40 protein-coding genes (1 of these 40 running past the window's edge) are annotated in these 57,671 nt (G+C 36.1%); 13 read left to right on the top strand and 27 right to left on the bottom strand.

What is annotated here, in order from left to right; all coding sequences use genetic code 11:
* Positions 1 to 17, top strand: the end of a protein-coding gene (gene thiD / locus IIF7_RS09840; protein ID WP_084841518.1) for a bifunctional hydroxymethylpyrimidine kinase/phosphomethylpyrimidine kinase. Its footprint begins 817 nt before the window's first position; 17 of the gene's 834 nt are visible here — the last part of the coding sequence; its start codon lies off the left edge, out of view; it ends in the stop codon at positions 15 to 17.
* The gene (tenA, locus tag IIF7_RS09835; RefSeq protein WP_084841517.1) at positions 4 to 651 is read left to right on the top strand and encodes a thiaminase II; all 648 of its coding nucleotides are present in this window, start codon (positions 4 to 6) and stop codon (positions 649 to 651) included. Before thiD ends, tenA begins: the two co-directional genes overlap by 14 nt.
* Here the strand turns inward: tenA and IIF7_RS09830 are convergent, their stop codons facing one another.
* Together IIF7_RS09830 and IIF7_RS09825 are read right to left on the bottom strand one after the other, a co-directional pair.
* A complete protein-coding gene (locus tag IIF7_RS09830; protein WP_084841516.1) occupies positions 652 to 1,503 on the bottom strand; it encodes a universal stress protein in 852 nt (283 codons plus the stop codon).
* Between the two features lie 67 nt (positions 1,504 to 1,570).
* Positions 1,571 to 2,593, bottom strand: coding sequence for a helix-turn-helix domain-containing protein (locus tag IIF7_RS09825; protein WP_084841515.1), 1,023 nt, complete (start codon positions 2,591 to 2,593; stop codon positions 1,571 to 1,573).
* A gap of 424 nt (positions 2,594 to 3,017) precedes the next feature.
* On the opposite strand from IIF7_RS09825, the gene IIF7_RS09820 reads away from it, so the two are divergent.
* Both IIF7_RS09820 and IIF7_RS09815 read left to right on the top strand, forming a co-directional pair.
* Complete coding sequence (locus IIF7_RS09820; RefSeq protein WP_084841514.1) at positions 3,018 to 4,094, top strand: glycosyltransferase; 1,077 nt, start codon at positions 3,018 to 3,020, stop codon at positions 4,092 to 4,094.
* A gap of 74 nt (positions 4,095 to 4,168) precedes the next feature.
* Positions 4,169 to 5,935, top strand: a complete 1,767-nt coding sequence (locus IIF7_RS09815) for a metallophosphoesterase family protein (RefSeq protein WP_084841513.1) — start codon at positions 4,169 to 4,171, stop codon at positions 5,933 to 5,935.
* A gap of 361 nt (positions 5,936 to 6,296) precedes the next feature.
* Here the strand turns inward: IIF7_RS09815 and IIF7_RS09810 are convergent, their stop codons facing one another.
* The 9 genes from IIF7_RS09810 to IIF7_RS09765 all read right to left on the bottom strand — a co-directional run bounded on the left by IIF7_RS09810 (position 6,297) and on the right by IIF7_RS09765 (position 22,861).
* Positions 6,297 to 8,066: an alkaline phosphatase gene (locus tag IIF7_RS09810; RefSeq protein ID WP_084841512.1), complete on the bottom strand. Its 1,770-nt coding sequence runs from the start codon at positions 8,064 to 8,066 to the stop codon at positions 6,297 to 6,299.
* Complete coding sequence (locus IIF7_RS09805; RefSeq protein WP_084841511.1) at positions 8,056 to 9,171, bottom strand: alkaline phosphatase; 1,116 nt, start codon at positions 9,169 to 9,171, stop codon at positions 8,056 to 8,058. Before IIF7_RS09805 ends, IIF7_RS09810 begins: the two co-directional genes overlap by 11 nt.
* 168 nt (positions 9,172 to 9,339) lie before the next feature.
* Entirely contained in the window at positions 9,340 to 11,148 is a 1,809-nt protein-coding gene (locus IIF7_RS09800) for a RagB/SusD family nutrient uptake outer membrane protein (protein WP_084841664.1), read from the bottom strand.
* Positions 11,149 to 11,164: 16 nt separating this feature from the next.
* Entirely contained in the window at positions 11,165 to 14,191 is a 3,027-nt protein-coding gene (locus IIF7_RS09795; RefSeq protein WP_084841510.1) for a SusC/RagA family TonB-linked outer membrane protein, read from the bottom strand.
* 858 nt (positions 14,192 to 15,049) lie between these two features.
* Positions 15,050 to 16,534 carry a TolC family protein gene (locus IIF7_RS09790; RefSeq protein WP_084841509.1) on the bottom strand — a complete coding sequence of 495 codons (1,485 nt, stop codon included), beginning with the start codon at positions 16,532 to 16,534 and terminating at the stop codon, positions 15,050 to 15,052.
* Positions 16,524 to 19,688: an efflux RND transporter permease subunit gene (locus tag IIF7_RS09785; protein ID WP_084841508.1), complete on the bottom strand. Its 3,165-nt coding sequence runs from the start codon at positions 19,686 to 19,688 to the stop codon at positions 16,524 to 16,526. The genes IIF7_RS09790 and IIF7_RS09785 overlap by 11 nt, the downstream gene beginning before the upstream one ends.
* 162 nt (positions 19,689 to 19,850) lie before the next feature.
* On the bottom strand, positions 19,851 to 20,933 hold the full coding sequence (locus IIF7_RS09780; RefSeq protein ID WP_176218934.1) for an efflux RND transporter periplasmic adaptor subunit: 1,083 nt from the start codon (positions 20,931 to 20,933) through the stop codon (positions 19,851 to 19,853).
* 155 nt (positions 20,934 to 21,088) lie between these two features.
* Positions 21,089 to 21,526: a hypothetical protein gene (locus IIF7_RS09775; protein ID WP_176218931.1), complete on the bottom strand. Its 438-nt coding sequence runs from the start codon at positions 21,524 to 21,526 to the stop codon at positions 21,089 to 21,091.
* A 642-nt stretch (positions 21,527 to 22,168) separates the two neighbouring features.
* Positions 22,169 to 22,861 carry a hypothetical protein gene (locus IIF7_RS09765; RefSeq protein ID WP_084841505.1) on the bottom strand — a complete coding sequence of 231 codons (693 nt, stop codon included), beginning with the start codon at positions 22,859 to 22,861 and terminating at the stop codon, positions 22,169 to 22,171.
* Positions 22,862 to 23,212: 351 nt separating this feature from the next.
* On the opposite strand from IIF7_RS09765, the gene IIF7_RS09760 reads away from it, so the two are divergent.
* Positions 23,213 to 23,911 carry a LytR/AlgR family response regulator transcription factor gene (locus IIF7_RS09760; protein ID WP_084841504.1) on the top strand — a complete coding sequence of 233 codons (699 nt, stop codon included), beginning with the start codon at positions 23,213 to 23,215 and terminating at the stop codon, positions 23,909 to 23,911.
* Positions 23,912 to 24,034: 123 nt separating this feature from the next.
* Complete coding sequence (locus tag IIF7_RS09755; protein WP_084841503.1) at positions 24,035 to 24,316, top strand: hypothetical protein; 282 nt, start codon at positions 24,035 to 24,037, stop codon at positions 24,314 to 24,316.
* Between the two features lie 819 nt (positions 24,317 to 25,135).
* On the opposite strand, the gene IIF7_RS09750 is transcribed toward IIF7_RS09755, so the two are convergent.
* The 13 genes from IIF7_RS09750 to IIF7_RS09690 form a co-directional block, all read right to left on the bottom strand.
* The gene (locus IIF7_RS09750; protein ID WP_084841502.1) at positions 25,136 to 26,878 is read right to left on the bottom strand and encodes a hypothetical protein; all 1,743 of its coding nucleotides are present in this window, start codon (positions 26,876 to 26,878) and stop codon (positions 25,136 to 25,138) included.
* Positions 26,871 to 29,069, bottom strand: a complete 2,199-nt coding sequence (locus tag IIF7_RS09745; RefSeq protein WP_084841501.1) for a tryptophan-rich sensory protein — start codon at positions 29,067 to 29,069, stop codon at positions 26,871 to 26,873. The genes IIF7_RS09750 and IIF7_RS09745 overlap by 8 nt, the downstream gene beginning before the upstream one ends.
* Positions 29,066 to 30,340, bottom strand: coding sequence for a BatA domain-containing protein (locus IIF7_RS09740; protein ID WP_084841500.1), 1,275 nt, complete (start codon positions 30,338 to 30,340; stop codon positions 29,066 to 29,068). Before IIF7_RS09740 ends, IIF7_RS09745 begins: the two co-directional genes overlap by 4 nt.
* A complete protein-coding gene (locus tag IIF7_RS09735) occupies positions 30,341 to 31,234 on the bottom strand; it encodes a DUF58 domain-containing protein (RefSeq protein ID WP_084841499.1) in 894 nt (297 codons plus the stop codon).
* Positions 31,235 to 32,230 (bottom strand): AAA family ATPase, encoded by a 996-nt coding sequence (locus tag IIF7_RS09730; protein WP_084841498.1) that lies wholly within the window; start codon positions 32,228 to 32,230, stop codon positions 31,235 to 31,237. It abuts the gene before it with no gap.
* A 12-nt stretch (positions 32,231 to 32,242) separates the two neighbouring features.
* Entirely contained in the window at positions 32,243 to 32,863 is a 621-nt protein-coding gene (locus IIF7_RS09725) for a DUF4159 domain-containing protein (protein ID WP_084841497.1), read from the bottom strand.
* 97 nt (positions 32,864 to 32,960) lie between these two features.
* Complete coding sequence (locus IIF7_RS09720; RefSeq protein ID WP_084841496.1) at positions 32,961 to 34,277, bottom strand: TldD/PmbA family protein; 1,317 nt, start codon at positions 34,275 to 34,277, stop codon at positions 32,961 to 32,963.
* A 25-nt stretch (positions 34,278 to 34,302) separates the two neighbouring features.
* The gene (locus IIF7_RS09715; RefSeq protein ID WP_084841495.1) at positions 34,303 to 35,943 is read right to left on the bottom strand and encodes a TldD/PmbA family protein; all 1,641 of its coding nucleotides are present in this window, start codon (positions 35,941 to 35,943) and stop codon (positions 34,303 to 34,305) included.
* A gap of 364 nt (positions 35,944 to 36,307) precedes the next feature.
* On the bottom strand, positions 36,308 to 36,820 hold the full coding sequence (locus IIF7_RS09710) for a DUF4494 domain-containing protein (protein ID WP_084841494.1): 513 nt from the start codon (positions 36,818 to 36,820) through the stop codon (positions 36,308 to 36,310).
* Positions 36,821 to 36,946: 126 nt separating this feature from the next.
* A complete protein-coding gene (locus IIF7_RS09705) occupies positions 36,947 to 37,549 on the bottom strand; it encodes a YkgJ family cysteine cluster protein (RefSeq protein ID WP_084841493.1) in 603 nt (200 codons plus the stop codon).
* A 73-nt stretch (positions 37,550 to 37,622) separates the two neighbouring features.
* On the bottom strand, positions 37,623 to 38,141 hold the full coding sequence (locus tag IIF7_RS09700) for a cupin domain-containing protein (protein ID WP_084841492.1): 519 nt from the start codon (positions 38,139 to 38,141) through the stop codon (positions 37,623 to 37,625).
* Between the two features lie 72 nt (positions 38,142 to 38,213).
* On the bottom strand, positions 38,214 to 40,487 hold the full coding sequence (locus tag IIF7_RS09695; RefSeq protein ID WP_084841491.1) for a xanthine dehydrogenase family protein molybdopterin-binding subunit: 2,274 nt from the start codon (positions 40,485 to 40,487) through the stop codon (positions 38,214 to 38,216).
* A gap of 15 nt (positions 40,488 to 40,502) precedes the next feature.
* Entirely contained in the window at positions 40,503 to 40,967 is a 465-nt protein-coding gene (locus IIF7_RS09690) for a (2Fe-2S)-binding protein (protein WP_084841662.1), read from the bottom strand.
* A gap of 291 nt (positions 40,968 to 41,258) precedes the next feature.
* Between IIF7_RS09690 and IIF7_RS09685 the strand changes: the two genes are divergently transcribed.
* A complete protein-coding gene (locus IIF7_RS09685; RefSeq protein ID WP_084841490.1) occupies positions 41,259 to 42,044 on the top strand; it encodes a 3-keto-disaccharide hydrolase in 786 nt (261 codons plus the stop codon).
* Between the two features lie 437 nt (positions 42,045 to 42,481).
* Here the strand turns inward: IIF7_RS09685 and IIF7_RS09680 are convergent, their stop codons facing one another.
* The gene (locus tag IIF7_RS09680) at positions 42,482 to 43,183 is read right to left on the bottom strand and encodes an arylesterase (protein WP_084841489.1); all 702 of its coding nucleotides are present in this window, start codon (positions 43,181 to 43,183) and stop codon (positions 42,482 to 42,484) included.
* Between the two features lie 114 nt (positions 43,184 to 43,297).
* Between IIF7_RS09680 and IIF7_RS09675 the strand changes: the two genes are divergently transcribed.
* Together IIF7_RS09675 and IIF7_RS09670 are read left to right on the top strand one after the other, a co-directional pair.
* Positions 43,298 to 43,984 (top strand): ABC transporter ATP-binding protein, encoded by a 687-nt coding sequence (locus IIF7_RS09675; protein ID WP_084841488.1) that lies wholly within the window; start codon positions 43,298 to 43,300, stop codon positions 43,982 to 43,984.
* Between the two features lies 1 nt (position 43,985).
* The gene (locus tag IIF7_RS09670) at positions 43,986 to 46,532 is read left to right on the top strand and encodes an ABC transporter permease (protein ID WP_176218930.1); all 2,547 of its coding nucleotides are present in this window, start codon (positions 43,986 to 43,988) and stop codon (positions 46,530 to 46,532) included.
* Positions 46,533 to 46,591: 59 nt separating this feature from the next.
* Here the strand turns inward: IIF7_RS09670 and IIF7_RS09665 are convergent, their stop codons facing one another.
* Positions 46,592 to 47,698 (bottom strand): hypothetical protein, encoded by a 1,107-nt coding sequence (locus tag IIF7_RS09665; RefSeq protein ID WP_084841487.1) that lies wholly within the window; start codon positions 47,696 to 47,698, stop codon positions 46,592 to 46,594.
* A gap of 298 nt (positions 47,699 to 47,996) precedes the next feature.
* Between IIF7_RS09665 and IIF7_RS09660 the strand changes: the two genes are divergently transcribed.
* Positions 47,997 to 50,267 (top strand): serine hydrolase domain-containing protein, encoded by a 2,271-nt coding sequence (locus IIF7_RS09660; protein WP_084841486.1) that lies wholly within the window; start codon positions 47,997 to 47,999, stop codon positions 50,265 to 50,267.
* Between the two features lie 111 nt (positions 50,268 to 50,378).
* Entirely contained in the window at positions 50,379 to 50,534 is a 156-nt protein-coding gene (locus IIF7_RS20830; protein WP_176218929.1) for a hypothetical protein, read from the top strand.
* A gap of 178 nt (positions 50,535 to 50,712) precedes the next feature.
* Here IIF7_RS20830 and IIF7_RS09655 read toward each other — a convergent pair whose 3' ends face one another.
* Positions 50,713 to 51,861 carry an MFS transporter gene (locus IIF7_RS09655; protein WP_084841485.1) on the bottom strand — a complete coding sequence of 383 codons (1,149 nt, stop codon included), beginning with the start codon at positions 51,859 to 51,861 and terminating at the stop codon, positions 50,713 to 50,715.
* A 333-nt stretch (positions 51,862 to 52,194) separates the two neighbouring features.
* Here IIF7_RS09655 and IIF7_RS09650 point away from each other — a divergent pair, with 333 nt between their 5' ends.
* The gene (locus IIF7_RS09650; protein WP_084841484.1) at positions 52,195 to 56,550 is read left to right on the top strand and encodes a CusA/CzcA family heavy metal efflux RND transporter; all 4,356 of its coding nucleotides are present in this window, start codon (positions 52,195 to 52,197) and stop codon (positions 56,548 to 56,550) included.
* Positions 56,551 to 56,554: 4 nt separating this feature from the next.
* A partial coding sequence (locus IIF7_RS09645) for an efflux RND transporter periplasmic adaptor subunit (RefSeq protein WP_084841483.1) occupies positions 56,555 to 57,671 on the top strand: 1,117 nt, incomplete at its 3' end.

The following is a 57,671-nucleotide window of genomic DNA, read 5'->3' as shown; positions in this document are numbered from 1 at the left end:
AAAATGAGCTGGAGTAAAGAAACCTGGCAAACGATAAGCCCAATTTACGACCGAATCATAAAAATGCCTTTTATTACTGAATTGATGGATGGTAGTTTGCCTTTAGAGAAATTTCAGTTTTATATGAGTCAGGATTCGGCTTATCTTGAAAATTTTGGAAGGGCCCTTGCGTTAATCGCGGCCAGAGCTTATGATACTGAAAATACACTTGCCTTTCTTCAATTCGCAGAAAATGCAATTATAGTAGAAAATGCTTTGCATGAATCTTATTTTAAAGAATTTGGAATTTCAGAAAAACCAGTTATTCAACCGGCCTGCCATCATTATATCAATTTTCTGAAAAGCACGGCTGCTATAGAGAATCTTGAAGTGGCTATGGCTGCAGTCCTGCCGTGTTTTTGGATCTATAAAGAAGTTGGCGATTATATTTACGAGAATCAGCAATCTGGAGAAAACCCTTATCAGGCGTGGATCGATACCTATGCTGGTGAAGAATTTGGTGAAGCAGTACAAAAAGCCATTGCTATTTGTGATGATCACGCAGCCAAAACTACGCCGCAAGTCCGCACAAAAATGACTGAAGCATTTGTTAGTGCTTCACATTTAGAATATCAATTTTGGGATGCAGGGTATACCTTACGAAGCTGGTAATTAATCTAGTTCTTTTAATAATAAAACAGGGACACCTGGATCAAACTCAATATCGTCTCCTTTAGATTGTAAAAAAAGTTTAGAGAAAAATCCCTGTTTTCTTTTATACAAAGCCAGCATGGTACTTTGCCTACTTTCGATGAATAAATGAATTCCGGTAGAAGCTGTTGTTTTTGTAAGCCTGTGAAAAGTATTTTTTAATGCTGAAAAATGTTCTTCAAGGTTTTCCTTAAAACTTTGCTGCTCTTCGTTTAATCCTTTGCCATCACTATCGATATAAAGCACCCTGATTGGTGAAGCAGAATTTGAAGATAAATCTTTTAAAGGATCCAATTCTTTCTCCTGAAACGGAAATCTAAGGGTTGTGGGAAATACAATTTCATTTACCGATTGCTCTGTAAGCTCAAAATCTTCAGGAATAAAAAGCATGGCACAATTTTGTAAAGAATCGGCCAATTTAGATAATTTCGACTTATAGGAGCTGTGAATATTTACATTTGCCCCTTCAGCTCCCAAAAGGATTAAATCTATAGATCGTGTATTTACAATCTCCTGTACCACATCTTCAAGATCACCTTCTAAAGATAGGGTCTCAAATTCGTGATTTTGATTTTCTTTTCTAAAACTTAGCCCCTGCATGATTCTTTCCAAACCATCTTTAGATGTTTCTTTTGCATCAACATCTTCTTCAGTTTTAATACCTGGGATGCGATCGCTAATTCCACGACCATCGTCGTAAACATTCAGCAAAATAAAATTACATGGAATACTTTTGTAAAGTTTTAAACCAAACACTAAAGCATTCCATGCATGTTTTGAAAAATTAGTAGGTACCAAAATCTGCTTTTCCATAGATTCAGAATTTTAAGACCAATTTACAAAGAAGAAATTCAAATAAATACCAATTTTTAAGATTTAGCTATTCTGAAGCTTCGGTTAAATTTTTATTGTTTAAAACATCTTTAGGCAACACTCCATAGCGACGTTTAAAAATTTTAGAGAAGTAACTACGGCTGGATAAACCAAGTTCGTAAACTACTTCGCCTACTCCTTTTTCTCCACTTAAAAGCATATTCATCGCACGGGTTAAACGTACATCACGAATATAAGTATTCACAGTTTTCCCATAAACTTCCTGAAAACCATCCTGAAGCTTATTCACATTAATACCTCCTACTTTGGCAAGTTCCTGTACGGTTCCTGTATTCGAGATATTTTCGTTAATGTAAGTTACAGCTCTTTCTATAGCTCTTAGGTCTCGCTTTTTAAGTTTTGGCTCGTGCATTTCTGGACCTTCCCTAAACTGAAGCAACATATGTGACAATACTTCTAAAGCTTTCCCTCCCAAATAATTAATTCGGGGAAAACCTTCTACACCACAGTCTTCAATTTCCCTAATGGTATCCATAGTTCTTAGACCATAATTACCTGTTTGAAAAACTTCATTTTCAGCTTCAATATCACCAAATAACCTAAAATAATTTTCTTCGATCTCACTAAGATCAAAAGAAAGATAACTTTGAAATTTACGGCGATTAACTTCCAGATAGCAAATCTTTACCCTTTCGCCTCCATTAAACTGGAAACACTGGGTACCGTTTGCTAAAGTTGCGGCTATAAGATGTTGATGACTTCTTAGAACGCAGTCTTTTTCATCTTTAAAATATGCGTTTAGCGTCCCTTCTACGCAGTAAATAAAACGAATAGGGTTTACACTTGGATGGTAAATTCTTAGACAGGTATCTTCCTCGAATTCTAAATTAAACGTGTATAATCCAATACCATTTGGAAAGTTTATGCAGTTTACTTTACCATTTCCTTTATCTGACGGAATATTTACTGTAAACTCTCCTAAATTACTCTTAAATCCTATCCCCAACTTCTCTGCAAGCTGCGGCACGAAATCTTCGACATCATTCAACCTTAAATGATACGTATCCATTGTTATGCTTGATTTTTAGAACTTACTAAAGACATCATTTTTTTTGAAATGCTCTAAAGTTTTTCTTTTTGGACTACAAATTAATTGTTAAAATTTTATTAAAAAAATTAATAGTTACCAGTCTCTTATTAATAGAGCACATTTTCACTTTTTATTTTTTCCAACTTAGAGCAAATTGTTCCATTAAATTTAAGTAAATTATAGAAAATAATTAATTCGCTAATTTGAGATTTCCCCGTTTGCGACAAGGTCAATATTTATAAGGCTTTCCAAGCAAAATATCTCATTTAGACCAGCTCTTAAGTTAAACGTGAAGTAGCTTTTTTTAAGTCAAATCTAACCTTCATGAAGTTTAAATTAATCATTATCAACAAAATACTATGATTAAATAGTACGACCAATAACAATTAAAAACCTACCAATTATGAAAATCGCAATTATTGCCGATCATCGCCACGCCTTAAAAAAACCATACGGTGGTGGTCTTGCCATGATAACCCATAAGATCGTGCAAAAATTATCTGAAAAAGGCATTCAGGTTGATGTTTATGCAAAATCTGGGTCTGAATGTGAAAACCTACATGCCCTAGACGATCATTTTGCTGCAGGTAGCCCGTTCTCCTGTATACATTCAGAAAACTATAATCCTACAGAGATTAAAAACTCTATTATTTACGCTGAAATTTTTCAGGATTTAGAGCGCAACGAATACGATATAGTTCATAACCACTCGCTACATTATCTGCCTATTATTTTAGGAAACCGATTAAAAACGCGTTTTTTGACCACATTACACACTATGGCTTTTCCTGAAATTAAATTCGCTTTAGATTACATCAAAAAAGAATCGCATCAGGAATTTATAGTGGTAAGCGAGTCTTTACGAGATCAATATTCTAAGTTTTTAAATTTCCCGAAGGTCATTCGGAATGCTATCGATCTAAATGACTGGAAACCAAATTTCAACACCAATAACGAGTATTGCATGTGGTACGGTTCTATTTGCAAAGAAAAAGCACCACATCTTGCCATCGAAGTTGCTATTAAAGCCAATAAACCAATTATACTTGCCGGCCGTGGTAAGAATAGTGAGTATTTTGAACGTTTTGTTGCGCCATTACTAAAAAATCCTTTGGTTTCTTACGTAGGTGAGCAGGATCGTTTTCAGATAAACCGACTATTACGTAATGCTTCTGCACTATTATTTACCAGTGTGTGGGACGAACCTTCTGCTTTAGCAATTTCTGAAAGTTTGGCTTCAGGAACTCCGGTTTTAAGCTGGGATAAAGGTGTAGCTTCAGAAATAATAACCGAAGAGGTTGGGCAAATTTGCGAGCCTATAGACACCAACGCAATGGCCGAGGCTCTTAAAAACATCGAGAAATTTGATCGAGAAAGCTGTAGAAAATATGCTGAAGAAAACTGCAATATCGATAATATGATCACTGAATATATCCAGTTTTACGAAAGCCTGATCGAAGAAAATGCTGAAGTTTATTAATCTGGTTCAAATTAACCTGTAGGTAATATTCAGCTCAATTTTTGGTTGTATACTCGCATTAAAATTCAACAAAAATGAAGCGAATTTCGCTACTATTGATTTTGATGTGCAGTCTTTTAAATGCTCAGGAAAATACTCAAATTGCCTTTGTTGCAGATATTCATTTACTGGATATTTATGCCGATTACGAGAATTTTGAAGGATTACCAGTTCCCAGCCAAGACAAAAACGCTAAGATAAGAAGCATGAATGCCCAGTTGCATTCTACCCGATTATTTAATGAAAACTATTTTGTTCTGAAAGCGGTGCTGGATGATATCGCTGGGCGCGGAATTAAACTTGTTGCTTTTCCCGGCGATTATACCGATGATGGCCAGCCTTTAAATATCGAAGGACTGGCTAAATTTCTAAAAAAATACGAGCGGGAATACGGAATCTCATTTTTTATCACCACCGGAAATCACGATCCCGTCGCTCCCTTTAATACGCCTGGTGGTAAACATGATTTTTTAGGCGAAAACGGTAAAGAGCAAGCTATTTTTAGTGATGTCTCTTTTTTATCTTCTGAAAAACAAAATGAAGTTTTAACCGAACCAAAATTAGAAAAATCAGGCTATGATTTTATACTGAATAATTTAGCCGATTTTGGATTCTTTCCGAAGCAAAAAAATAAATACTGGGAATCGCCATTTTCAACTTATAATTATTCCGATTACACTTTTAAAAAAGCCGAAAAAGAAGCCGAATTATCTAACCGACTTTACGCTATAAATGATAGCATAAAAATTCCCGATGCTTCCTATTTAGTTGAACCCATTGAAGGTTTATGGCTTTTAGCGATCGATGGAAATTCTTATTTACCAAGAAATAATGGTGGTTTTAGCAGTGCAAGTATTGGCTACAATCAAACGATAGATCATAAAACTCACTTGTTCGATTGGATAAAAAAAGTGGCGCAAAATGCACAAGATCAAAATAAACAGCTGGTCGCTTTTAGTCATTATCCAGCGGTAGATTTCAATGAAGATGCCTCTCCCGAATTAGAAGATTTCCTCGGAAAAAATAAATGGCAATTAGAACGTGTTCCTGAGGAAAGAATCGCCAAAACTTTAGCAGAAGCCGGAGTAAAACTGCATTTTGCCGGCCACATGCATATTAATGATACCGGAAAACGTGACTACGGAAATGGAAATTTCCTCGTAAATATCCAAACACCATCTTTGGCCGCTTACATTCCCGGTTATAAAATTCTAAAATTGAATAAAAATTTTGCAGAAGTTGAAACCGTAACGATTGATGAAGTACCGAGATTCGATGAATTATTTCCGCTTTATAAAATGGAGCACGATTATCTCACAAAATCAAACCAGAAAACCTGGAATATCGATATTCTAAACAGTAAAAATTATCACGACTTTACCGAATATCACCTTGAAAACCTGGTAAATCTCCGATTTATCCCGAATGATTGGAATGCCGAATTTTATAATTTTTTGTCGAATCTAAGCGCTGAAGACTTTTATAAAACTGTGGCTGAAAATCGACAAAATGAAACAGATTTTTTAGATTGGACAGGTAAAGATATGATCCGGGATTTCTACAAGATCAGAAATGCCGATAAACTTGCCTTCGCAGATATTCCTTCAAAACGATTAGAAGAATATAAACTAATTATCGAAGCCTCGAAAACAAATCAGCTTTTCAAAAGTGAAAATAAAAATGCTCAAAAACTAAGTCAGTTTTTGAGCATTTTCGATAAGTTTTTAAATGGTTTACCTGCCAATCATTTTAAGATCAATCTTGAAACTGGGGAGATAATTTCAATTAGCAATTATCAGTAAACAGTTGCAGTTGGCAGTGTTCAATAAACAATTATCAGTAATCAATTATCTTCGAATGTCATTTCGAGCGAAATGAAATGTAGTCGAGAAATCTATTTGGATTGGCGTTTCTCAATTAGCAATTAACAGTAAACAATTACCAATATTTGTCATTTCGACCCTGCCAGCCTGCCGGCTGGTGGAGCGCAGCGGAATGGAGAAATCTCTTTTTAGAATAAAGACAAGATCTCTCCACAAGGTCGAGATGACATCAAACCTTTGCACATTCAGCATTCAAAATTCAACATTTCTAGTCTAAACTCTATTTTCTAAAAGCGAAGCTGTCTCAAGTCTAACTTCTAAGAGAAAAGCGACTTAAGCCCTACTTTACCGCTTTTAAAATTCGATGAAAAACAGCTGTATTTTCGTAAACACCATTGAATAATTCAGATCCTGGGCCGTAGGAAAATAACGGAATCATTGTCCCGGTGTGATCGTGAGTTAAAAATCCGCCTTCAATTTGTCCTTTTTCAAGATCGCCTTGCATAATCGCAAACCCCGAAGTTTCGTGATCTGCGGTGATTACTACCAGTGTATTTTTATTTTGATCGGCTACTTTTAAAACTTCAGCGATGGTTTTATCGAAATCCAGCATTTCTTCAACAATTCCGCTTGCGTTATTAGTATGCCCATTTTTATCGATTTTCGCTGCTTCGATCATTAAAAAATAAGGCTTATCCTGATTTTCTAAATTCTTAAGTACTTTTTTTACATGCTCTGGAAATTGATCTCCACGCACCGATGCATCTGCTAATCCGCTTTCAGAAAGGAAAATGGCAGATCGATTTTCAAAATCATTAAATTCTGAAATATCTTTTTGAACAAACTCTTTTTCAATTTTCGCATAATCTGAAGCTCCGGCCGATAGAAAAAAATCGACTTTACTTTTATTCAAATCCTCTAAAATCGCTTCACTATCGTCGCGTTCTATTACATGCGCAAAAAAGGAAGATGGCGTTGCTCCGGTCACAAAATCGGTTGTAATAATTCCGTTTAAATAACCTTTTTCAGCAAAAATTTCAGTCAGATTCTTTAAATCCTGTCCATTTTTATCGGTTCCAATTGCACGATTATTGGTTTTTTCGCCAGTTGCCATTGCTGTTGCTCCAGCGGCAGAATCGGTTACCAAATCATCGAAACTCGAGGTTTTAACTAGTCCGATATTTTTTAATTGTGTAATCGTCAATTCTCCTCTATTGGCAAAAGCTGCAGAAGAAATTTGGCTTAAACCGTTTCCATCGCCAATCATTAAAATGATGTTTTTTGGATGCTTATTTTTATCGAAATCAAACTTTGGTTTGTACACCGAAATTGGAGATTTTAGCTCAAATTTTCTAGCATCTAAAGTTTCCAAATAAGTGGCTGCTTCGGCTGGTTTATCGGTATTAATAAAATCTACACCCATCGCGGCGAAACGGCTCCAGGTTGTTTTGGTATCTGGCGCTCCCCAAAATCTAAAAGGCTTCCCGGCATCATGCACTTTTTTGATTACAGCTTCCACCTTTTCAAGTTCGGGCGCGGTAATTCTCCCCAAACCATTCCAAACCGAGTAATCTCTAAAATTTTGACTAACAAGTGCGATTTTGCTTAAATCTGCTTCCGCTAAATTTGATACATCCTGATGGTCAAATTCGATAAAATCTGGATAGCTTGCATAATCTGCTGGTTTTGGTCTGTTTCCAGAAATTACGAAAGAAATTTTATTGTTATTGGTTAATTCTGGATAAGATTTTAAAGTTTCCACCAGTTTTTTCAGGCTTCGTTTCGCTTCAGATTTTAGATCGATCAATAACTGAATTTCTCTAAGTTTTCCAGCTTTCGCCAATTCAGAAAGTGGTTTTAAATACAAATTTTCAAGTGTGAAATCAGTTTTTATCTCATTTTCAGCATGTGTAACGAATAATTCGTCATTTTTCAGAAAAATATCGGCTTCAATTGATGATGCACCATGAATATAAGCTTTCCAAAACGGAAATTCCTGTGTATAATCATTATGAGAATGTAATTTATAGTTGCTTTGCGCGCCTAGATTTCCGCAGAAAAAAAGTATCGCTAAAACAACGAATATTGGCTTATAGCAATTAGTTTTCATTGATGGCCTGCATTAATTTGTGATAAATTTCGTTATTCTCGTAAATTCCTCTAAACAATTCTTCGCCTTTTCCTTTTGCAAAAACCGGAACCAACTCTGTGCTATGCTGATCTGTATTAAAATATACCTGTACCTGCTGCGGAATTTCTTTTCCGTTTTCGTCGTAAGATTTACCGATGCTCACACCTCCAGTTTCATGATCTGCCGTGATCACCAAAAGTGTATTTGGATGTGATTTCACAAAATCGAGTACCACACCAATTGTTTTATCAAAATCCAAAACCTCCTGAATCATCATCTCGTCGTCTTTTGCGTGGCCTCCCCAATCGATATAAGAACCTTCGATCATTACAAAAAATGGTTTTTCGTTTGCCTCAAAATAATCAAATGCTGTTTTAGCGGCATCACCAAGAAAATCGCCACGGCCTTCGGTTTTAGATGGTAAACCTTCTTCAGAAAGTAAATACGCATTACGACGTGAATAATCTGGTTTACTTAATTCTAAAGTGTCTAACTTATAATTCTTAGCCGTCAAACTATCGTATAGATTAAGACCATCTTCACGATTCTGGAAGTATTTCTTACCACCACCGGCAAAGAAATCAACCTCAGCTTCTACCAGTTGTTTGGCAATTTCTTGGTGCATGTCACGATCTTCTACATGAGCATAATAGGCAGCCGGAGTAGCATGTGTGATCGAAGTTAAACTAATCAGCCCGGTTTGGTAATCTTGCTCTTTTAACTGCTCTAAAATTGTTGGAAGCGCTACCGAATCTTTAGAAACACCAATCGCTCTTTTATAAGTTTTTTCGCCCGTTGCAAAGGCCGTTGCGCCAGCAGCAGAATCTGTAATTAAGTGGCTGGTGCTGCTAGTTCGGCTAAGACCAATACTTTCAAATTGTTTAAAATTAGGGGTATTTTCACCAAAATAAAATGCACTTGATACCTGCGGAATTCCCATCCCATCGCCAACCATAAAGATGATATTTAATGGTTGGTTCTCGGTAACTTCAGTGGTATTATTTTCTTTTTCTTCGGAAGTTTTTCCGCAGCTCATCGCGATCGAAATTGCTGAAAAAGCGATGATCTTTTTTATATTTTTCATTAGAATAAATTCAGAATTAATTGTTTGATTTTAAAGTATTTTCTTCTTCGGAATGCTTTGCGTTGTCTTTTTAAAATATTTCTACTAAAAATTCGTCATCCTATTTTATAAAAATAGCGGCAGAAGATCTTAAGATCCTCTACCGCTTACAACACAATTAAATTCAAATTAATATCCAGGATTCTGTACCAGGTAACCTTCTACGTTCGATGCACCATCGATCGCTTCCTGCGGAATTGGGAAAAGTCTGTGATTTGGATCACTATCAGACTTCGAGGTCCATGAATCTTCGTAAGTTCCAAATCTAATTTGGTCCTGACGGCGATGCATTTCCCAGTAAAATTCAAATCCTAATTCTCTATATAAAGATTCAAGATCGATAGAAGTTAAAGCAGCCGGAGTTTGATCTGGTCTTGCATCACGAGACGTTCTTACAGTGTTCACATCCTGTAACGCGCCTGCATTATCTCCCATTCTTAATTTAGCTTCAGCTCTCATCAAATAAACATCTGCCAAACGAAGTAAAACAAGATCTACACTACTGTAATTGTTACCATCGTCTGATGTTTTACTGAACTGCCATTTTGCAAACCTGTAACCACTGGCATAACCAGCGCTTCCATCTAAACTTATCTCTAAAGTATGATCTACGTAGTAAACAATATCTTCTGGATCTGAACCATTCTCGCGAGCTTCAGCTAAAGGATAAATTCTATAACCAGAATTTCCATTTGCATCTGTACCTGTCATAAAATTACCAGATCTATAGTTTTGTTTTCTTGGCGCCCACATGGTTCCACGAATAATTCCGCGGTCAATTTCAAAATCTGAACCTGCGATAAAATAGTGATCGCTATCACTTTGTAAGCCTAGCGTATCATTTACATACGGAGTAAGATTTGAGATATCCTCAAGCTCTGCCGGAACCTGAGCATTTTTCTGATAAAATCTTGCATCTGCATCGGCGGGATCTATATCGCCATAAGCATCAACCCAGGTTTGGTAAAAATCTGAAGTCATTGCAGGACCATCTGTACCATCCATACTTAAATAGAAATCTCCCGGTCTTGGGAATAGTGAACCAGACATCGACCAGTACGCCCAACGGTTGTGATCGTTGTTTAAAACTCCGCGTAAATCTAAAGCAAAGATCAACTCTGCATTATCATGATTTTCATCATTAAAAAGATCAAAGTATTCTGAAGATAAAGAGTAACCACCATTATTAATAATATTATCTGTATACTCTACCACTCTTTGCATATCGGCATCAGTAAAATTAGGTGTCCCGTAAGGATCTCTATATACTGCTGCGTTTAAGTACAATTTTGCTAAAAATCCATAGATCGCATCTTCAGTCATTCTACCAGGACCACGATCGCTATTGATATTTTCTAGCGCAGCTAAAAATTCGGTTTCGATATAAGCAATAGCTTCTTCTCCTCTTAAAATTTCAGAAGTTTCAGCAGTACTTTCTTTTCTAAAAGCAAGCCCCCAACTATCTAAGAACAACATATTCTCGTAAGCTCTTAAGGCTCTCATTTCAGCTAAAGCCTGAACCGCTTCAGCGTCACCAGCTTCAGCAAGCGGAGCGATTACATCTATAGCCGCTACCGTTCTAAATAAAGCGGTAGTTAAATAACTCCAGGATTCTGTTACCAAACTGTTGCTGGAAGACATTAAATGCCTGTGCGCTGTTGTATAGGTATCGTTATCTGCCCATTGTGTACCACCTAAACCTGTTCTTGGAGGTAAAATTGCTTCGTCTGAAGGAATTTCCTGTAACCCAAAATAACGCGTATGTCTAAAAGTTTGAGGAAGAATCCCATAGGCCGCAGCCATTGAACCAGAAACTGGTTGTACAAGATCTTCAGATCCGGTTAATGACTCGTCTAATATTTCTTCTTCTAAATCTGTACAATTTGTAAATACCAATGCACTAAGACCGGCAAATACAGTTAGAATTCTATGTTTCATCTTTACTCTTTTATAATTAGAAGGATACATTTAAACCAAAAACAAATGTTCTAGCTTTTGGATACGTATAATAATCGATACCATAAGATCTGGAATCGCTTGAACTACCTGTGTTTAACTCTGGATCGAAACCGCTGTAATCTGAAATTACAAACAGATTTTGTCCGGTTACAGAAAATCTAAGACTGTTAATCCAATCTCCTAAACCAATTGCTTCTGGTTGAAGATCGTAAGCTAAAGTTGCGTTATTTAAACGTAAGAAGCTTCCGTCCTCAAGATATCTTGTTGACACGGTATTACTATTACTAGGATCTTCGTTAGGAAATTCTACTGCCTGATCTGTAGTATTTAAGGAGTTAGAAATCTGAGTCATATTAAACAAACTCATCCTTGTGTGGTTATAAATTTTATTTCCACTTACCCCGTTAAAGTTTAATCCTAAATAGAAGTTTTTATAGTTGAATTTGGTATAGAATGCATAAATGATATCTGGCACTGCACTTCCTGAAGAAACACGATCACTATCATCGATTTGCCCATCACCATTTATATCTGTAAACTGGCTAAAACCATCTGCTCCTATTCCTTCAAATTGTCTTACAAAGAAATTACCAATAGGCTGATTATTCATGTAACCATTAATTGTAGCTCCGGTTTGCCCAGATCCCTGTGCAGTTCCTGTAGTTACGATAGTAAATGGAGAATCTGTAATTTCATTTTTAATATAAGAGAAGTTACCACCTATATTATAAGAGAAATCTCTTGTTCTATCACTTTGATAATCTAAAGAAACTTCTAAACCAGAGTTTCTAATTTTCATGTTAGGAATGTTTTGCCAGGTATACCCAACCTCATCTATAGGATCCTGAGTAGAGAAATACAATAAAACATCTGTTGTTTCTTTTAAGAAGTAATCTAAAGTACCGGTAAGTTTCTGATTAAAAAATCCAAAATCTAAACCAATGTTAGTTTGCGCAGTTTCTTCCCACTGTAAATCTGGGTTTGCAGTACGAGCAAATACAAGACCATAAGGATAGTCTTCTCTATTAATCTCGTTACCACTCATTGGATAGATGTCGTTATCTGCAAAACTTTCACCGTAACTTAATCTTGTTTGTTTTGAAGGGATTTCCTGGTTACCAGATTTACCCCAACTGGCTCTAAATTTTAAGTTACTGAAGGCAGAATCTTCTAAGAAGTTCTCTTTATGAATATTCCAACCTAAAGCGAAAGATGGAAAAACAGCATATCTGTTATTTTCACCAAACTTGGTAGAACCATCTGAACGTACCGTAGCCGTTACTAAATACTTGTCTTTAAAATCGTAATTAATTCTACCAAAGAAAGATTGTAGCTCATTAATAGTTGCATTAGAGAATTGCGTATTATCTTCTCCTCTAGCTTCTCCTAACTGGTATCTTGGCTCTATCCCGTTATCTGGAAAATTAGTAAACGAGTATTCTTTTGCATGAATATAAAATTCCTGATAAGAATGTCCTGCCAATAAATTTAAACCATGATCACCAATTTCAGTTTCATAAGTTAAAGTATTCTCTACCAGTGTATTTCTATTTGTAGTAAAAGTAGAACTTATAGAACCTTCAGCATAATCTGGATCTGCTGTATAAGGAATATATTGCTGATCTCTATCTGTTTTAGAATAATCTACACCAAGGTTTAATTTATAAGTTAAACCATCGATAAACTCTAAAGACGGCGCAATATTGGCAATCATCCTATTATTATTAGAGAAGTCTCCAAATATATCTTCGATGATTAACGGGTTAATCCCAGTTCCAAAAACTGTTGGCTCTCCATTAGTATATGCTGGCGTAGTTGGATTTAATTGCAACATATTGCTTACCATCGTACCAATATTAGGACGCTCGTTTTCTGTTCTTGTTGCTGTTAAGTTTAAATCTACTTTTAAACGATCGTTAAGCCCTTTTTGAGAAACATTAATTCTTCCTGAATAACGTGTAAGATCACTATTATTAAGAATCCCTTCCTGATCTCTAGCTCCCACTGAAGCAAAATAAGAAGTGTTAGAGGTACCTCCACTCATCGAGAAGTTTACATCGTTGGTGATTCCTGTTCTGGTAAGCTCGTCCTGCCAGTCGGTATCTGCACCATTATCGCTTAAACTTCCGCCAATGCGCTGTACTACATCTCTAAATTCATCTGCTGAAAAAACATCAATTTTATTAGCGATGGAAGAAATAGCAGTAGAAGCAGAAAAATTCATTTGTGTTCTACCTGCTTTACCTTTTTTTGTGGTAATTACAACCACACCGTTCGCTGCACGAGAACCATAAATAGCCGCAGCAGAAGCATCTTTTAATACGTTGATAGACTGAATATCTTCAGTATTAATAAAGTTTAATGGGTTTGTTGGCACGCCATTATCAGAGTTATCTAAAACAAAACCATCAATTACATATAAAGGAGAAGTTCCTGAACGTAAAGTTCCTACACCACGAATAATAATATCCTGTCCTGAACCTGGTTCACCACTGGCATTAGTTACGTTTAAACCAGAAACTTTACCTTGTAAAAGGTTACCCGGGTTAGTATTAATCCCTTTATTGAATTCTTCTTCACTTACCGCACTTACAGATCCTGTTAAATCTGATTTTTTCTGAGTACCATATCCAACAACAAGAACTTCATCTAAAGAAGCACTATCTGTTTCTAATTCTACGTCGAAATTTGCCTGCCCGGTAATTTTAACTTCATAAGTTTTAAAACCTACAAAAGACACCTGAAGAATATCACCTTCTTGTGCTTCTATAGAATATTGCCCATCAAAATTTGTAGTAACTCCTTTTGAAGATCCTTTTACCATAACGGTAGCTCCCGGAAGTGGCACTCCCTGATCGTCTGTTACTACACCATTAATTGTTTGCTGTATTGATTTGCCGTTAATTGTAGGGGTGATAACAGGCAAATTACTGGCTGCAGCCTGGCCAGTTTGAGAAAAAAGTAAAACCGAAAGTCCAAATAATACTCTTTTCGATCTTAAATGTGTAATTTTAAAATACATTTATTTAAGTAATTGGTTGCACAATGCTTAATTAATCGCCGCAGTTGTTGGTAGCTTCTGCGGTTCTTTTTGTTGATTTTTAGAGTTAGTTTTTAATACTATTACTTCACTGTTTTTAGGTTTTTGTTAACACGGCGCTAAATAATAAAGAAAGAATTGAAGCTGTTTTAAATGAAGTTTATGCCTACTTTAAATACACCAAATAAACCAGCAAAGCCCCTAAAACTTATAATTACTGAATTTTTAGCCCTCAAAAGCCTTTTATTACTGAAGAATCTTAAAAAATAAGTGGTTTTTTAAGCAATATCGATTTTAGGACAACCTACTAAGCCTATATCACCTCAGTTCTCTTATTAACATTTAAAAGGAATCCTAAACACTAGGATAAATAAGACTTAACACTTAGATAAAACGGTTTATCATATCTAAATATTCAACAATTCCTGTGAAATTTAACTTACAGAGTATAGGTGAATTAGATTTTTGGTGACCGAAATTTGTAAAAATTAGAGAAGATTTTAAAGAAAATGAGTTTGAGCTAAAAAACGCGAATCGATAAATATGAAAGATAAATTTCTAAAGAAAAGGCATGGTGAAATTCGATAAAATTAGGGCTCATTTTTTAGTAAACTCCCTCTGGGTATTATAGCCGTTGGTGGTGCCAATAAAATCGAGTAGAATCTATAATTCGTCAAGCAGAGTAAATCTTCTGAGATAAATTGGATGTAGCGTTTATTCGAAAATCATATTTATTAGAGACACCCAAATAAATATGATTGGGTAAAATAGAAAAAGCTCCCAGAAACATTAAAACTGAGAGCTTTTTCGGCAATTTAAATAAACAAACAATAAAAAAAATTAATCATTGCTCCAGCCGCCACCAAGCGCCTGGTACATATTAACAACAGCAGTCATTTGCTGCATTTTGGTTTCTACAAGATCAAATTTAGATTCCAGAGCATCACGTTGCGTCATTAGCACTTCCATATATTCAGCTCTTGCATTTCTAAATAACTTATTCGAGATTTTAATCGATTCGGTTAGCGCATCAACTTCAGCAGCTCTTAGATCATAACTTTTCTTAAGATTATCGATTTTTGCTAATTGATTTGCCACTTCGATATAGGCCTTTAAAACCGTTTGCTCGTAATCGAAAGCCGCCTGAATTTGTTTTGCATTGGCAGTTTTATAAGCTGCTTTAATGGCATTTCGGTTTACTAAAGGTGCTACCAGATCTCCGGCAACAGAATAAATTAAAGACTCTGGCGTATTTAGCAGGTAATCTGGATTAAAAGCCTGATACCCGATATTTGCTGAAATCCCAAAAGAAGGATAGAATCTGGCTTTGGCAACTTTAATATCTAATTTTGATGCCTGAAGCTCAAATTCGGCCTGTCTAATATCTGGCCTGTTTTGTAATAATTGCGATGGTAATCCTGCATCGATCTGTTTTGGTAACATATCTGCAAAAGCCTCTGTACTACGAGCAATTGGTTGCGGATAACGACCAACTAGGAAATTCAGCTTATTTTCGGTTTCTGTAATTCTTTGCTGAATATCAAATTGCAGACTTTTAGTGTGCAAGACTTCAGCATTAAATTTACTTACCGCAAGCTGAGTAACACGAGCGGCCTGCATCTGCAATTTTACGATTCTGTAAGCTCTTTCCTGAATTTCGATATTATTCTTCACAATCTGAAGCTGATTGTCCAAGGCCAATAATTCGTAGTAAGAATTAGCAATTTCAGCAATAATATTTGTGACCATAAAATTTCTACCTTCTACACTAGATAAATAGCGCATTACGGTAGACTTTTTAGCGTTGTGAAGTTTGTTCCAGATATCTACTTCCCATTGCGCGTTCAGACCAATCATATAATCTGGAAGCGGATCTGGAAATTCTCTTCCTTCTTTAATTTCCAGGTTTTCTTCTACTGCACCATCGCGAGTATATTTACCCACTTTATCGATTCCGGCACCTGCTTTTAAGCCAATTGAAGGTAAATATTCACCTTTTCTGGCCTGCACTTCGCTTTGCGCAATTTTTAATTCCTGAAGCATAATATTTAACTCCTGGTTATTATCCAGCGCTGTGTCTATTAAAGCTACCAAATTAGGATCGTCAAAAAATGTCTTCCAATCTATCGAAGCTGAGCTTGTAGTATCGGCCGAATTAAAACTTTTTGTAGCAAGAGAGTCCTGGGAATTATGGTAGTTCCCGGGAACCTCTTTATTAGCCGTTTTCTCTGATAATGAAGGTACACAAGACGTTATACTAAGCATTATTCCTGCCGTAACGCCTAAATAAGAGAAACGTTTATATTTTTTCAATTTATTTATCATAATCAAAATCTTCGGTTAATGGATTTTCGTCTTCGTATTTAATCAATGATTTTCCTTCAGCAAGACTTCCAAAGATGTAGTAAAGTCCTGGTACGATAATTACCCCGAATATGGTTCCGAAGAACATTCCTCCAAGAGCAGATGCTCCTAAAGTTCTATTCCCAACAGCTCCCGCTCCGGTAGCAACAATCAACGGAATTAAACCTGCGATAAACGCGAAAGACGTCATTAAAATTGGTCTAAAACGAACCTTGGCTCCTTCTATAGCTGCTTCCAGAATCGTGAGGCCTTCGCTGTGTTTCATCACCGCAAATTCTACGATTAACACAGCATTTTTACCCAGCAATCCTACCAGCATGATCAAACCAATTTGAGCGTAAATATCGTTTTGAAGTCCCATTAACTTTAGCAACATAAAAGATCCAAACACTCCAACAGGTAGCGAGAATATTACCGATAATGGAATAATAAAACTTTCGTATTGTGCAGCAAGTACAAAGTATACAAAGGCTAAAACGATTAGGAAAATATAAATCGACTCGTTACCGCGCTGCGCTTCGTCATAGGATAAACCTTCCCAGGCGATATCATAATTTTTAGGAAGTGTATCTTCAGCTACTTGTTTAATCGCCTCGATAGCATCTGCCGTGGTATAACCTTCAGCCGGTAATCCACGAATGGCAGCCGAATTATACATATTGAAACGAGTTACCTCGTTTGGCCCCTGCATTTTTTTCAATTTCATAAATGCTGAATAAGGAACCATTTCGCCATGCTCGTTTTTCACGTACATATTTAAAATATCTGAAGGCAATCGTCTAAACTGAGGATCTGATTGAACATACACCTTAAAGAATCGGTTATATTTAATGAATCCCTGCTCGTAAGTACTACCAATTAAGATATTCAGGTTTTCCATAGCATCACCAATAGAAACTCCTTTTTGCATTGCTAGTTCACTGTTGAATTCCAATTCGTACTGCGGATAGTTTGCAGCGAAGAAAGTAAACAGTCCTTTTAGCTCTGGACGCTTTCTTAGGTTTTCCATAAACTCCTGATTGATCTTATCGAAATCCTGATAATCTGTTTCAGTATTTTCATCAAGTAATCGCATAGAAAAACCACCTGAAGATCCGAAACCTGGAATTGCTGGCGGCTCAAAGAATTCGATAACCGCACCTAGGTCTTTGGATTTTTCCTCCAGCTCTTCCATAATTTCGGTAACTGTATGTTTACGATCAGACCAGTTTTTAAGGTTGATCAAACAGGTACCTGCGTTAGATCCACGCCCCTCGGTCATAATCTCATAACCTGCCAAGGAAGCAACAGATTCGATTCCTTCAACCTCTTCACAGATATCCTGCAATTTTCTGGAAACTTCGTTAGTTCGCTCTAAAGTTGCTCCAGGAGGGGTTTGAATAATTGCATAGATTGTTCCCTGGTCTTCACTTGGCACAAAACCAGAAGGTAATACCTGACTTTCTAAATATACACCGGCACAAAAAGCAACTAAAATTCCGAAGGTTAACCATCTACGGCTTACCATTCGTTTTAAGATCGCTACATATTTACCTGTAAGTTTATCGAATCCTGAATTAAATTTATCCAGACCTTTAGTAAGGAAATTTTGCTTATGCTCTTTCCCGTGATGATTTTTAAGCAGCATCGCACATAATACTGGTGTAAGTGTAAGTGCTATAATTGCTGAAATAACGATAGAACTGGCCATGGTAATAGAGAACTGTCTATAGAATGTTCCTACCGGTCCAGACATAAATGAAATTGGTAAGAACACTGAAACCATTACCGCGGTAATTGCGATAATTGCTCCCCCGATTTCTCCCAAAACCTGTTTTACGGCTACATAAGGTGAAATATCTGGGTATTCATCAAATTTTGCATGCACCGCCTCGACGACAACAATTGCATCATCTACCACAATACCAATGGCGAGTACTAATGCAAATAGCGTTACCAGGTTAATCGAAATTCCGAAGAATTGAATTACAAAAAACGCCCCGACTAATGAAACCGGAACGGCCAAAATAGGAATTAAGGTAGAACGCCAGTCTCCTAAGAAAATAAACACCACAATCGCTACCAGGATAAATGCATCACGTAAGGTATGAACAACCTGCTCTATTGAAGCGTCTAAAAACTGTGATACATCGTAGCTAAGCTTATAATCCATACCCGGAGGAAAATCTTCTTTCATTTTCTCCAATTCAGCCTTAACTTCATCAATTACATCACTGGCGTTACTACCGTAACTCTGTTTTAATACGATCGCCGCAGATGGGTGACCGTCCAGGTTAGAATAAATATCAAAAAACTCACTTCCTAATTCTACTCTACCTATATCTTTTAATCGTAAGCTTTGTCCTTCTGGATTTGCTCTTACAATAATATTCTCGTACTCTTCAGGTTCACTATATCTACCTTTGTAGGTAAGAACATATTCTAAAGACTGGGCTTTAATCCCAGAACTTCTACCCAAACGTCCCGGCCTACCAACAATACTTTGCTCTTGCATGGCTTCCATCACTTCATCTACAGAAACATTATAGGCACGCATTCTATCTGGATTTAGCCAAACACGCATCGCATATTTACGGCTACCTAAAATTGTGGATCTTGCGATCCCTTTTATCCTGTTTATTTCAGGAATCATTTTTACATTGGCGTAATTGTATAGAAATTTTTCATCCATACTTTCCTTTTTCGAGTAGAGGTTCACATACATCAACATACTCGGTTGGATAGGTGTAATCACTACCCCTTCCCTTTGCACCAGTTCTGGCAGCAAAGGCATTACCTGGTCTACCCGCGTTTTTACCCGTACTACGGCATCGTTGGGATCTGTACCTGGTTCAAAAATTACTCGTAATGTTGCCTCACCGGCACTAGTGGCATCTGTTGCCAGATACCGCATTCCCTGTACCCCGTTTATTGAATTCTCTAATGTAATTAGGGTAGATTTTACCAAAACATCTGCACTTGCCCCGGGATAGGCCACAAAGATGTTTACTGTGGTAGGTGCAATTTGGGGAAACTGCGATATAGGCAGTTGTTTTATTGCTAAAGACCCCATAAACACAATTATTATCGAAATAACAATAGCAAATACGGGTCTATGTATAAATCGTTTAAACATAGTCTTCTTAAAATTTTACTCGATGATCGAGATTAAATCTATTTTCTAATAAAGGTCTCATGGGTTAAGCCCAGAGTTTTTTCACTCGACAGAGTGATTATTATACCAGTAGTTCAGCTAAAAAATTAATGCTGAAAATGTATAATATTGATACCCGAAAAATTATTCGGCGTAAAGTTCTAGATGGTTTAAAACCTCTTGAGGGTCTTCAAAATCATATTCGATTTCGTCTCCTTCTCTAACCTTACGAAGTCCTTCTAAAAGAATAGTATCATCTTCAGAAATTCCGTCACTAATTGCATAAATATGCGGAAGTTCTCCTGCAAGGCTAATTTCTCTGGATTCTATCTTATGATCTTCGTTCACCACGTATACATAATGTTTGCTAAGTACCTCGAAAGTTGCTTTTTGCGGAATTAATAGTGAATTATTAAAAGGAACCTGGGTAAGAACACTACCGGTTTCGCCATGTCTTAATAAGCCTTCTGGATTAGGAAAACTTGCTCTAAAAGCGATATTACCGGTTTCGTTATTAAATTCCCCTTCTATAGTTTGTACATAACCATCGTGCTTATAAACCTGGTTATTAGCCATTAATAATTCTACTTTAGTAGTATCATCTTCGTGAACAGCCTGCTGATAATCTAAATATTCAGCTTCTGGGACGTTATAATACACCCACATATCGCTGTTATCTGATAAACTGGTAAGTAACTCTCCTTCTTCAACTAAACTTCCTAACTTCAAATGAAGTCTATCAACAATCCCGTCGAATGGAGCTCTAATATCTGTAAATTCTAAATGTACCTGCGCTAAAGACTGTTCTGCTTTTGCTTTTTCAAACTTAGCTTTTGCCATTGCTAACTCGTTAGGAGCTACAACATTACTATCGGCAAGTTGTTTGGTGTTTTCGTATTCTATTTGGGCAAAATGTGCTTCAGCCTCAGCCCTTTGTAATTCAGCTTTGTAAAGTTTAGGCATAATTTTAAACATTAATTGCCCTTTTTTTACAAACTGACCTTCATCTACATAAATGTCTTCAAGATAACCTCTCTCTTGCGTACGCACTTCTATATTTCGTATAGATTGAATTTGTGCAACGTATTGATTGGTTACCAGGGTATCTTTTCGAAGTGGACTTGTTACCAGATACTTGGATTTTTCTTCTTTCCTTTCTTTGTGGGATTCACAGCCCATGCCTAAGAACATAGCACACAGGCTAACAATCATGAGAATTCTACTCATCATAATTTCAAATTTAAAAGTGATAAAAATTAGGGTAAACCTTATGAAAGTCTATAAACCAACGCTAAGCACAACTGTAGCCAAATGCTTTAATAGACTATTTTGAAAAATTGAAGTTTCGCCCGGATTGTAGAAAATTATCCAGACTTAGAAAATCATATCCTAAATACGCAATATCTTACACAAATAGAAGGGTAAGATGTAATATGATTTTGTTTTGAAAAATAAGGTTTGTTATCACTACGATTGTAATCGTGATAAGCTGAAAGTACAGTGTAGAAAAGTGAGGTAACATAATCGCTACCATCTAAGTATTTGTTAGAAGCATCATCATCTGAATCTGAATCGTTTTGAGCTTCTTCTATTTCGACTTCTTCGGTTTCAGAAAACTTGGTGTCTGGATTAGATCTTGATCTTTCGTGTATAAGTGCATCACTATCATCAAAATAATCAAAACCTAAATCTAACTGATCCTGAAAACAAATTTCGTCGATAATAAAATCATCATTCTCCTGTAGATTACTGGCATGAAGATCTCCTATTCCGTTAAGGAGTAGAAGAAAAAATGATATGTATTTAAACAATGATTTCATTTGAAGCGTCAAAGCTATATAATCTTTACTTTTCCCACAAGAACTTCTATATTAATTTATTGAAAGGAGTCAATTATTTAATTTTCAATAAAATACAACTACGTTTTTTCAGAATAAATGGGATTTAACAGTAAAAAATGAACCTGAAATTCAACAAAATCGATCTAATTTTCAAAAAATTCCAGAAATTTTACAGTTTTTACACATCGCAAAAATATACGAAGACTTATAAGCTTCAAAAAATACAATCTGTGGGAAGTAAACTACCTCGAGGCATTCGTTGGAAACAAATTTTTAATTTCAAGGCAAGCCTCGGGACATTATACCCTTTGGCGGTGCCAATAAAAAAATCTGATCATAGAAAACTACCATCAGATTTATAACATTGAGAATTTAAATAGTATTTTTTATAAAATGTATCGAACAGAGTTGATATTCGATGTTTTTTGAAGTTTTTTTATGCTGAAATTCGATAAATTTTCAGCAAAATATAGAGAAGCTAGCATATTCTGTTTCTAAAATTTATAAAGCTAAACTAGCTATTGGCAAGTCTGTATGGTATTCGTTTAAAAATACTCTTTGTTTCAAGCCATCACTATAGTTCTTCAAAATTTCATATTTAATCTCGACTATCGAGTAAAATTATATCAAAAAATTGTCTCTTTTTAATCTGGAAAACAATCGTTTATCTTCCATTACATATTTAAGATGACTCTCTAAAGTGTGACGATCCTGTTTGTTATCAACATTAGGGATTAGATCTTTATAAAGCGATTCTAATTCAGATTGCAGCTCTAAACTTCTTCTAATTACGAAATCCCTTCCTTTAGCTCTTAGCTCTTTACATTTTAAACCGTTTTGTTTTCTCCTGTAATTAGCCAGTTTATATTGAGATCTTAAGCCAGAGATATAAGCTTTATTGTGAAAACACAAATTTTTGAAAATGGTCTTAAAAAATAACCTATTCGACTCGTCTAAAGCTTGCGAATAAAAACAAAAGGCATCTTCGATCTTTTGATACAGTGCATTTATTTTAAAATCTAACGGAATTTCTTCGGTTTGGTTTTCATATTTATTTAGGATTAACACTTTTTCTTCTTCCGTCTGGTGATCCTGATATTTAATGCGAATAGTACCTAAGCCGGCTTCCAGGTTTTTATAAAAATTACCTTTCTCACAAAAACCCCCATCTGTAGTGAACGCCAAACATCTAATATTTGCTTTTTTTAGTTCTTTTAAAGAATGCTTCTCATTTGGCTTAATTTGGTGTTTTTGCCTAATCTTCCTTAAGGTTTCTCTGTAGGAAATATTCCCGTTGTTTGCTACTGAATTCATGGTGGTTAGATTTTTTGATCGTTATGATTCAAATCTAGCTAAAGACTCCCAGGAAATTTCTTTCCAAAAACACAAGCTTTACTTAACACCAGGTTAAATTTTAAACTGAATAAAGTCTTTCCTTTTAAAATCAATGCATTAGCCATTTTTAAACTAATTATCGACTTCTAAAATAAAACGCTTTAGAATAAAAAAATGTTTATAGAGTTCATTAATATTCAGAATATATTATAGTGCTGAATAAAAAGTTATTCACAATTAATTAATCCTACATCTAAACCAGTTAAATTTTTAATTATATTGTTAAATAAATTAACATTTCAGGAAATTCCCTGAAGACTAAATTCTGAAATGATGAGATGTGTAGTTGTAGATGACGAAGAATTACAGGTTTCTTTATGTAAAATGCTTATTCAAGAGCATACCAATTTAAAACTCGAAGGAACCTTTAGAAGTGCACTCGATGCACTGAAATTTATTAGATCGAATCCAAATATCGATTTAATTTTTCTAGACATTATGTTACCCGATATTACCGGGTTTGAACTTCTTTCTTTAATGAAAGATTCTCCCCAGGTAATATTAATGTCTTCTGCCAAAGAATATGCTATCGAAGCTTTTGATTTCGACCATGTTTTGGATTATTTATTAAAGCCTTTAAAAAAGAGTAGATTTCTAAAAGCGGTAAATAAAGCTATTGGAAAACGAGAACAACAAATGGCGCTTGCCAGTAAAGGTCAAAAATCTTTTTATGTACAAAGTGATAAACGCTTAATAAAAATTAACCCTAACGAAATCGATTTTGTTGAAGCTTGTGGAAATTATGTTTTTATTCATTTAGAAACTGAAAAGATTTTCACCTATTGCAGTTTAAAGAAAGTTAGCGAAAAATTAGCAGCTCAAAACTTTGTACAAACACATAGATCCTACATAATAAATATCGATAAAATTAAGGATATCGAAGATAACAGTGCTTTAATAGGGAATAAAGTGATTCCTATAAGCAGAAGATTTCGAAAAAATGTGCTCAGTTCTATAGATGTACTATAATCAAAATTACCGCTTAAATAATCACAACAACCGCTTATCATAAAAATTAAGCCGCTTACATAAAAAAGTTATTATAAAGTTGAATTGATTAGTAATTTCAACAAAAAAGAAATGTAAGTAAGAATGGCTACAAAGCAAAAAGAGCAACTAATCAAAATATCTGGTGTTTTAAATGAATACACGATTAAAGACATTGAAGCAGATTTGCAGTTGTACTTAGAAGAAGCCTTAAATATCCTTAAGATCGATATTAATAGTATTTCTGAAATAGACTTACCAGCCGCTTTTACGCTTTATTCGCTAAAAGAAAAAGCGAAGCAAATGGGCAAACTTATCACAATTGATAAAGAAAAATGTTATGCCCTTAAAAAATTGGAAAATTACAAAATAGAAAGATTGTTATAGTTGAGGTTACATTGGTTAGATCAAGATCCGGGAGCAGCACAAAAACGCATAACAACTGCTTCCGGACCTTCTAAAAACAACCAAAGTTTGCCCCTGGTTTTATTTTTAAAGTTTTGTTTTTATTTTTTATAAGTAGTCAGTTCATTATTAGTTAAACTAGCTAAAATGAAATCCCCAAAACAGAAAAAACCCTGAAATCACTTTCAGGGTTTTTATTTTATAATCGGAATTGATAAAAACTACGACTTTTTATTTTTAGATCTTTTTAAAAGAATGTAAAAAATAACTACCGCAAGTACGTCTACAATGGCAACAATTAAAGTTATTTTCTCAATAGTACTCATCACTCATAAAATTTCGGATTTCAAAACTACACATATTCCTTATAAATTAACTAAAATTTAGAAAGTATATTTTACAGAAGTATAAAATTACCAATAGATTTTGGTAATTTATCATTGTGAAGCATTAGAGTAAACTACCTCGAGGCAAGCCATCGAGACATCCGTTGGAAACAAATTTTTAATTTCGAGACAAGCATCGGGGTATTATACCATTTGGCGGTGCCAATAAAACTAAAAAAGGGAGCACGTCTGCTCCCCTTCTCCATATTATTTCATTTTCGTAGGCTAATACAAATTAACGAAATAATGATTAGGTACAGCAAACTTACGGTTTCGTATAAAATAAAACTATTTATTAGTGTTAAAACTAACTATATATTTAGTTAAATTCACTTTGAACAGTCTTAAATAATACATATTTATAGAACTTCTATTTTTTATAATTATTGTACGGGCAATAACCTATTTTAATCAATTAATTTTTAACCAGCTTAGGATGAAGCCATAAAAATCCCAAACAACAAATTAAAATCCCATAAAGCCAATACAAATTGATCGATTTATAATTAAAATCGCTTAAACTTCCTGTCATAGTTTTATTGAAATATAACTTATTACTCTCCAATATATCAGCATTGCGTTTTGTGCTCCAAGCATCTTGCTTAAAAACATAAAAACTAATATTAGAAATACCATCCCCTATTGCCAGGTTTAGATGATTCCAACCCGCTTTTTTAGGATATACTGTTGCTGAATAATCATCTGCTATATCCAAATGCTGTAATAAAGGAATTTCGTGCTCTAGAGAATCGATTAACTTAGGTGATTCTAAAGCTGTTTTTATAGAAAAATTTAAAGGCTCATTTTTGTATGTAAAACTATTTTCTACTTCCCAATGAAGGATTTCTGGTGTCGGTTTAGCAAGCGCTTTAAAAATATTCGCCCAAATTTCTCTATACACCTCATCGTATCCATTTAACACCAACTGATAGGTATTCTGCAACATTCCACTTCCTACTTTCCCCCTGCCCAAATACCTGTAAAAAGCCAGGTTATTTTCATTTGCTAACAAAGAATAGGTATTCACCGAATTCCGAAATACATAAGGAAATTTAGCAATTTCGACTTCTGAATTTTCCGGCCATTTTATTTTTGGCAATCCATCCAATTGAGTTTCAAAATCCACTAATGTTTTTTGCTGAAATGAATTTTCTGTCTGCTGAATAAAAACTCCCAAGCCATCTCTTCTAACAGCCATTTCCAAATCTTGTTTTTCTTTGACTGAAAATTGCTTAAAACTTGAAACATCCATCACCAAAATATCAAAATCATTCAAAAACTCTTCGGTTATTGCTGAAAATGAAGCTTCTTCTGTGTTTAAATATTCGTATTTATATCGATTACTTGTCAATTGCGTTCTTAGCGTAACCTGATGCCCTTCTTCAGCCAAAAAATTCTTTAAATAGCGTGTTTCAAAACTCGGGAAATTGTTCAATACTAATATTCGTAGTTTTTGGGCTGTATTTATTTTTATGGGTAAAGGCTCTTTTGCCAAGATATTTCCAACAGAATCCTGAATCTCTATCTGGTAAACATACTCTCCTTTGACTTTGGTTTTTGCTTTCAATTCAAAGTCAGCTTCAGTAATTACAACCGAATCCAGCTTAATTCCTCCAAAATCTTTTAAATAAGCTTTATAACCCTCTTCAGGTTTGAAAAAATGTGCTTTTATATTCAGCATTTCACCTTCAATCAATTCCTTTGGATAGATTATTTTATCTATTCCAGCTGGCAATTCCGCAGGTAAAAGGTTTACCTTTTTATTTTTAAATTGAAAAAGATCATATTCTTCAATTCCATAACCCAAAACAAAAACCTCGCCCGCAGCTTCTAATTCCGGACTTATAAAATCACCCGAACTATACTCGATTTTGGTGATTTTAGGATATATTTTTTTCAAGCTGTCAAGCTGAGCTTCCTTCGCTCCTTCGGTGATTACTACCGCTTTGTTTCGCTTTTTGGTACTTTGATAAGCTGGCTTCAATGCAATAGCAAGTAATGAAGATATGGCGATAACACCTATAAAAACTCTTAGGAAAAACACAGATTTTCTTGAGTTCCCAAATTCTTTATAGATCAAAACGACCAAAAGTAATACTGCACCCAAAAGGTAAAAGCCTAAAAATTGATCGTTTAAAAATGTAATCTTACTATTCATAAACCTCCAATTCTTCAAGCATTAATTGATCCAGACGATTCTGGTAAGACTTCGATGGTATCGCCTTCTCATTTGGTTTTGGCAAAGCCTTAAGTAATCCCTGCTGAATTTCTTTCAAATTAAGTCCTTCCAGATCACCCCCGCTAAGCATCTTTACATCCTTTAGTGTTGCCAAAAACTGTCTCGGTTTTTCAATGGCTTCCCTTGCCAGTTCTTCCCCGGCTTTTTGAAATATTTCTTTACTCGATTCGCTTAAAGTTGCAGGTGTATTTTTCTGAAATTCCTCCAATTCAGCAATGGCATTTCTAATCGCTTCAAATTCATTTTCCTGCTCAAAATCCTGCGATCTTCGATAACTTTCTACATCTTTTAATTCGCCCGTTAAACGCTTATCTTCCTTTAAAGGCGGCGGATCAAAACCAATACGATGCACATAAATTCGGGAGCTATTTTTAATATTTTGGATTAATTCTAAAGCTCGGTATTGGTATGCTAAAGAAGCTTTTGGCTCGTACACCCGCAACTGCAATTCGGCATCCCACATCTCGTTTATGGCCTGCCGCAGTTGAGTTTTTAGGGATTTTGCAAACAAGGTAGATTCTTCCGGATCTGAATGATTATGAACATATTTTTCTAATGGATCTTCCTCATCATCGTTTTCATCCCCGTGCTCTTCAACCAAATTATGCTCGTTATCACTATCATGTCGATGCGAATATTCTGCCAGCAAATCTTCTTCTCCGTCCAAACTTTCAGCATTTTCAGCCGCCAGACTTCCTTCGGCTTCGTCTCCCATAAACTGTCCATATTTTAAGCGTAAAGACTTTTGATCGAACCCAAGATTATTGCTTCTGGTTTCAAATTCTTTTCGGCTTATTTCTGGCTGTTCTTTGATCAGTTTTTCGGTATCGATGATGAGTTGCCGCTGACTCCTAAAATAGTCTGGCAGCAAATCTACGCCCATTCCGCCGGCCTCCATATAATCCATTTCCACCGTGTCTTTAATCACCGCAAAATAGGTTTCGCTTCTGGAAACATTGGCGCTCGGTTGTTTGAAATCTAAAGCTTCTACATAAAAATAAAGCTCGTCTCCTGGTTCCATTTTTAATTGATCCAGATCGATTTGTTGATCGAGATTCAAGCTTTTTGAACCCGAATTTATGCCTTCCTGAAATTCAATCTTTTCTTCCCTAAATTTTACAGATTCGCCGCTACCTTTACTTACCGTTGCAATGATATACGCGTTAGCTATTCCAAAATCATCGCTGATTTTTGATGAAAATTGAAGTCTTTTTTCTTCGGAAAACTCAAATGAACTAAACTGATCTAAATTTTCGATCTCGATCACCGGATCTTCGTCCTCAAAAACACTAATACTATGCAGATCTGAAATATACTCGTTCCCCAACGAATCGAAATACCTGAAATTATACACACCAGATTCGTTAATTTTTCTGCTGAATTTAAACTGCTCGTTTCCACCCTTCATTTTGTAGGAATCTGACTGAAATTCTAAGAAAACCGAGTCAATTTTTTGATCAAAATCAACCGTCCAGTTTAATGCTGAATTTTCTAAAACTTCAACATCCATTTTTTCACTTCTGAAGCTGCCGATTTTTGTATAATCTGGATAGCGAATTTCTAAAATATAATTTGCAACAGCCGGAGTATAATCTGATGAAGAAACTGAATCTACTGAAGTAAAAGTGACCGAATTATCAATTCGATTTTGTTGAAAATCAGACATGTTTTTTAGAGTGATTCCAAAATATCGCAAACCAAAACCAACCACCAGGCAACAAAGCAAGAAAATACTTAAGTTTTTAAATGAAACCGGTGGTTTTAAGGATTTAGATTTCTCCTGAAGTCGCTGCGCAATTTTTTCTCGCTGCAATTGGCCGATATTGGATAATTCTGAATCCTTTTTTAAAAGCAAACTCGAACTATGTTCTACAACGCTAAAACGTGAATCTATAAATCTTAAAACCTCTTGAATCCCTATTCTGAAAGGTTTAATAATGACTATTCCAATGATAAACAGCACTAAAAAAACTGGTGCTAAAACCCATAATTTCGCTCCTGAAGCCCACAAAACAATCAACGGAGCTATTGAAAAACCAAAAACCTTTAGCCAAGCATAAATTTGCCAGCGCTTTTTAAAACTAAAAAGAATGTTCGCTGCCTGTTTCATTGCTCTCTTAGTTTTGAAACGATTCTTTCAATAATAAAAACCACTAAAAAAGCTAACCAAAGCCATGGCGCCCAATCGAATTTTGCCAAATAACTACTTTTGCTACCCTCTTTAAAAACTGGAGCTAAAATAGATTTATCAATATTTCGAGTATCAGTTTCTGCTATTTTCGACTCGATCTTTGGATGTAATTCGATAAGTTGCAACAGATCTTCAGCAAGATGAGCTTCTAGAATATTCTTTCGGTGTAAAATATCTGTAAGCTGAAAAACTCCGGCTTTAGTAGTTTTTTCGATAAGGTTTTCAGCATAAATATTCGGTTTAAAAATTAAACTTTTGGTACCGGAATCCGGGATTTCATTTTCACTTAACCAAACTAAAAAATCTCTATTTTTAATAGATTTTTCATCTGAACTTACTTGCTCAAATTCCCTAAAAACAAGCGGTCTTTTTAAATATTTTCCTAAAGCAGAAAATGAAGCTTTTAAATAATCAACCTGATTTTCAATCTCCAAATCATCATAAAACTGAACTCGAATCGTATCCAATTCGGTTCTTAATACATGTTCAGGAATAGAATATCCTTCAATGTCTTTTGCAGCTATTCGTTGCTTAGAAAATCGTCCTAAATTTTGTACAATATCGAATTGTAAAAGCTCTAACGAATCTTTAAAGCTTGTAATCTCAATAATTTCACTGGTACTTTCAGTAGAATCAATTAAAATCCAGTTTACTTTTTGAGAAACCTCAGGTCGTTTTCCTTTAATTCCGCTTACTTTACCTTTACTAAAAACCACAAGACTATCGCTATGCAGCTTAGAAAATTGCTGCGCTAATTGCCAATATTGGGGATTTTCGAGCTGCTTTTTTTCAGAATTAAATTCAGTGTCTTCTTCAGTATAATCGGGAAAATCTTCAGCTAATAAATAAACTTCATTATCATCATTTATCGAATCAACTAAAGACCTAATACTATTTAATTTCAGCAAAGATGGTTCTACCACATAAGCGACCTCTAAATTCGATCGTTTAGAAATCGAAACTGGAGCTGCCATAATAAAACAGATCAAACTGACTAAAATTAGCCGTAAAAGCAATAAAAACAGCTCGTTAAACTGCAATCTACTGCTCTTAGAAGTCTGGCTTTCTTTAATTAGCCGTATGCTTCCCACTTTTATGGTTTTCCCCTCGCTTTTATTCCATAAATGGATAGCGACAGGCACCAACAGTCCTAAAAGGCTCCATAAATAAGTTGGGTTTACGAAAGACATTTAAGCTAGTTTAATTCGTTTTTTGAGGTATAATTTTAAAGTTTCGGTCAGTGGCTCGTTCATTTTAAATAGTTGATAATCGATACCATTGCTTAGGAAAAAATCTTCGTTTTCCTTAATATTCTTTTCCAGATCTTTTAAATATTGATCTTTAGCTTCTTTTGCTGAAATTTTTACTTTTTCGCCAGTTTCAATATCCTCGAAAGTTAGTGTTCCTTTATACTGAAATTCCATTTCCTGCGCTCCCATAATTTGAAGTACAGCAACTTCATTTCGATCTGTTTTCAGTCCTTTTGCGAATTCCTGCAACTCGTATTGATGCTGATGCATATCGGTAATGAAAAAGACGATCTCTTTGCGATTATGACTATGAATTTGATTAAAAGAAGTCGATTTTTCTGGCCATTTCCCTCGATTTTCAATAGAAATCAATTCGTGCAACAATCGGTTAAAATCCTTTTTCACCGCTCTTGGATAAACAGCCTGCAATTGATGTTGATTTAAAGCAAAAAGCCCAACATCGTCGCCCTGACTATGCGCCAGATAAGATATAGATGCGACCAAAATTCTTACAAAATCCATCTTTGTAAAAGCATTCTCTCTATGCTCCATTGAAGCACTGGCATCTAAAATAAATTTTACGCTGATCTGCGATTCTATTTCAGATTGTTTGATATAATAGCGCCCAGATCTGGCGAGCATTTTCCAATCTAGCAAGCGCAAATCGTCGCCGGCTTCGTAACCACGATACTGGCTAAATTCCATCCCCACGCCAAGATGCCTGCTTTTATTCAGTCCCTGTAAATAACCATCAACAATTACTCGGGACATCAGGCTTAAGCCCGAAACTTCCCTTACGATCTCTGGTTTTAAAAGTTCCTGATACGTATTCATCTAAACAGCGATATTCTTCAAAAGATCTTTCGTAACTTCATCTGAGGTTATTCGTGCAGCTTCCGCCTTAAAATTCACGATAACGCGATGGCGCAGCACAGGATAGGCTACCGCATCGATATCTTCTTTGGTTACCGCAAGTCTTTTTTGTGATAAGGCTCTGGCTTTTGCGGTTAGGATCATGGCTTGTCCTGCTCTTGGCCCTGCTCCCCAACTCACCCATTCTTTTACAAAATCGTTGGATGAAGTTTCGGGTCGTGTTGCCCTAACGATCTTGCTCACATAACTTATTAGATCATCACTAATTGGCAATTCCCTAACCAGCTGTTGCAGGCGCACAATTTCTTCTCCGCTTATAACCGAATTCACTTTTGTTTTTACTGAACATGTGGTGCTTTTTAAAATACTGGTTTCCTCCTGCTCTGTTGGATATCCAATTTTTATATATAACAGAAAACGGTCTTGCTGCGCTTCTGGTAATGGGAATGTTCCCGATTGTTCAATAGGATTTTGAGTAGCCAGAATGAAAAATGGCTTATCCAGTTTATAGGTTTTTCCTGAAAAAGTTACTTCAAATTCCTGCATGGCTTCTAACAAAGCGGCCTGTGTTTTTGGTGGTGTTCTGTTAATTTCGTCAGCAAGGATAATATTCGAGAAAATTGGCCCTTTATTGAACTCAAAAAACTTTTTACCTGTAGAATGATCTTCTTCTAAGATTTCTGTACCAATAATATCTGAAGGCATAAGATCTGGCGTAAACTGAATTCGTCTAAACTTAAGATCGATCGCATCAGATAAAGTTCTAATCATTAAGGTTTTTGCCAATCCGGGAACACCTTCCAGCAACGCGTGACCGCCAGCCAGAAACGTTATTAATAACTGTTCTATCGTTTCTTCCTGACCAATAATGATCTTCCCTATCTCTTTTTTTAGAAGTTCGATCTTCGTGGTTAGACGCTCTACTTCTTTTTCAAGATTTGCTAATTCTTTATTCATATTTTAAAACTCTTATGCGGTTAGTGCATACATCACGATGTTTACACCAAAGCGAGTATTATCTATTCTATAAAATCTTTTATTTCTGAAATCATAATCCCATTCGCAACCATAATCTTTGTTGGAATACAAAACTCCAATTTTTCCGTTGACTTCGATTGCTTTAAGATATTCGTGAACCAAATCGTCTCCCCAACCATTTAATTCTTGTGAAGTAGTTGGCGGGCCGTCTTCAAACTCAAAAAAACTGGAATAGATCTGGTGATCGTTTGGGATTTTTTTTAATTTTTGAGACCCAAAAAGTTCATCCATTTGCCGTTCAAAGGATTTTGCGAAAAGTCCGTCGATATCATGATTGCAATCGTCTACAAACACAAATCCGCCGTTTTCAACATACTTTTTAAAATTATCGCTTTCGGCTTTGGTAAATTGCACCAATTTGTGTCCCGATAAATAGCAAAAAGGGCAGTTAAAAATTTCATCACTTCCCAGAGAAATAATGTTTTCCTGAGTATCTACGGGTAACGAAGTATATTCGATCAAAGAATTTAAAAGGTTGGAAGGCATTCGCTGGTCTACATCCCAATCTCCCGATTCGTATTGTAATCTGGTAAAGAAAAAATCCTTATTCAAATTGAGGGGCTTCGGTTATGAATTTTCTTTTGGTTAAAATTAAATCCATAATCCCAAAAAATACATGAGATTATGGATTATATGTTTTCAGTATAAACTAAACAGCGTCTGAAAGGCTGGTAAATGTAAAGTCTCTAATTTTCATATACGGAATTAAGCTTCCGTTCACACGAACCTGTTCACCCAGAGCTTCCAGGTTGTTTAGCATGATAATCGGACTTTCATTAAACCTGAAATTCTTTACAGGATATTTTATTTCGCCATTTTCGATATAAAAAGTTCCGTCTCTCGTAAGACCTGTGTACAGCAAGGTTTGCGGATCTACAGATCGTATATACCAGAATCGTGTTACTAAGATTCCGCGTTTAGTGCTTTTAATTAATTCTTCGCGAGACATATCACCACCTTCCATGATCATATTTGGAGGAAAAGGCACAGGATCTACGCCACTTTTTGACGCCCAATATCTATCGTATGCAAGATTTTTAACAACCCCATTTTCTAACCAGGTTGTTTTTTTAAGCGGTAAACCATCACCATTCCACGTTGCCGTTGGAACATCTGGATGCAAAGGATCACTCCAAATATTTACACGTTCGTCTACTATTTTTTCGCCAAGCTTGGTTCCGCCGCCTTCTTTAGACATAAAACTACGACCTTCGTCTGCAGTACGTGCGCCAAGAGAACGATACATATTTCTTAAAAGATCTCCGGCCGCTGCAGGTTCTAAAATTACGGTATATCTTCCTGGCTCGATCGCTCTTGCTTTTTTAGAAAGTACCGCCTTCTCTATTGCTATTGCTGAAGCTTCTTCTGGATCGAACTTCGAAATATCATTATAATCTCTGGTTACCCATCCAGAACCTGTACCATCATTAGTTCGCATGGTTACCGTAAAATCTACACTAGTCGATTTATCGTAAGCGTATAATCCTTTAGAATTTAACATGGCTCTAAATGAAGCGCCATCATCTAAAAATCCGGCTGCAGTCACATCTTGTTCTGAAGCGGGTTTAATACTACTTGCAGCAACTTCAGCGCGATATTCTGGTTTAATATTTGCTGTTGCTTCAACGTAATTTACGGGTTTGTCGTAGGTTTGTGGCTCTAAAGGATCCATAAATTCAGGATTCTCTGGAGAAAGCTGTGCCAATTCTTCAGCACGTTTTACAACACTTTGTAAAGAATCGTCATCAAATTCATCGATTGTTGCGGTTCCAGATTTCTTTCCGTAGTTGGCCACCACCTGTAAAGATTGGTTGGATTGATGCCCTGCTGTAGAAACGGTATTTCTTGCGTAACGAATATTTCCGCTTTCGCTTCCGCTTAGATACATTACACAAGCATCTGCTTTAGAAAAGCTCATTGCTTTATCAAGAATTTCACGAGCTTCTTGTTCAGTATATATTGCCATTTTTTAATTTGTTAGGTTAGAGAATTTAGATGCTTCTTCCTGTATTGATCACATTTACATCTTTAAATCGCGAAGTAGAACTTCCATGAGAAACGGCGCTAACCTGTGGTGGCTGACCTTTTCCATCGAAGAACGAACCAAATAAACGATAATCACTCTCGTCACATATCTTTACGCAAGAGTTCCAAAACTCCTGGGTATTCGACTGGTACGCAACATCATTTAACATTCCTACGATCTTCCCATCCTTAATTTCGTAAAAAACGGTACCTCCAAATTGGAAGTTATAACGCTGCTGATCGATAGAATATGAACCACGACCGGCGATATAAATTCCTTTTTCTACATCTTTTATCATTTCTTCTACCGAGTATTTTTCTTTCCCCGGTTCTAAAGAAACATTTGGCATTCTTTGAAACTGAACATCATTCCAGCTTTGTGCATAACAACAACCATGAGACTCGTTTTGATCGATAATTTTCACCTGATCTCTTATCGCTTCGTAATTCACTAAAATTCCGTTTCTAATAAGATCCCATTTTTTGGTTTTTACACCTTCATCATCATAACCAACAGCTCCTAAGGAATGCGGCTGCGTTTTATCTGCAACAATATTTACTTTATCGCTACCATATTTAAAGTCTCCAGATTTCCACTTGTCTAAAGTTGCAAAACTAGTGCCCGCATAATTCGCTTCGTAACCAAGAACTCGGTCTAATTCTAGCGGATGCCCTACCGATTCGTGAATAGTAAGTCCTAAATGATTAGGCTCTAAAACAAGATCGTATTTTCCTGGCTGAACAGATTCTGCCGTAAGCATTTCCTTAGCCTGTTTAGCAGCTAAAGTGGCGTCCTCTATAATATCGTAGCTATTTCTATATAATTTTAAGCCGGCTGGCCCAACTAATTTTTCACTTTCTAAACCGTCTAAATATTCGTAGCCCATACCCATTGGTGCGCTTAAAGCAGATCTGGATTTAAACTTTCCTGCCGTACGATCGATAGCCGTTACATCGAAAGTTGGCCAGATTCTATGAATATCCTGGTCGATATACGAACCATCTGTAGAAGCAAAATATTTTTGCTCGTTCACCATGAATAAAGAGGAATTCACAAAATTGGCTCCATTATTCATCGCGGCAGAATTCGCATCTAAAAGCAATTCTACTTTTTGAGAAACCGGAATTTCTTTAAAATCTTTTTTAATAGGCGTTTTCCAGCTCACTTCACCGTGCGCTTCAACTGGTGCTAATTGTACTGGTTCTTTCTGAATTTTAGAATTCGCTTTTGCAATGGCTACAGCCTGGCTGGTCGCTTTCTTGATTCCGTCTTCAGTCACGTCGTTGGTGGAAGCAAATCCCCATGTTCCTTCAGCAATTACACGAATTCCTATTCCAAAGGATTCGGTATTTACTACATTTTGTACTTTATCTTCACGAGTAAATACATATTGATTTAGGTATCGGCCAATACGAGCATCTGCATAACTTGCACCCAGATTTCTGGCTGTATTTAAGGCTACATCGGCAAGGATCTTTTTTGCAGCTACATCTAATCCCGGTTCTAAAAGGGCTTCAGCAGCAATATTACTTCCCATCGTAGAAAAAGGAAGCATCATAGCCCCTAAACCCATTCCGGTTAATTGGACAAAGTCTCTTCTTTTCATAAATTAAGTTTGTTTTGAGTTGGCTAACGTTTTTAGTGCATGGCTTTCTAAGGGAAAAATAAAAAACTCAAAAATGTGGTTAGCATTTTTTCAATCCATTCTATCTTAAGAAAACCGCTTTAATATTAACACTATAACAAAAAATAGCCTATAATTTTTTCTTAAATTATCAAAATTTAACACAATACAAACTTAAATACAGCATTATTAATTTCTTTAATAAAGAGTTTGAAACATATTTAGAGTTCAAATATTTTATTTCTCAATTTTGCTGAAACAAAAAAAGCCTCACAGTAACTAACTGAGAGGCTTAAAATTTTGATATTCTTATAAACTGAAATTCGTAAGTTTCAGCAACTATTTTTTATTCTTCTTCCTGGCTTGCTTCCTCACTTAGCGTTTCTACAGCATCCATCATATTGTATTTTTCCAGCTGCTCTTCTTCCCCTGTAAAATATGGAAACACATCTAAAATTGGCGATTCTGCGATAGACGGAATGGTGTAATCTCCCATGGTATCTTCCATCGCTTTTTCAGTATTTTCAAAAGCTTCTTTTACATCGTTTGCCTGCACCAGCATGTAACTATTCGATTTTTTCTCTTTTCCGCTTTCCTCGTCCATCGCAATAAGAGAAACTTTTGATCTAAACCAACGATCTGAATTATCAAAAGGGTGAACCTCAGCGAAATTAGCGATCTTAATGTTTTTGATCATAAAATCTTCACTGGTAAGCTTCTGCATTTCTTCAGTAATTCTGGTTTCAGCTTCAGTATAAGACACTGCATCCAGCAGATACACTTCTGTTACCACTTTTTGCTCGCCTGTTTCATGTGTTTTTCTGTATTTCACCTTACATTCATACCAAATTACGCTCATGTCTTAAATTTTTAGGAGCGCAAAAATAAAATTTAAAGCTTGCCAGGAAAGTAATCCTAAGATTAGATATTCACAAGTTTAAATTTCAAAAATGAAAGCGTTTTTTAACCAATATTGATTAAAAATCTAAGCAGTTCTTTTCCAATTAATTGGGAAAGGACGATACGAATAATATTGTAAAACTTCTTCTAAAGCAACTTTCATCGCTTTGTTAATAGGAATAATTTTTCTTCCTAGACTAAAATCGATTTGTGCCAATTGCAAATAGTAATCACTAAAAACTGGTACCGCTAGCTCTTCATTTATCGCTACAGATGTTTTCTGAAAAGCAACCGACTGTCCCTTTAAAATTTTACAACTTACCAGCTGAAGTTTCCCCAATTTATCTCGCTGTGCAGCATAACCAAAAAGTCTGCAAACCAATCCGCGTTCGTGATAAGACGAACATCTTCCCAAACCACTTTCTAAACTTAAAGTTTTATATAAATGGCAAATTTCTAGAGTAGATGTATTTAGCTGTGCTAAAGTTTCCTCAGCTTTTCCAGATAAAAAACACTGAAATGCCCAGGGCAAAAATTCTAAAGGCGAAGCCTGGATTCCTGGTTTTTCACAACATTTTCCACATCCCACAGCACAGCTAAAACCAGCCTGAGCCTGAAAAATATCAAGCTCTTCTGAAAGGGTTTCGAACAAACTTTCGACTGCCCTTACTTTTTCTTCTAATTTCATTCAAAAGGCGAAATTAGTTGAAAATCGAATCTGATTTTAAAAAATCTTAGGCTGAAATTGTTAAATATTAGACCTAGTTTTTGAACTCCTCATCGGTCACAGGATCAAACCATTTAGAGCCGCCCATTTCAACATTAGGAATCACAAAAATATGTGTCATATCTTCTTCTACAGAAGCTCCATGCCAGTGTTTTACGTTCTTTGGAACTTTCACTACGTCGCCTTTTTTGATCACTTCTTTAGGCTGTCCTTCAATTTGATGAAATCCAACGCCATTGGTAACCATTAAAATCTGGCCGCTAGGATGGTAATGCCAATTGGTTCTGGAACCGGCTTCAAAAGTAACTGAACCCGATTTTGTGGTATACACAGAATCTTCAGGCACTAAAAGGTTCATATAAACATTCCCTACAAATTTCTCTGCAGAAGTTTTCTTTCCTTTTTCAAAAATAAGATCTGACGTAGTCTTTTGGGTTTCGGTTTTAGTTTCAACTGCTGAAGATTTTTCTTTTTCTTCGGAAGGTTTTTGGTTACAACTAAAACATAAACTTGCTGCTATAAATAAAATAGCAAGCGCTGATCGGTTTCTCATAGCGTTCTTTTTTGCTAAATGTAAAAAGAAGCTTCTAAAAGAAGCAAACTAATCAGCGCTTTTAATAAAGCTTTATGTTTTTAAGTCACCCTGAAGTCCTGAAATATAAGGCTGATCATAGAAACGTTTCCCGGTTGCTTTATATAAAGCATTGGCTAAAGCGCCAATAACCGGTGGAAACGGTGGTTCACCTAATCCTGTAGGATCGATACCATTTTCAGCAAAATAAATTTCTATACTTTTTGGCGCTTCTTTATGTCGAATCAGGCGATACGTATCGTAATTGCTTTGTTGTGGCATCCCATCTTCAAAACTAATTTTACTGTATAAAGCATGCCCAATACCATCTATTGTTCCGCCTTCAACCATATTTTTAGCAGCATCTGGATTTACTACAATTCCGCAGTCTACCGCGCAAACCACTTTATCGATAATTGGCTCGTTATTTTTTACTCGAAGATCGAGGATCTGGGCTACATAAGAATTGTGACAATAATAAGCCGAGATTCCGCGATTTAGATTTTGATCATCTTTTTTCCAACCAGATTTATCTCTTACCATTTCTAAAACACCGGCAAAACGAGCGGCATCATAATCGTTATTTTCCCCTACCGGGTTTTCCTTTGCTTTCTTCAAAAGATCTAATCTAAACTGAATTGGATCCTGGCCGATTTCTTCAGCAAGTTCATCTAAAAATGATTGCTCGGCACCGGCAATAAAATTCGACCGTGGCGCTCTAAAAGCTCCTATAGAAATATTACTATCTACCGTCCAGCTTTCAGCTAAATAATTATCGATAGCTCCCGCAGGGAAACGATTGGCAAATAAAGGACTCTCTTTTATTCCTCCTGCATTTACATGAAACGCAGTGATCTTATTATTAGCATCTAAAGCAGCTCTATATTTTACATGATAAGCCGGGCGATAAACACCATCTGTCATATCATCTTCTCTAGAATACACCAATTTAACAGGCGCACCAGCTTTTTGAGAAATCACAGCAGCTTCTACCAGGAAATTCCCATACAGACGACGTCCAAAACCACCGCCCATTCTGGTCATTTGGATATCTATATTTTCCAAATCTAAGCCTAGACGAGACTGAATCGTTTTCTCTGCATATTCCGGAGTTTGAATTGGCCCTAATAATTCGGCTTTATCTGCGGTGACATTAGCGAAAAAGTTCATAGGTTCCATACAGTTGTGCGCCAAAAACGGACATGTATATGAACGCTCTATCACTCTCGCTGCATTTTTAAAAGCGGCTTCTGGATCACCATCTTTTCGTATCGCTTTTGCTTTTTTAGAACCAACATCGGCCATTAAAGAAGTATGAGTTGCTGAACTTTCTAAACCACTCACCTCGCCCATCCCGGCAGATTTTTCAAGAATTTCGATCTTTTTGGTCAATTCTGGATTTAAATCCCATTCTACCTCTAGTGCTTTTTTAGCCTGCATCACCTGCCAGGTAGATTCACCTAAAACAACAACAAGTTTGCTAAAAGCAGAAACATCACTCCATTGCTTTTGAGTATCTTCAGGATAGGTATCGATCGTAAAAACGTCTTTAATGCCAGGCATTTCTTTGACCTTCTCGGCATCCATCGATTTAAATTCCATTCCAAATTTTGGTGGATGAACGATCATGGCCGTTAACATTCCTTCTTTATAGGTATCTAAACCAAAAAGCGGTTGCCCGGTCACGATCTTTTTAGCATCTACATTTTTTCTTGAAGAACCAATAATCTTAAAATCGTTCTTAGATTTTAGAACCACTTTATCTTCTTCTGGAATTTCGATTTCTGCAGCGGCTTTCGCAATCTCTCCGTAGGAAATAGTTTTATCGCTACCCGAATGTGAAATGACTCCGTCTTCTACGCTTAGATCTTCCACCGGAACTTCCAGTTGTTTTGCAGCAGCTTCTAATAACATATATCTTGCCGTTGCTCCCGCTCTTCTTAGCGGTTCCCAGCCTTGGCGAATAGATTGACTACCACCTGCAAGCTGTCTTGAATATAATTCAGTATTTAAAGGCGCTTGTTCTACGATCACATTATTCCAGTCTACATCAAGCTCTTCGGCCACCATCATTGGCATCGAGGTTTTTACATTCTGGCCAATTTCAGGATTTGGAGAATAGATCGTTACTACTCCATTATCGCCTATTTTTAAGTAACCGTTTAGCTCAAACCATTCATCTGGCATTTCTAAAGCAGCGTCTGCCACGGCAACTTCTTCGCTACGTTTACACGCTAGCCAGTTAAAACCAATAAGCAAACCACCACCGGCAATACCAACACTTTTTATAAAAGATCTTCTATTTACTGTTGTGCTTTTCTTTGTCATTTTTCTGAGGTTAAATTAGGCTACTTGGGATTTTGAAGCTGCTTTTATCGCAGCTTTAATTCGGCTATAGGTTCCGCAGCGACAAATATTGCCATTCATTGCGTTCTCTATTTCTTCGTCTGAAGGATTTGGATTGCTTTCTAATAATGCTGAAGCAGACATGATCTGACCCGCCTGACAATAACCACATTGCGGAACGTCGATTTCTAACCATGCCTGTTGCACAGGATGATCTCCGTTTTCAGATAAACCTTCAATAGTTTTAATTTTACTTCCTTCCAGAGAAGAAACCGGTAACTGGCAGGATCTCACTGCAGATCCATTAAAATGAACCGTACAAGCGCCACATTGGGCAATTCCGCAGCCATATTTTGTTCCAACCAGATTTAAGTGATCTCTTAAAACCCATAAAAGTGGGGTACTTGGGTCGACATCTACGGTTTTATCTTCACCGTTAATATTAAGATTGAATTTCGCCATGACATAATTTTTCATAAAAATTACTAAAATAATCTTTAAACAGTCTTAAATCTTATCTATTTGGAATTGTTTTAAATAAAATGCATTGAGAATTTCCAAAACATATTCTAGTAGAAAATGCCTTTGATTTCGTTTATCGAATAAAAATTACACTCAAAATCAACCAAAATCGATTTAATTTCTGAAAACTGATCTAGTCTCAAATTTTATAATTCCGTAATTTTTAAAGGCTTTTTATTTGTTATTCTTTATATTTCAGAAAAAATTTAATTACACACTATTTTAACGAATATGAAAAAATCTAAAATAGCCGCACTATTTTTATTCGGAATTGGATGTTCTGCCATCGGTTTTTCTCAAGTTGATGCTCCTACTACTCCGCCTGAAGAATCTCCAATGCCCATGAAACCAGAAATGACTGAAATTTGGGAACCACAGGTAGAAAAAATCACTCCGGGTGAAAAACCTGGCGATGCACCTTCAGATGCGATCGTTCTTTTTGATGGTGAGAATTTGGACCAATGGGTAAGTCAGGCAAATACCGAAAATGCAGCTCCCTGGGCCATAAAAGATGGTTATTTTGAAGTTGTTCCTGGAACTGGCGGAATTCAAACTAAAATGAAATTTGGTGATGCACAAATCCATATCGAATGGAGCGCACCAGATAAAGTTGAAAACTCTGGGCAAGGCCGTGGAAACAGTGGATTGTTCCTTCAGAATAGATACGAATTACAGATTTTAGATTCTTACAATAATCGTTCTTACAGCAACGGGCAGGCAGGAAGTATTTACAAAGATGTGCCGCCATTAGTGAACGCTATGCGCTCGCCTGATCAATGGAACGTTTACGATGTGATTTACACTGCACCACGCTTTAAAGACGGAAAGTTAGACCAGAAAGCAAAGATCACCGTGCTTCATAACGGAGTTGTTGTACAAAACAACACTACGATACAGGGCTTAACGCTTTATATTGGATTGCATAACTATCCAGAAGCTCATGAAGAAGATGTGATCGCTTTACAGGATCACGGCACCAAAGTTCAATTTAGAAATATTTGGGTTAGAAAATTATAATCAGAAATATGAATTTTCAGTATACAGATCCGGCTATATTTTTAGTCGGATTTTTTGTTTTGGAAAATCAGATCGCTTCGCTGCTAGATATTAGACTTGAGATCGCTCTGCTTTTAGACATTAGAATTTAGCCAAATGAATTTATTTTGAATGCTGAATTTTGAATGTGCAAAGGTTTTACGTCATCTCGAACCTACCTCGCCGGTAGACGGGCGAAGCGGAGAGATCTTAGCTAAAACTGAAAACAGATTTCTCGACTCGTACCTCGCTCGAAATGACACTTAATGCAAATTGTTTATTATTGGTTGATCACTGCCAACTGAAAAAGACTTCTCAATACAACAAATCTCTCCGCTTCACTCCAAGATTTGCCACTCGAAGTGACAAAAATTGATAATTGCTCCCTGTTTATTGGTAATTGAAAACTGCATACTGAATCACTGAACATCATCCTTCAAGACTTCCCAAACATTATTGGCTAGAATCTGTTGTCCTTCTGCTGTGGGATGGATTCCGTCTTGCTGATTTAATTTTGAATCACCGGCAACACCTTCTAACAAAAATGGAATAAGTTCTAAATCATATTCCTTCGCAAGTTCTGGGAAAAGGGAGCGAAATTCAGTCGTGTATTCTTCACCCATATTTGGTGGAATTTGCATTCCTGCCAGGATGATCTTTACTTCGGGATTTTTCTCTCTGGCGATCTTAATGATCTTTTCTAGATTGCTTCGGGTTTCGTCTAAAGAAACGCCACGTAAACCATCATTGGCACCGAGTTCGATAACCAGAATATCTACATTTTGTTTAAAAACCCAATCCAGTCTATTCAAACCGCTCGCAGTGGTTTCTCCACTTAAACCGGCATTTACAACGCTATAATCCATTCCCAGCGAATCCATTTTTTTCTGAATTAAAGCCGGATAAGCTTCAGCCGTATCCAAACCTAAACCAGCCGTTAAACTGGTTCCAAAAAATAAAACTACAGGAACTTCTTCTGTTGTATTCTCAGCTGATACCTGCTCTTTTTCAGTATTTTCTTCCGAAGAAGAATTAGATTGCTTTTCTTCATTCTTGCAAGAATTCAAAAAAACAAGGCAAAAAATCGCTAATATCAGGTTACTAAGATTGGTTATTTTCATGATCAATTTTATTTCAGAAAAGAAATTTAAACAAGTTTAGGGATAAATCTCAGAAGGTCTTAAAATCATTTCTTAATTTGTACGTTTTAGACCCAAATTCTTTCTAAACCCACAATGACAAAGATATTAAACGTTACCCAACTGGAGAAAAGCTACGATAGCGGAAGCAAAAAATTACAGATTTTAAACGATATTAATTTTGAAGTTGAAGCCAAAGAAACCTTTGCGATCGTTGGTCCTTCGGGAAGCGGAAAAACTACGTTGTTAGGGCTTTGCGCCGGTTTAGACCAAATTGACAATGGCGATATCGAATTATGCGGAACAAAACTTAGTTCCCTTTCTGAAGATGAACTTGCTTTACTTCGGAATCAAAAAGTCGGCTTCGTTTTTCAGAATTTCCAGTTATTACCAACACTTACCGCTTTAGAAAATGTAGCAGTTCCACTGGAATTACAAGGAAATAAAAAAGCTACGGAAAAAGCAAAATCTCTGCTGAAAAAAGTTGGCTTAGATCATCGAATGCATCATTATCCTTCGCAACTTTCGGGTGGTGAACAACAGCGTGTGGCTTTGGCGCGAGCATTTTCTAATGATCCTGAAATTCTTTTTGCAGATGAGCCTACCGGAAACCTTGATGCTGAAACCGGGGAAAAAGTGATTCAGCTTTTATTTGAATTAAATGCTGAATTGGGCACTACGCTCGTCATCGTAACTCACGATATGGAATTGGCTAAAATGACGCAGCATATTTTGGAGATCAAAGGCGGTAAAATAGTATCAGATCAAAAAACCGGGATTTAAAATGCAGCAAATAAACACCACAAAACCGGGATTTTCCTGGCTGCTAAAAATGGCCTGGAGAGATGGAAAAGCCAGCAAGCGTAAGCTTTTGCTTTTTATGGCTTCGATCGTTTTAGGAATTGCTGCGGTGGTTTCTATCCAGTCTTTTGGAGAAAATTTACAGGATAATATTGCGCTACAATCTAAATCTTTGATGGGCGCCGATTATACAATTGATATTAATCACCCGCCAAGCGAACGGGTGACCGAAATTATGGATTCGCTGGGCATCGATTCTCGCGAGATCAGTTTTACATCAATGGCGGCTTTTCCCAATAAAACCGGGACAAAGTTTGTAAGCGTTCGCGGTATCGATGGCGGTTTTCCGTTTTATGGCGAATTTGAAACTACTCCAAAATCTGCCGGCATAGATTATCAGGATCAAAACGGAGCTTTGGTAGATGCTACGGTGATGCTTCAGTTAGATCTTGCCGTTGGCGATAGTATTAAGATTGGTGAAATTACGCTACCTATTTTAGGTAAATTAACACAGGCTCCCGGTAGCTCTTCGCTTTTCGGGGCCATTGCGCCACCGGTGATTATTCCGTATAAATTCATTGAGCAAACGGGACTTATACAAACCGGAAGCCGGATTAATTACGACTATTATTTTGTAGCCGATAGAAATACCGATCTTAAGCTTTTAGATGAAAAAATCGATCCTCAGCTAGATAAAGAAGATGCCGATCTAGACACGCATTTATCTACCAGTGAACGATTGGGCAGACGTTATGAAAACTTTGGGAAATTCCTGAATCTTGTTGCGTTTATCGCTTTATTATTGGGTTGTGTTGGGATTGCCAGTGCCATAAATATTTACATCAAAGAAAAATTAAAGTCGGTTGCCGTACTAAAATGTCTTGGCGCTTCACGAAAGCAAAGCTTTTTGATCTTTTTGATTCAAGTAGCTTTTATAGGTTTACTAAGCGGAATTTTAGGAAGTATTCTTGGAGTGATCTTGCAATACGCTTTTCCGGTAATTTTAGAAGGATTACTTCCGGTTGAAATCGCTTTATCCATTTCAGGGCGAGTTATTTTTGCAGGGATCATTTTGGGCGTTTTAATGTCGGTTTTATTTGCCTTGTATCCGCTAGTGGGAACGCTTTATGTATCGCCGCTTCAGGTATTACGCGTTCAGGAAAATACAGGCTCAAAATCACGAAAAGAACTTTTAGGAATTTCAGTATTAATTATTTTATTTTTATTCCTGTTCTCGTTTTGGCTGCTTAGAAACTGGCAATATTCGCTATCCTTTATTGGCGGTGTTTTGGTCACTTTTGCGATTTTAGCCGGTGTTGCTAAAGTGTTTATGAATCTAATTAGGAAGTTTTTCCCAGATTCGTGGAGTTTTGTTTCAAGACAATCACTTCGGAACTTATTCCGACCACAAAATCAGACTTTAATTTTAATCCTTGCCATTGGGATTGGTACTTTTTTGATCAGTACTCTTTATTTTAGCAAAGATCTTTTACTCGCGCAGGCCACTTTAGAAAATAACAATACTAGTGCAAATATGATCCTGCTGGATGTACAAACAAACCAGACAAAAAATATCGCTGAAACCATCGAATCTCAGGATTTACCGGTTTTAGAAGACATCCCGATCGTTACCATGCGTGTGCAAAATATTAATGGCCGCAGTGTAAACGAGATTAGAGAAGACAGCACTTCTACGATAAATGGCTGGATTTTGAGTCATGAGTTTAGAGTGACGTACCGTGATTCTTTAATTGCTTCGGAAAGTATCGAAAATGGCGAATGGATTCCGGAAAGTAAAAATTCACCGCTAATTCCAATTTCGGTGAGTACCAATTTTGCTGAAGATGCCAAGGTAAAAGTTGGAGATAAGGTTACTTTTAATGTTCAGGGCGTGTTGATGAATACTGAAATTGCCAGCACCCGTTTAGTGGATTGGGGAAGAATGCAGACTAATTTTTCGATTGTTTTTCCAAAAGGAATTTTAGAACAGGCACCACAATTTCACGTGATGACCACGCAGGTTCCAGATGCTAAAAAATCAGCTGAAATTCAGCAAATATTAGTCAGCAATTATCCAAACGTTTCGATCTTAGATCTTCGCCAGGTGCTAAGCATCATCGAAGGCTTGCTCGATAAAATAGGCTGGATTATCAATTTTATGGCTTTTTTTAGTATTCTTACGGGAATCATCGTTTTACTGGGTGCCGTTAGAACCAGCAAATATCAGCGAATCAAAGAAAGTGTACTTCTTAGAACCATTGGTGCAAAAAGCAGCCAAATCCTTAAAATCGCAGCTTTAGAATATATTTACTTAGGTGTTTTGGGAAGTTTAAGCGGAATTTTACTCTCACTAATTAGCAGTTTGCTTTTAGCCTGGTTGGCTTTTGAAACGACTTTTATTCCATCCTGGGTTCCGTTTGGAGTTTTATTCCCGGGAATCACTTTACTGGTTTTAATAATAGGATTGGCAAATAGCAGAAGCGTTATTAAAAATCCGCCATTACAGGTATTGAGAAGAGAAAGTATTTAAATTGAAAAGCTTCGAATCTTAGTTCAGATTCGAAGCTTTTCAATTTTTTTCGGCAAAAACTATTCTTCTACTTCGCTTAACTCGACATTTGTTTGGTAATAATAGTCACTTTCCCAAATACCTTTTTTTGAAAAACGAGCGCCACTGCTGGAATCTCTATAAGTAACTTTGTAAGGAACTTCAAAATGATACTTATTTAAAGAATAATTGATTGCGTAAGTAGCTTGCGGCGGTATATTGAAAGTAAAATCTTCAGAAGATCCAAAATTTGTTGTCCACTCAAAAGATTCATTATAATTCACTTCATGACGCGATCCGAGGTCTATTGTCGCTGCCTCATTTGCAAATAGAATTTCAGGAAGTCTAGTTTGAAAACTGTCATCTTCAAGATTAACTGAGATTTGTTGATTATTTTCAGTAAAAGAAGCGGCAAAACTTTTAGGAAATTTGCCTTCATCTGGATCTGAAAATTCCATTATCTCCTCGCTTGAATTTGTGATCGTATCGCTATTTACCATTATCCACTCGCTGTTGGTAACTTCACCCTCATCTACCAAAAATTCTATATCATAAATCTCAAAATTTCCTCTAGGTATAATCTGAAATTGTTGATTTTCAGCATCATTTTTTACAGAGAGAAAAACAGAACTTTCAGCACTTTCAAGAACAAAATTGCTGTTGTTTTCGCCTAAATTCGCATTTTGAATCAATGAGTAATTTTCATTTTTACTGGGTAAAATTCGCCAATATTGTGTATTCTGAAATTGATTATTTTCTTCTTCAAAAAATACAACAGGCTGCAAAATATCACTATTCTCGCCTACTCCTATTTCTCTCACATCGGGAACTGAAATTAAAGTAAAAGAATCCTCATCATACGCTGAATTAGACAAACCAAAAGCAAAACGATCGTCAGTTTCAGTAAAATCTTTTAAAATTAAGGTATTTTGTTGATCTGAAAGACTTAAAAATTTTCCTGAAGCTACAGATTTCACATAAAACGGAATTCCGGTGAAATCCTGCCAGTCTTCAGCAATATAATCTTGCGGTGCTTCCAGATCGTTCACAAAATAATCTGAAGGCACTTCAGCAAATCGAATTTCATCATCTTCAGAACAGGAAATTAAACAGAAAAAGAAAAGAATGAGTACATAAAACTTATTCATATAGAAATACATTTTGATTGATAAAAAAATAACGGTAAAGTCTATAAAAAATTATCAAAACTTAGGATGAATTCTCCAAAAAGTATTTAAATTGAATAAAATTGTAACCAATTTTCGATAATCTCGTCGAACAGTAAACGACCTTGAGGCAAGCCCTCGAGTCATTCGTTGGAAACAAATTTTTAATTTCGAGGCAAGCCTCAGGGTATTATACCCTTTGGCGGTGCCAATAAAAGAGAGATCTAAAATCCCTAATTTCAGCTCTTAGATTTTAGAACATTACCAAAAACCATCAATCATGCAAAAACGCTATTTATTATTTTTTTCCTTTTTTATTCTGAATTTAATTCCTGTCTGCGCACAGGAAAAACTGAAACCAAATCAACCAATTTCAGGAACATTAAAAACTTCAGAAAGCGCTAAATCCTTTACTATAGCATTAGACTCGGCTTACTTTGTTTATGGCAAGATCGAACAGGAAACCGTAGATGGCGTTGTAAAATTATATTCCGCAGAAGATAAATTAGTAGAAGAATTTGATAAAAGCGGAAAAGGCCCAGATTACTTCAGTTTTGTAACCAGCAAAAAAGGCGATTATCGGCTGGAAGTGGTTCCGTTTAAGAAAGACTCCGGAAACTTCAGCATAGAAATTTTAACAGCAGAACCTTTGGCAAAAACACCTGAAGGCAAAGTAGATCAATTACTTATTGGATATTCAGGTGATCTTCCCGGTGCTGAAGTTCTGGTACTAAAAGAAGGAAAAGTACTTTTAGAAAAGGCTTACGGAATGGCCAATCTTAGCTATGATATTCCGTTTAAAACCAATACACCAACCAATATTGGTTCTACCACAAAACAATTTACCGCGATGGCGATCATGCTGTTGCAGCAACAGGGAAAATTAGATATCGACGATGATATTAGAAAATATATCCCAGAATTACCCGAATTTGAACATAAAGTGACATTGCGAAATTTCCTAACGCACACCAATGGATATAGGGAATATCTAAATCTTTTTTCGCTTACCGGAAGTGATCTTACCCTGCCAATTAGCGAAGCGCAAATTATTAGAAGTATCCAAAATCAGCCAAAACTACAGAACGAACCGGGCACAAAATTCAATTATAATAATACCGGATTTATTTTATTGAGTCTTGTGGTCGAAAAAGTGACTGATACGCCTTTCCCAGAATGGATGCAAGAAAATGTCTTTAAACCATTAAATATGAATAATACTCGCGTTAGAGCTTCTAACGATGAGATTATTCCCAATCGTGCTGCCGGTTATAAAATTGGCGAATCTGGCGCTTATGTAGAAGTTGAAGATCTACAGTATTCTCGGGGCGCAGGCGGCATTTACACTACGCTACCCGATCTAAAAAACTGGGTCGAAAACTTCAAATCTCACCAATTAGGTGGCGAAGAAATTTTTAAGGCAATGACGACGCCTTTTGTTTTAAAAAATGGAGATACGCTGGATTATGGATTTGGATTATTTATCGATGAATTTCAGGATAAAAAACGAATTCAGCATGGCCGCGCAGATAATGCGCACCGCTCAATGTTAATGTACTTCCCAGAATTTGATGCTGCGGTGATCACTCAAAGTAATAATGCGTCTTTTAATAGTACTTTAATGGCGAATAAAATTGCCAATATTTATTTTGAAGAAGAATTCAATTCTTCCAAAAAACCGGAAGATCGCAAATATGATCTTGCAAAATTTGAAAAACTGCTAGGTAAATATGCTTTAGATGAAGCGCCAGATTTTATCCTGAATTTTATGAAAAAAGATGATAAAATCTCAGTTCAAGCTACTAATCAGCCAGAAATAGAACTTATTGCAGAATCTGATTCGGTTTTTAAAATTAAAGGAATTGACGCTCGTGTGAAATTTGATCTAGACGAAGAAGGAAACGCGAAAACCTTAACCTTAATACAGAATGGAAATCATACGGCGACCAGAATTTCTTCGGAAAAAATCTCGGAAAATTTTGTGTATGAAACATCGAAATTCGAAAAACTTTTGGGTAAATATGCTTTAGAAGAAATGAAATCTTTTGTGATGACTTTTATGAAAGATGAAGACCGAATTTATGCGCAGGCTACCGGACAACCAGAATTTGACTTAATGGCCGAATCTGATTCGATTTTCAAGATTAAAGGTGTGAATGCCCGGGTAAAATTTCATCTTAACGAAAACGGATCGGCAGATTCTTTAACGCTAATTCAAAATGGCTTGCATATAGCCAAGAAAATAGAAACTTCAGAAAAAGTAGAATTGCATAATTTTACCGGAAGTTTTTACAGCAGTGAAATTGAAACCGTTTATCAAATTGAAATGAAAGACGAACATTTAGAAATTTCAAGCTTTTTATTTCCTGAAAATTTAGAATTAGAATATACTACTGAAGATACTTTTGCAACAGGTTACCCAGTACAATCCATAAAATATATACGTAACAGTAAAAATGAAATTATAGGTTTTGAAGTAGATAACGGCAGAACCAGTGGAGTAAGATTCGATAAAATAAACAAGGATTTTTTAATTCAGAAATCGGAATAATAAATGACTGATTAATTTGATTAAAGGGGGAATATTCCCCTTTTTTCTATTCTTAAAAATTTCTTAAATTTATAGACAACTAAATCTATTGAACCCAATAATCAACTAAGCATGAAAAATATTACCAAAAGAGACCTGAAATTTTTATTGCTAGGATTTTTCTGTTATTTCTCGCTAAATGTTTTTTTAGACTGGAATGAAAACACAGAAGCTTTTTTAGAAGGCTATAACGAGGGTAAAGCCTACTTTTTGGAAGCCAATGAATAGCAATAGCCATGAGAACCTTTGTAAAAAACAACATCTCGATTTTGAGTTTGGTTTTCCTGCTGCTACTCTACTCGCTACTTATGCTTTTTAACTTTAAAGATGAAAAGCGCAAAAGCTTTTTGCATGAAAACACATCTTCAGCTGCGCCAGTTATAGATACTAAAATTGTTAGTCAGGATTAACTATTTTGAACTTTTGCCTGTCTTTTAAAGAACTTTCTGGAAATGGGGAAAAGCATTAATCCGGCGATAAGAAACAATAAAAAAGCGATCTTTAAACCGAGTAATTCAGCTAAATAACCAACTAATGGCGGCCCAAGTAACATTCCCGTTACGCTATATGTGGTAACGATAGAAATTGCCATCCCAGGGCTATATTTTGGTGATTCTCCTGCAAGGCCCATCGTCATTGGCATAACTGCTGCAATCCCTAAACCAACCACGCTAAACCCAACTAAAGCCGGCCAGAAATACGGAAATAAAACCACCGTTAAAACACCAAAAACAACCATTAAAGAACTGATAATATATGTTTTTGGCATCCCTATTTTTTCTACAACCAAATCTGAAAAAAAGCGAGAAAGTGCCATAAAAACCATAAAGGTAAGATACCCCAAAGTAAAGATCTCTTCACCAACCACTTCTTTAAAATAAACACCACTCCAATCAAACATCCCGCCTTCACACAAAGAGGCAAAAAATACCATTAGTCCTAAAATAAAAATATAGCCATCTGGTTTTCCTAATTTTAGTTTACTACCACCAGTTGTTTTATCTCCACTAAGTAAAAAACTAAAACTACTACCTATACAAACTAAACTCACGGCAGCGACTATACTAAGATGAATTGGCATAGCTACATTAAATTTCACCATAAAAGTAGATAGCGCTACACCAATGATACCACCACAACTCCATGCTGCATGGAAAGAACCTATAATCTTCCGAAGAAAAGATTTTTGTAAACTTATCGATTGGGTGTTCATCGAGATATTCATTATTCGCATCGCAAAAGCAAAAAAGAACATACTCAGCATTAAAGTATATATATTGGTAGACCAGCCAATCCCTGCTAAAGACATAGAAATAAGAACGATCCCAGCAAAAAGCGGACTACGACTGTCGAATTTTGATACCAGCCAGCCAGAAATGGGTAGACCCACAATATTTCCAAAAGGCATTACTAAAAGCAGGCTTCCTAACTCGGCTTCACTTAGATCGTATAATTCTTTTACTGACGGAATTCTGGAAGCCCAGGTAGAAAATGAAATTCCACTTATAAAAAAACAAATACTTAATGCGATACGTTGTTTGTGCCTTGCTTCCATCTTAAAAATAAAAACACAAATATCAACATTTAGAATCAATTATAATGATCTAAAAAGCTCATATTGCTTAAAAATGAAGCTTTTTAAAGTATCTGGTTTATAATAACTTGTAAGATCCTTCAAAAAAATATTATTTATTGCCATTCTAAATTAATAAAATAAGCTTTCTGAAATATTTTATTTGCGATTTTGTAAAGAAATGAATCCAATTTTATGGATTTATCATAAAATTGGATTCTTAAACTTTTTAAAAATCTTCTTAAGGGAATCTTAAGAATTGCCTTAGTTTTTTCTAAGGGCAAATTACCAAATTGCGCCTAAAATTGTTAGAAAATGCTTCAAAACATTATTAGGTTTAGTTTACAAAACAAGATCCTGGTAGGAATTTTTACCGTGATTCTTATTGGAGTGGGGATATACTCACTTAGCAATATTCCCATTGGTGCGGTACCAGATATTACCAACAATCAGGTTCAGGTAATTACCACTTCCCAAAATCTTTCTACTCAGGATATGGAACGCTATATTACTTATCCCATAGAGTTAGAAATGGCGAATTTGCCGGGCGTAAAAGAAATTAGATCGGTTTCTAAATTCGGACTTTCAGTTGTAACCATAGTTTTCGACGAATCCTTGGGAACTTATTTGCCTCGACAGCTTATTTCAGAAAAAATTAATGCCGCAAAAGAAAGTATTCCTGAAGGTTTTGGATCTCCCGTTATGGGACCAATTTCTACCGGACTAGGGGAAATATATCAGTATACTTTAGAAACCGAGCCTGGTTACGAAGACCAATATGATGCGACAGAACTAAGAAGTATCCAGGATTGGATTGTAAAAAGAGAACTTTCTGGTATCGATGGTGTTGTTGAAATTAATACCTGGGGTGGCTTTTTAAAACAATACGAAGTTGCCATCAATTCGGCTAAACTTAGCTCTTTGGATATTGGGATTTCAGATATTCTAAGCGCGCTACAGGCTAATAACAGCATTTCTGGTGGTGGATATATAGAGAAAAACGATCAGGTTTTCTTTATTCGTGGCGATGGTAAAATCGATTCTTTAGAAAAGATTAGAAACACCGTAGTTACCGTTAAAGGCAGTACCCCAATCTACGTAAAAGATATTGCGCAGGTAGATTTTGGCCACGCACCCCGATATGGAGCCATTACTGGAAATGGCGAAGGAGAAAAAGTTTTGGGACAAATCATGATGCTAAAAGGTGCTAATTCCCAAAAAGTGATTAATTCGGTTAAAGAACGAGTTGCTGAAATTGAATCGAATTTACCCGAAGGTGTAAAAATCAATCCCTTTTTAGATCGAAGTGAACTAATAGGGAAAACCACCTTTACCATTACAGAAAACCTGGTTTTAGGCTTTATCATCGTGATTTTTGTGGTAGTGGTTATTCTAGGAGATATTCGCTCTGGAATTATCGTAGCATCGGTAATTCCACTTTGTTTGCTGTTTACCCTTACACTGATGTACATTTTTAAAATCGATGCTAACTTAATGAGTTTGGGAGCTATCGATTTTGGAATTATTATAGATGGTGCCGTGATTATCGTAGAGTACTGTGCTTTCGAGATCACCCAACGTTTTAGAAAATACGACAAGCTTAATAAAGAAGAAGTTCATAATCTTAATGACCAGGCCACTTTTGTTAGTGCTTCTAAAATGATGGGATCTGCCATTTTTGGCCAGGTGATTATCCTTATTGTTTTCTTACCAATACTTTCACTTACCAATGTAGAAGGTAAAATGTTTAGACCAATGGCGCTTGCCTTTAGTTTTGCGATTATTGGGGCTATAATTTTATGTTTAACCTACGTGCCGGTAGCTTCAGCATTATTCCTAAAACCTAAGAAAAAGGAAACCAGTTCACTTTCCTTTAGAGTGTTGGAAAAAGTTAGAAACAGCTACGCAAAATTCATGAATCGTTTATTCAATTTCAGAAAAGCGGTTATTGCGGGGGCTTTGGTGTTACTAGCTGTTGCCGTTTATATTTTCTCTGGCCTGGGTGGCGAATTTATTCCGCAGTTAGATGAAGGAGATTTTGTAATACAACCGGTATTTAAAACCGGGACATCCCTTTCTGCCACCATAAATAAAACCACACAAATGGAACAGATCTTACTGGATAAGTTTCCTGAAGTAAAACAGGTGGTTAGCCGTATTGGTGCTGCTGAAGTTCCTACAGATCCTATGTCTATGGAAGAAAGTGATGTAATTATCGCGTTAAAAGATAAAAGTGAATGGACAACGGTAGAAACCAAAGACGAACTGGCAGCTAAAATTAAAGAAGAACTAGCTGTTATTCCCGGGATGGAACTGGAATTTACGCAACCCATCGAAATGCGTTTTAACGAATTAATTACCGGGGTAAGAGCAGATATTGCGATTAAAATATTTGGGCAAAATCTGGATATTCTAAGCAGTAAGGCAAACCGAATTAAAAGTTTGATCGAAGATGTGCCCGGCGCTTCAGATATTACTGTTGAAAAAATTGTGGGCTTACCGCAGATCACGGTTGATTATAACCGAGCAAAATTATCGAAATATGGAATCGATATTCAGGATGTAAATGAAGTACTGAGTATGGGATTCTCAGGAACATCTGTAGGAACTGTTTTTGAAGGTGAGCGTAGTTTCGACCTGGTAATGCGCTTATCTGAAAACCAACGAAGAGACATTGGTAATTTAAATAATCTCTATATCGATACGCCAACCGCTGGTAAAATTCCGCTTCGTGAAGTTGCCGATATCAGCGTACAAAGTGGTGCCGCAAAAATTTCCAGAGATGATACTAAAAGAAGAATTGTGGTAGGCGTGAATGTTAGAAATCGTGACTTAAAATCTGTTGTAAGTGATATTCAAAAGATTGTTGATGAAAATATCACTTTGCCTCCTGGTTACACCATCGATTATGGTGGGCAGTTTGAAAACCTGGAGAGCGCTTCAAAACGCTTGCAAATTGCGATCCCAATTGCATTAATTTTAATTTTTATCCTTTTATTCTTTGCTTTCCACGATTTGCGTGAAGTTTTAATGATCTATTCGGCGATCCCATTTGCAACGATTGGCGGAATCTTATTTTTATGGTTTAGAGGAATGCCTTTTAGTATTTCAGCCGGAGTTGGATTTATTGCTTTATTCGGAATTGCTGTATTAAACGGAATTGTATTGATCGAACATTACAAAGAAATGTCTGAAGGTGGTGCAAAATTAACTTCAGCAGATATAATTAACGGAGCTAAAGATCGATTAAGAGCTGTTTTGCTTACCGCACTATCTGCCGCTTTAGGATTCCTACCTATGGCAATATCGAATAATGCAGGAGCTGAAGTTCAGCGGCCATTAGCAACCGTTGTAATTGGTGGCTTAATTACTTCTACCCTGCTTACTTTGGTGGTTTTACCTATTATTTATTCGCTTTTTCATAAAGAGAAAAAAACCGAGGAAGAGGGTGAGAAGAAACTTAGAGTTCAGCCCTTATCGATCATTATTTTCTTCGCTATGCTTTCAATCCCTGCAATGGGACAAAGCCAACAAAAAAATCCTGTAATTATCAACAATATTAACGAATTACAGCAATTGGCTTCAGAAAATAATCTGGGGATTAAAGCCGATTCGTTAGAGATTTTAAACAAGCAAAATCTGGTTGGCACCGCTTTTAATTTAGAGAAAACATCGGTCTATTATAATTACGATGAAAGTAATGTTTTTAATAACCTTCCGCTAAAAAACTGGGGCGTTTCGCAGGATTTTGATTTCCCCGGAGTTTATTTTAAACAGCGCAAAAAGTTAAAGAATCAGGCAGAATTGCAAGAGCAGTTTTTTGATCTTCGCAAGACGATTTTGGATAAAAAACTGGCGCAATTATATTACGAATATCAAAAGCTTATTGCCCAGGAAAATCTTTATACCAACCTGGATAGCCTTTATGATAATTTTGCGCATGCCGCGAGCCGAAAATTTGAATTGGGAGAATCTAATTATCTTGAAAAAATCACTGCGCAAGCAAAACAGCAGGAAATTCAGAAGAATTTCAGGCAAATTACCTATCAAAAAGAGATTATTTCAGGAAAAATAAACGCACTCGTGCAAAGCGAAGATTCTATCGTAATCGCCGAGTCACCCATTCCTAAACTCAGCTTAATAAATTTTGAAGAGCATAAACAGCAAATAAAAAATTACTATCAAAAAGAGGCCAATATTAGCCATAATATTACCAGTATTGAAAAACAAAAAATACTGCCTGGCTTTAATTTGGAATACTTTACCGGAAGCAATAATAACATTAGCGGCCAGGTTTATGGTTATCAGGTCGGTCTTAAAATTCCGCTGTTCTTTTCCTCATATAATTCGCAGATAAAAGCTGCAAAAGTAAATGAGAAAGTGGCTGATGCGCAGCTTCAGGATAAGATCGTTTTATTAGAAAATGAGATCGAAACCCTGCAAAATCGACTAAAAATGTTTGCCAGCGATCTTGAATATTACGAGGATTTTGGTTTAAAACAAGCCGACGAGATTATTAAAGTTGCGCTTAGAAGTTACCAGGAAGGAGAAATAGACTTCTTCAATTATATCCAAAGTATGGAAAGTGCCATTAGTATTAAACTTTCTTACCTGGAAAAACTAAACGAATATAACAACACTATTATTAGCCTAAACAATTTAAGCCTATAACCCCATGAATAAAATTAGCATCTTATCGATATTCATTTTTGCCAGCATTTTGGTTGGTTGTAAAAATGAAAGCACAGAAGAGACAGAAACGAATGCTGAAAATACAGCCGAAAACGCTTCTGAAAATATGATTTCGCTAACCAAAACACAGTTTGCCAATGGTCGCATGGAATTCTCTAAAATTACTGAAGAAAGTGTTCCTGAAGTTATCCATGCCACCGGAAGTGTAGATGTTCCGCCAGAAAATAAAGTGACCATTTCTAGTTATATTGATGGATATATTGCTAAAGTTCCGTTTTTAATTGGCGATCGTGTAAAAGCAGGGCAACTTATTGCCAGTATAGAATCTACTGCCGCCATCGATCTTCAAAAAGATTATTTGGACGCAATGAATCGTCTGGATTATTTAAAAAGTGAATACCAAAGACAGCAGAAATTATTTGAAGAAAAAATTACGGCCGAGAAAAATTATCTGCGTGCAAAAAGTGAATACCAAAGTGAAGCTTCTAAAGTTGCAGCTTTAGAAAAACAAATGGGTCTACTTAATATTTCTGTTGCCAGTGTAAAAAAAGGTAATATAACCTCGAATATTAATATTTACTCGCCTATCGATGGTGAAATTACCATGATTAATACCAGCCGAGGTAAACACGTGCAACCTTCAGACGAGATTATTCAGGTGGTAAATTTTGATCATTTACATATGGAATTAGATCTTTTTGAGAAAGATTTATTCAATATTAAAAAAGGCCAGGATGTTTATGCATTTTTACCAGATCATCCTGCAGATACGCTTAAATCTGAAATTCATTTGGTAGGAAAAGCGATTAATCCAGATTCAAGAACTATAAAAATTCATGCTCATTTTAAAGAAAATGAAGACTTGGATAATCTGGCAATTGGTACATTTTTAGAAGCTGAAATTAATACCGGCGTACAAAAAGCTTTTATTATTCCTTCTGAAAGTATTGTTGAAGTAGATGGCAAAAGCTACATTTTAGCACTGCAAGATACCAAAGGTGATAATTACCAATTAAAAATCACTGAAGTTACCACCGGAAAAACCTATCAGGACAAAACGGTAATTACTAATGCCGCGCAATTAGACCAAAACAAACAAA

Source organism: Zunongwangia atlantica 22II14-10F7, from assembly GCF_002094855.1.
GTDB lineage: Bacteria > Bacteroidota > Bacteroidia > Flavobacteriales > Flavobacteriaceae > Zunongwangia > Zunongwangia atlantica.
This window is presented reverse-complemented; position numbering and strand designations above follow the sequence as displayed.

Coding starts and splice junctions, on each gene's coding strand:
- IIF7_RS09780 (WP_176218934.1), bottom strand. CDS start 20,933: ATGAGTAGAATTCTCATGATTGTTAGCCTGTGTGCTATGTTCTTAGGC.
- IIF7_RS09805 (WP_084841511.1), bottom strand. CDS start 9,171: ATGAAAAATATAAAAAAGATCATCGCTTTTTCAGCAATTTCGATCGCG.
- IIF7_RS09830 (WP_084841516.1), bottom strand. CDS start 1,503: ATGGAAAAGCAGATTTTGGTACCTACTAATTTTTCAAAACATGCATGG.
- IIF7_RS09680 (WP_084841489.1), bottom strand. CDS start 43,183: ATGAAAATAACCAATCTTAGTAACCTGATATTAGCGATTTTTTGCCTT.
- IIF7_RS09785 (WP_084841508.1), bottom strand. CDS start 19,688: ATGTTTAAACGATTTATACATAGACCCGTATTTGCTATTGTTATTTCG.
- IIF7_RS09740 (WP_084841500.1), bottom strand. CDS start 30,340: ATGTCTTTCGTAAACCCAACTTATTTATGGAGCCTTTTAGGACTGTTG.
- IIF7_RS09685 (WP_084841490.1), top strand. CDS start 41,259: ATGAAAAAATCTAAAATAGCCGCACTATTTTTATTCGGAATTGGATGT.
- IIF7_RS09700 (WP_084841492.1), bottom strand. CDS start 38,141: ATGAGAAACCGATCAGCGCTTGCTATTTTATTTATAGCAGCAAGTTTA.
- IIF7_RS09760 (WP_084841504.1), top strand. CDS start 23,213: ATGATGAGATGTGTAGTTGTAGATGACGAAGAATTACAGGTTTCTTTA.
- IIF7_RS09675 (WP_084841488.1), top strand. CDS start 43,298: ATGACAAAGATATTAAACGTTACCCAACTGGAGAAAAGCTACGATAGC.
- IIF7_RS20830 (WP_176218929.1), top strand. CDS start 50,379: ATGAAAAATATTACCAAAAGAGACCTGAAATTTTTATTGCTAGGATTT.
- IIF7_RS09665 (WP_084841487.1), bottom strand. CDS start 47,698: ATGAATAAGTTTTATGTACTCATTCTTTTCTTTTTCTGTTTAATTTCC.
- IIF7_RS09660 (WP_084841486.1), top strand. CDS start 47,997: ATGCAAAAACGCTATTTATTATTTTTTTCCTTTTTTATTCTGAATTTA.
- IIF7_RS09715 (WP_084841495.1), bottom strand. CDS start 35,943: ATGAAAAGAAGAGACTTTGTCCAATTAACCGGAATGGGTTTAGGGGCT.
- IIF7_RS09745 (WP_084841501.1), bottom strand. CDS start 29,069: ATGAAACAGGCAGCGAACATTCTTTTTAGTTTTAAAAAGCGCTGGCAA.
- IIF7_RS09765 (WP_084841505.1), bottom strand. CDS start 22,861: ATGAATTCAGTAGCAAACAACGGGAATATTTCCTACAGAGAAACCTTA.
- IIF7_RS09815 (WP_084841513.1), top strand. CDS start 4,169: ATGAAGCGAATTTCGCTACTATTGATTTTGATGTGCAGTCTTTTAAAT.
- IIF7_RS09690 (WP_084841662.1), bottom strand. CDS start 40,967: ATGGCGAAATTCAATCTTAATATTAACGGTGAAGATAAAACCGTAGAT.
- IIF7_RS09655 (WP_084841485.1), bottom strand. CDS start 51,861: ATGGAAGCAAGGCACAAACAACGTATCGCATTAAGTATTTGTTTTTTT.
- IIF7_RS09650 (WP_084841484.1), top strand. CDS start 52,195: ATGCTTCAAAACATTATTAGGTTTAGTTTACAAAACAAGATCCTGGTA.
- IIF7_RS09820 (WP_084841514.1), top strand. CDS start 3,018: ATGAAAATCGCAATTATTGCCGATCATCGCCACGCCTTAAAAAAACCA.
- IIF7_RS09750 (WP_084841502.1), bottom strand. CDS start 26,878: ATGAATAGTAAGATTACATTTTTAAACGATCAATTTTTAGGCTTTTAC.
- IIF7_RS09720 (WP_084841496.1), bottom strand. CDS start 34,277: ATGGCAATATATACTGAACAAGAAGCTCGTGAAATTCTTGATAAAGCA.
- IIF7_RS09670 (WP_176218930.1), top strand. CDS start 43,986: ATGCAGCAAATAAACACCACAAAACCGGGATTTTCCTGGCTGCTAAAA.
- IIF7_RS09710 (WP_084841494.1), bottom strand. CDS start 36,820: ATGAGCGTAATTTGGTATGAATGTAAGGTGAAATACAGAAAAACACAT.
- IIF7_RS09775 (WP_176218931.1), bottom strand. CDS start 21,526: ATGAAATCATTGTTTAAATACATATCATTTTTTCTTCTACTCCTTAAC.
- IIF7_RS09800 (WP_084841664.1), bottom strand. CDS start 11,148: ATGAAACATAGAATTCTAACTGTATTTGCCGGTCTTAGTGCATTGGTA.
- tenA (WP_084841517.1), top strand. CDS start 4: ATGAGCTGGAGTAAAGAAACCTGGCAAACGATAAGCCCAATTTACGAC.
- IIF7_RS09695 (WP_084841491.1), bottom strand. CDS start 40,487: ATGACAAAGAAAAGCACAACAGTAAATAGAAGATCTTTTATAAAAAGT.
- IIF7_RS09810 (WP_084841512.1), bottom strand. CDS start 8,066: ATGAAAACTAATTGCTATAAGCCAATATTCGTTGTTTTAGCGATACTT.
- IIF7_RS09735 (WP_084841499.1), bottom strand. CDS start 31,234: ATGAATACGTATCAGGAACTTTTAAAACCAGAGATCGTAAGGGAAGTT.
- IIF7_RS09795 (WP_084841510.1), bottom strand. CDS start 14,191: ATGTATTTTAAAATTACACATTTAAGATCGAAAAGAGTATTATTTGGA.
- IIF7_RS09790 (WP_084841509.1), bottom strand. CDS start 16,534: ATGATAAATAAATTGAAAAAATATAAACGTTTCTCTTATTTAGGCGTT.
- IIF7_RS09705 (WP_084841493.1), bottom strand. CDS start 37,549: ATGAAATTAGAAGAAAAAGTAAGGGCAGTCGAAAGTTTGTTCGAAACC.
- IIF7_RS09730 (WP_084841498.1), bottom strand. CDS start 32,230: ATGAATAAAGAATTAGCAAATCTTGAAAAAGAAGTAGAGCGTCTAACC.
- IIF7_RS09825 (WP_084841515.1), bottom strand. CDS start 2,593: ATGGATACGTATCATTTAAGGTTGAATGATGTCGAAGATTTCGTGCCG.
- IIF7_RS09755 (WP_084841503.1), top strand. CDS start 24,035: ATGGCTACAAAGCAAAAAGAGCAACTAATCAAAATATCTGGTGTTTTA.